The organism is Pedobacter vanadiisoli, from assembly GCF_042684385.1.
GTDB classification, from domain to species: Bacteria; Bacteroidota; Bacteroidia; order Sphingobacteriales; family Sphingobacteriaceae; genus Pedobacter; species Pedobacter vanadiisoli.
Window position 1 is genome coordinate 519,044 of the sequence record NZ_JBHULL010000007.1, and the last position, 57,671, is coordinate 576,714.

The following is a 57,671-nucleotide window of genomic DNA, read 5'->3' on the forward strand; positions in this document are numbered from 1 at the left end:
TCTATCGTTTAAAAAATTAAAAATTAACTTGCAGAGCCATTGTATAGGTCGGTGTTAAATAACTTTTCTCATAGCTGCCTGTAGCTAAACTATAGTTATATTTATTCAGGGCAAAGGTGTAGAGATTAGAGCCCTGCACACGTAATTCCACATTGCCCAAACCTGCTTTTTTTACAAATCCACTGTTCCTGAAACTATAGGCCAGGGTTACGTCTCCCAGTGTAAAATAAGTACCATCAACCGTAAAACGGTCTGTAGCCACAAGGTAACCATTATAGACACTATTTTGTAAGGATGGCATTACACCCGGTATATTTTCATCACCCGGTTTGCGCCAATAATTATTGGCTCCTTCTAAAGGACGCATTGCGGATGGATCCGGAATTGGCATGCGGGTACTAAAGCCACCAAAGTAGTTTAGCATCGTATATACATAAAAGCTACCGATATCAAACCGGTTACTCAAACCAATGTTGTATGATGGAATGGATGAACCTGCATAATCAACATCATTAATGCCTTTATCGTTCACTCCAATGTTTTTCGTGTTCCCGTCTTTATCGTAAATCAACGTTGCTCCCTTGTTATCAATTCCTGCAAAGCGATAATTGAAAAGTGCTCCGACCGGATAACCTTGCAGGTAACTGGTATTGGTAAGGACATATGAAGAAGAGCTGCTATTTGGAGGTATGTTTACAGTATAAACCTTGAGAAGTTTGCTGTTATTCTTAGCAACCACCAGCCCCGTGTTCCAGTTAAATTTTCTAGAGCTGATCCAGTCTGCATGCAGGCCAATTTCGAGACCGGTATTTTGGATTGAGCTTTGATTAACTACTGCAGAAACCACACCTTTTGTAGGATCGATTTCGTTGTTCGCCAATACATCGGTACTTTTTTTCAGGTAGTAATCGATGTTACCGGTAATATTTTTAAAGATCCGATAATCCAATCCCAGGTTGAGGTTATAGGTCTGCTCCCAGCGCAGTTTGCTGTTTGCCGGAGAGAGCAAGCTGAGGGACTTAATATTATTATCGAAAAAATTCAGCCCGTTTGTAGCGATCACCTCCGGAAGTGCATTTTTAGCCACATTTCCATTAAAACCAAGCGCTGCACGCATTTTTACGGCGTTAAGCCAACCCAGCGATTGAACAAATTTTTCTTTATCAATATTCCAACCAGCACCTAGCGACCAAGATGGTCTGTAACGGTTTTTAGGATCAGATCCAAATAAGTTTGCCTGGTCGATACGCATGCTTCCTGTTAACGAATATTTGTCTTTATAAGAATAAACGGCATTCGTATAACCTGAAAGGAAACGATCATCGCCATAGGTCTGTGCGAATAAATTATCATAAGACAGAGATGGATTAGCTTTACCGTACGTAGAAGAATAAGTTGATGACTGGATGACCGTATAATTTACCGGGCGTTGCTGTAAAGTTTGATCACTATATCCGAAATAGGCAGCAGACCCTGATGTTGTTAATAATCGCCTAACCTCCACCCCAGCAATCAGATTGATAGAATGATCCCTGGCAATAAGCTTATTATAATTTAATTGCGCTCTTACCGTATAACCTTCTGTTTTTGAATTTAACTGGCGCAAATAATCACCCATGGGCACATTATACACTAAACCTGTTGAACTGGGATCGGTATAACGATTTACATATTGGCGAACTTCTGCAGAATTCTGATTGGCCAGGTGTTTCGCCTCTGAACTTGCGATTTCATAAACCCCACCAAAATTCAGATTAAATCCTTTTCCAAGATCGTAACGGAAATTTGCAGTGAAACGATTATTCAATACCCTTGTTTTATTGTTAACCAGGTTTACTTCATTAACCGGATAATATAGGTTATCGAGCAATCCTAAATTAGTAATCACTGCGTTATAAAATGGACCTATTTTAGAACCCCAATACGTTGCAAGCGGTGTTCCGTTATTGTCCTGCAAGCGTTCATATGGATAAAAAGTGGTGATTGACGGTACAGGTGCAGCATAATCATCAGACTGCTGGAAGTTAGTAGTTAAGTCTAAAGAGAAGCGTTTAGATAGTTTTAAATTAGTTCTTGCAGAAAGCCCAAACCTGCTATTCCCGTTCTTGATGAGGTTTGCTGTACCCTGGCTATAATTTGCGGTAATGAAATAAGTGGCATTTTCATTTCCACCAGAGAGGTCGAGGTTATGGGTCTGGGTAGTTGCAGTTTGCAAAAACAGATCGCTATAGGCTTTTGTGTTATTGTAAAGTTTTAAGGCTTCTAACTGCCGGGTAGCTTCATCAGCAGAGATAATACCAGCTGCTTTTTGCGCCAGAATACTATAAGGCATGTCATAGCTGGTAAGCCTACTAAGGGTAGGATCCAGCATTCGAGTCCAGGTAGTTGGTGCAATATTTTGGTTGTTTGCCTTTACGTATTCAATAACTGTATTTGAACCGTCTTTATCCCAACGGTAACGCTCGTAATCTTCTTTTGGCTTAAATCCGTAGGTCATCCGGTAAACGATGTTCGTTTTCCCGATTTTAGGCTTTTTTCGTTGAATGACAATTACACCGTTAGAGGCACGCACCCCATATATGGTTGCTGCAGCGGCATCCCTTAGTACCGTAACAGATTCAATTTCGTTAGGATTTATGGTTGCAAGTGAAAGTTCAGTGGGGAAACCATCAATTACAATCAAGGGCTGCCTGCTACCATTGATAGTAGAAATACCACGGATCTGGAATAAACTATTTCCTTCAAATTTTATGTCGCCATTGATCAACAAGCCCGGAATTCTGTTTTGCAGGGAAGTCAAAAAGTCGGTAGTGTTGATCCTGCTATCATAATCTTTATGGTTCATGATGGCCACACTTCCTGTACTTTGTTCTGGCTTAATAACCTGGTAACCTGTAGAGATGCTTACATCATTCAGTACGCTGCTAACGGGTTCTAAGCTTACCTCAATTGTTCTTTTACTGCCGATGGTAATTGTTTTTTGAGCATAACCAATGTATCGAAAGATCAATACATCTCCTTCTTCTACATCGGAAATGATAACTCTACCGTTTTTGTCTGAAATACCTAGCCCTTTCCCTGTGCTTTGGAGCACAACAGAAGCACCTGGAATAGGTTTGTTATTTTCATCGAGTACCACAATTTCCACTTTAACCGGCGCTGGTTGTCCTGCCACATGGCTATTGGCTTTTGCGGTAATTACTACTGAATTTTCGATTACTTTATATTGAATAGGCAATCCACTCAAACTGGCATCAAGTACAGTGGTTAAATTCACTTGGTGCAGATTGAGGGATACAGGCGCCATGTTCCTGATCAGGTCATTATTATAGAAAAAATCGTACCCCGCTTGCTTTCGGATTTCCTTAAATACACGTTCGAGTGTAATTTGTTTGTCTACGATAGTAATCTGCGCTAGCGAAGCAGCCCTTACCTGAAACAGAAAGGCAAAAATCAATAAAGTGGTTAGCTTCATAATTAATCGTAATTTAAAGGCATAGGGGTTTCTCCCATGCTTTTTCACATGTAAAATTTCATACATTTGTTAAATCGGTTTTTAGTTTGTTGATATATGTATTGGTATGTTAACAGAAACCTTTACTCATCAGGGGCGCTTCCGACGCTCCTGATTATTTCCGTTCCTGTAGGTTTTGGTTAAGTTATTTAGCTTTAATTCTTTACAATAAGCTTCCTCCCTTCTAATTTAAAACTGAAATTCTCTGTTGCTTCCATAACCTTTAAGGCATTTTTTAAGCTTTTACTCCTCGACATCACTCCACTAAACCTGCTGTTTTTAAATTGTCCGGCAAATTCGACTTCCACATCATACCACCGTGCCATTTTACGCATTACACTTTGCAGGTCTTCATCGTCAAATTGAAAAAATCCATTCTTCCAGGCGATGGCATCTTGCGCATCACTTACTTCTTTTACGCCCAATTGACCGTTTTTATTTATCCCTGCCTGATTCGGTTTTAACTTGATGTTACGATCTGCTGAAGTAATTTTAACAGAACCTTCTATTAGCGTAGTAATGGCGAAAGGCTCGTCATCGTAAGCATTGATGTTAAAATGTGTGCCCAGCACTTCCACTTCCTGCTGCCCCGATTTCACATAAAATGGATGGTTTTTATCTTTTGCCACTTCAAAATACCCTTCACCCTTAAGCTCTACTTTACGGTTGGCCTGCCCTTTGAACGATGTTGGAAACCGCAATGAAGAGGCTGCATCCAGCCAAACCAAAGTGCCATCGGGAAGTTGTACCTGGTACTGCCCACCACGGGGGGTTTCGATGGTGTTGAATGCCAAAACCCCATTTTCAGTATCAGCTACCCGATAAATAACATGCCCCGATGCAGTTTTGGCGATTGAAACACCGGCTTGATTGGCAATATTTCCATTTGCGGCATCCGTTAGCGAAATACGCTTACCATCTGCTAAAATCAGGTAAGCACTGTCTTTTCCTGGCGCAATGTCGTTTTTTGCCAGTTGCACCATGGGCTGGGCTGTTTCCTGCCGGGAGAGGTAATATAACAAACCAGCGCCAACCACAACAATAACTGCCGCGGCGGTTGACAGCTTATGCCAAAGCCTAAAAGATTTTCTTTCTGCTGTATGTTCGATAACCTGCCACATTTCGGTTTTAAGTATACTAAAATCTTTTTCTGAAAGCTGGAACACTTCTTCATTTCCAACTTCGTGAAACCATTTTTCGAGCATTAATTTTTCTTCTTCAGAACTTTTTCCAGCACGGTAACGTGCTAGTAATTCTTGTGCATTTTTCATAATTTTCTAGGGTAGATTGAATTGTAACTGAAGTTTTTAACAGCAATTATAACCATGACAGATTAGCGGAGGCTGAGGGTGACAAGAGGATAAAATATTTTTCAGAAACGTGAATTTTCACTTTTTAAAGAGAAAATTCCTAAGAAATGTGGTCATAATATTGGCTATGTATAACTGATCGTGGAAGTTGATCGTATTATAACCATGATATTTCAAGACCTTATTCCATATTAAATATGATTTCGGACGTTCCACGGTAAATTTAACGAAATCACATTTCAGAGTTTTTAACCTCACATTAAATAAAAACAAACCAGTATACAAAAACACCCAGTTTTACCCGAAGTGTTTTCAATGCTCTTTTCATCTGTGTTCTTACTGTTTCTTCGGAAATATTAAGGGCTTCGGCGATTTGTTTGTAGCTGAGGTGTTCGTTTCTGCTCAGTAAAAAAATTTTGCGCATACTTGGCGGAAGGTTTTCTATCTCCCTGGCAATGAGTTCAGCGATATCGTTCTCCCTAACAAGGTAATCTGCACTTTGATGATGCTGCACAAGAAAATCCTGCAACGAATCAAGGTATTTCTTTTCTACTTCGCGGTGTGCGAAAATATTCAATGCCCTATTACGAACAGAGCGGTACAGGTAGGAAGACAATGACACATCGAATGTAATTTCCCGATGTTTTTCCCAAAGGCTGATGAAAATCTCCTGAATGATATCTTTAGCTTCTTCCCTATTCCCTAGCTTCTTGAAAGCATAAAGATAGAGCAGACTATAATAACGGTCGTAAATAGTTACATAAGCTTTTCTATCGCCCTGACTTAATTTCTGCGAAAGCTCCCCGTCAGTATAGACTTCATAATACTCCACTAACCTTCAGATATATATTTTATTAAATCTTGCTAACTATTTTTTCTACTCAAAAAAATCTAAGCCCGTGAGTTTGGATAAAAAAACAGGTAAAAAACAAATGTAAAGGTCACGATTTTTTTATAAAAAACTGACAATAAAATTGTTTTTTTTAACAATATGAAGTTCTATGCTTAGCGTAAGATTACAGAATTTTTAACACAGCTTTATGTTCAAAATAATATCATTTACTGCTTTTTCAATCGTCTGCAACAATATATACATCATAATATCCCCAAATTGGTTCTTTAAAGGTCGTAAAAAATTTCATGCACTAATCGCTCCTTTAACATATTTAGCAAGTAAGTTTTACCCTGGATTGATTGTCAGGAATGAAAAAGGGTTAACATATGAGGTAAAAAAGCATAACAGGTATTACTTTCAGCGAAAGAATTGAAGGGAGATTGCATTATTTTCTAATTCCACAATCTCCCCGGGTTTTTCTTTGCAGAAGAATGAAATGACTAAGCTTAGAACGGGACAGCAAAGACTGGTTCAGAGTTCCTCTCACAGCATTACTTTTGGTGCTTCCAAAATCTGCCTTTTCCTTCGGCTATCCAGGCTACTGCTTCCTGCATCCGTTTTTGCCGGGTTTCATCAGTCTTCGCGCTGCTAATCCATACAATATATTCTTTACGGAATGAATTTGATTTGCTCAGATAAACTGCTTTGGCTTTTGGCTCGCTGTCCAATGCATCCAGGAAATAATCAGGCGTATCAAGTACTTTAGGTTTATCATCTTCTTTTTTTTCGCGCTTGATCTTTAGCCCTTGCTCGTTCAATTGCACCGCTTCCTTGATCATGTCGATAAATTCCTGATCGGGAGGCAGCTCGCTAAGCTTAGTTATTTTACCAAGGAACCGGCTAGTGGCTTTTAAGTCTTTTGCGGCCTTTAACCTTGAATCTCTCATCAGTTCACCCTTTATAAAAGTGAAGGAGCAGTGTGCCTTGTGCGAAGCCATCACACACATGTGGTCTCCTTTATAATCGAAATGAGGAATTCCCCATTTAATTGCTTCATCCACATCCGGACAGTTCTCGTGCACGAGCCGGCGCCAATGTTCAAGAACTGGCCGGGCAAAATCTGCAGCGTTAGCAATGTAGGCATCAATAGCAGGGTCATATTTTAATTTTTCCATTTCCAGGTTATTAAGATTGTCCAAACTGGTTCATATCCATAAATACCAGCTCCCACTTGTGTCCATCCAGATCAGCGAAACTATGCTGGTACATAAATCCGTGGTCTTTGGGGTCGGCGTAAATCCTGGCCCCAAGGGATTCTGCTTTGCTGATAAATTCTTTTACCTCCTCTACTGAGCTCGCATCGAGCGCAATGAGCATTTCTGTTTGGTGGTTGGCATCACAGATTTCGGTATCAATAAATGAGCTGAAATAGGCTTCGGTTAGCAGCATCACAAAGATGCTCTCACTAATGACCATACAACCGGCCTTCTCATCGCTAAACTGCGCGTTGAAGGAGAAACCCAGGTTTGTAAAAAACTCAATGGATCTGCCCAGGTCTTTTACCGGCAGATTGATAAATATTTTGCTTGGCATAAATTTAAATTTGTCAGGCAAATAACGGCAGAAGCAGATTGAAAAGATAGGTTTAAATGTTGGTTTTACAGGTCAATTTAATCCCTTATGCTGATTGCGGAAGGCTGAGGGAGAAAACCTTGTATGCTTTTTAAAGAATTTACCAAAATTAGCCGGATCCGAAAAATCCAGCTGGTAGGCAATCGTTGAAATCTCCATATCAGTATACCGGACGAGCAATTTGGCTTCAGAAACCAAACGCTCCGTAATAAAAGCCAATGCATTGCGCCCCGAAACCTGCTTAACAGACCTTGAAAGATAATTTGGGGTGACTGCAAGCAGGTCAGCATATTCTTTGATACTGCGTTTATGGATATAATTGTTTTCGATCAACTGTAAAAAGTCACGCATTAATAGTTCCGGCCTGCTGTTTCGCTCCTCCTTCTGTTTACTTTCCAGTGCACAATTCTGCAAATGACACAACAACCCCAGTAATTTCAATCGCGCTTCCAGGTGGGCATCTTTCTCAGAATGTTCATAAGCAGTAAAAACGGACTCAAAATGTGGGGCTAACTGCCTAAACATCTTGTGATCAAACTTAAACAGATTGGTGCGATGGGGATCGAACAGTTTGAACTGGCGATGGAACCCCGGCTTAAAAAAAGAAAAAGCATCGGGCTTAAAATAAACCACGTATCCCTCCAGCGCGTTATTATGGGCAAAACTATAAACCAGGTTTGGCGAATGGAATACCAAATAGGATTCAGGATCCTGAATGGTCTGCTCCCCGTATTCCACTTTAATTTCACCAGAATTGAAAAGCAACGCGAAAAAATAAAACGATCGCTTAAAAGGAGGCCTGTAAACTGGCATCTGACCACCTTCGATCGGTGTCAACCTCAGACAATAAAAATCCGGGTTTGTTGTCCGCTCAGGCCATGGAATGGAAGCCAAAAAATCATTAATTTCGGTATAGTAAGGAAGCATGCCGGTGTTTTTCCCCATGGCGATAAAAAGATTTGGCTAAAAATAATATAAAGATTTTTGAAATTGATACAATCTTACATTATCCCATTACAACACATTAGATCCAAGCTGAAGAGTCTTGGCATAAGTGGTATTATACAGATCAGGAAAGGATAAATAAGCCTTTAACACAGGTATGCGAAAGAAAATAGATTTACGAAATACAAAAACTGACTAAACAAACATCCTTTTCTAAGGTAAAATATTTTTTTCCACAATTGAGTATGGGAGTTGATATTAAATGCATCTATTAGAAACAGCTTGCAGAACCTCGGCTATTTTTTATATTTATTAACTGATCATAAATCAATATATTAAAGCAGTACATACAATGAAATTTAAACCAGGCAGGTCTTTTAAAAACCTGAAATTTTTAAGTCTATTTTTAATTCTCCAATGTTCTGTTTGTGCAGGATATTCCCAGCCCCTTCAGAAGTCATATACCTTGTATTCTCCAGATAAAAAGCTGGAAATCGATGTATATAAACAGCCTGATGGGAATTATTACTATAGCTTTTCTGCCAACAAAAAATTATTAATAGACAGGTCACCAATGGGGTTTGAAACAGTAAAAAATGGCACAATCCCTTCTACAGGATGGATAGTTACTGCTCAGAACCGAAAAACAGTAAACACTGTATGGAAACCCGTTTGGGGCAAGAGACAACTGGTTTCTGATCATTATAACGAACTAATAATTAAGTTGTCTTCAGCAGTCAACAGTTCAGATAAAATCAACATAGTGTTGCGGGCATACAATGACGGTGTTGCATTCCAATACCTTATCCCACAGGAAAGTAAAATTGAACAGGCGGTTAAATCTGAACTTACAGGATTTAATTTTAAGGGTGATTTTACGGCCTGGTACTATAATTTTGAACGGCATAATATCGGGCCCGAATTGCTCTCGCAAGCTGAGGGCGAACGAATGCCGGTGATGACCATTAAAGCTGACAGCAACCAATATATGGCTATTCATGAGGCCTGTTTAGACGAAGGCGAACCGCTTAAACTACGGTCAAAAAAAGGCAACCTTTTATTTTCGGTTACTTCTAAACCGCAGAAACTTTATCCGGGCTACCACTCTGCCTGGAGAGTCATCTTTTCTGGAAATACACCAGGTAAACTGGTTGATTCGCACTTACTGGAATTGTTAAACCCCGACCCTAAAATGGATTTTTCCTGGGTTAAGCCGGGTGTGGCACTTTGGGATTGGAGGATAGATGGTGCAGTTTGGGAAGGCTTCCATTATGGGATGAACTATACCTCGTGGGTTAAAATGATCGATTTTGCCGCCAAACAAGGTTTTCCCCACCTGGTACTCGATGCCAACTGGTACGGTCCGGAATTTTCAAAAGACTCGGATCCTTTAAAAGGAGATAAGGCAAAAGATGTACAAAATATTATCAGATACGGGAAAGAAAAAGGTGTGGGCGTGTGGCTCTATCTAAACGATGTGGGTGGAAAGAAATTTCCAATAGAAAAAACATTGGAACAATATCATCAGTGGGGGGCTGCTGGTGTAAAGTATGGTTTTATGTCAGGTAGTCCCGAAGAAAAAAATATCCGGACAAAAATGCTTACCGAACTGTGTGCAAAAAACAAACTGCTGGTTGATTTCCATGATGGACCGGTGCATCCGTATGGACAAATGCGTACCTGGCCAAATGCCGTTACCCGCGAATACTGCAAAGCACAGCTGGATGGCCGGGATATTTTTTATCCTAAAACGTTTGTAACCTCGGCTTTTGTGAATATGATTGCAGGGCCGGTTGATATGAACAATGGCATGTTCGATCTCCGCCAGGGAAAAACCACCCGAAAAGATAACAATATGGAAGTTCCTTCCACGGTGGTTTCGGAGGCTGCCCGCACCTTAATCACTTTTTCGGGGGCAACCGTTATTCCCGATATTCCCGAGTATTATGAGAAATATCCTGAACTGCTCAACTTTCTGTCAGCCCAGAAAATGCCCTGGAAGGAAAGTAAAACTTTGGCAGGTGAAATTGGGGAATATATCGTAACCATGCGGCAGGCTTCAAACGGCGTGTACCTGGTAGGTGCTGCAACAAACGAAAAGGGAAGGCTACTTCAGATTCCAATGTCTTTTTTACCGAAGGGTACTTTTGTGGCTGAGGTTATAGAAGATGGGGATAATGCAGACTATTTAACAAACCGTGAAACTTACAAAGTAGTAAAAAAGAGTATCAGTAGAAAAGATGTATTAAATGTCAGACTGGCTGCAGGCGGAGGTGCTTGCATTAAGCTTGTACTGAAGCATTAATCGTGTCAGAATGGAATGTAAAACAAAAATGTGAAATTAGGTAATACTCATTTTTGGGAAATAAAAAAGCCGATTTATCAAATAAATCGGCTTTTAATGGTGGAGAATACCGGATTCGAACCGGTCACCTCTTGCCTGCCAGGCAAGCGCTCTAGCCAAATGAGCTAATCCCCCGAATTTTGATTATTCCATAACCCAACCCGTTATGAAAAACAAGATTTTTGCTTGCGCTGCAAAAATAGCAAATACTTTGTCGATTGCAAATGATAATTGATCTTTTTGATCAATCTTTCGGTTTAAAGGCAAACATGCCCATAAAACAGATTACCGTAACAGCCGATTGGAAAGGATAATTGATAAAGAGGAACAGTATAAATGTTGCAATCAGCAACATCACCAAAAACATTACCGCTTTGTATACCGTATCCATATAACACATGGTTACCATGGCCAGCAGATAGAAAGGAATAATTACGGCAGCTATAAACATTACCGAAAATAAAATCCCTATGTTAACCTCGTATTAAGTTTTTTTTAGGTTTAATTTATTTAAATGCCTGACTAAACCTGGGCCTTAAACTTTTTTTGTTTAATAAATCCTGATAGATCTCTACAAACTGACCAACATGATAGCCATCCATTAGCGCGTGGTTCACATGGATGGAAAGCGGCATTATTTTCCTCCCTTTCTCTTCGCGCACTTTACCAAAAGATATTTTCGGACAGCTGTCATGATGGGCGTAATTACGGGCATGCGATATGGAAGTGAAATTTAACCAGGGCAATGCAGAATAATGGATTACATTTTCACCTGATGAGGAAGGGATTAAACCGGTGTTAGCCTGTACTTTTTCAATTTCCTTGTTGGCTTCTGCTCTGAATTCTTCAAAATCCTCATAGAAATCCATATAGCCAAACCCGAAAGTACCGTTTGGCCTGTTTATGGTAGGAGCTGCATTTACAGTATCGTATTTCCAAACTTCTCCATTTATAATGCGGTAACTGAAAGGCGCTATCCTGTTTGCGGCAAGCAGCGATTTGTGCAGGTAAAGCAGAAAGAACGACAGATTGTTTTCTTTTGCCTCCTGGTAGGTAGCGGTGCAATCTACCTCTACCGTAACACCAAAGAAGGGTTCTTCAAAAGTGCTAAAAAAATTAAAATGATCTTTTCTGATCCAGTTGTTTATATCTATTTTTTCTTTCATACTATTAATTGCGGTAAAACTCCGGCCAGACTTTCCACCTCATAAAAATTGGGGTGTTCGATGGTATGATCGATGCTTTCGTGTATCCAGGTAGTGTGATAAGGGATGTGTACGGCATGGCCACCGATGTTGAGCACCGGCAAAATATCCGATTTTAACGAATTGCCCAACATCATAAACTCCTCTGGTTTACAATCCAGGTGCCTGATCAGTTTTTGATAATCTTTTTCCTGTTTATCACTCATGATTTCGATATGATGAAAGTAATGATCGAGACCGGATTTAGTGAGTTTCCGCTGTTGATCGAGCAAGTCGCCTTTGGTAGCCACAACTAACCTATATTTTCCATGTAAAGCTTTTAATACTTCTTCTACCCCATCTAACAGCTCTATCGGTTTGTTAAGCATCTCTTTGCCCAGTTCGAGTACTTTTTCTACAATGATGGGATCAATTTTCCCCATGGTAACCTGCATGGCTGTTTGGATCATGCTCAGCATAAAACCTTTAATGCCATAACCATAAAGTGGTAAATTGGCCACTTCGGTTTTATATAACTCGGCCATAATGCTGTGGCGAGGCATAAAGTCTTCCAATAGATCAGCAAAGCGTTCTTCGGTTTCCCGGAAATAAGGTTCGTTTACCCAAAGGGTATCATCGGCATCAAAAGCAATTACGGTAATCTTATTTTTCATGGTTATGCTTACTTTTGTGGCACAAAAATAGCACGGTGCAGCCCTTTAAAAAAGGACATTTGTCCCGACCGATAGCATATGTTACGTACCAATCTTACCTTTTTATCCTTTATCGAACGTCTCTATGAGGAAAATGCTGAAGCAAAAGTTACACTCAAAAGCTTTAAAGCAGGATACCGTTTTATTGAACAGGGCGAAAAAATCAGCAATATTTATGTGATTAAAGATGGAATAAGCAAATGTTTCATTTCTGAAGAGAACGGAAAGGATTTTATCATCGAATTTTTGAGCAAAGGGGAAATTGTGGGCGAGCTTGAGGCTTTAAAAAAGATAGATTGTTTATGCAATGTAGCGGCTATTAGCGATGTTACCGCATATGTAATTCCTGATCATCTTTTCCATTCGCTGATTAATAAAAGTAGTGAATTTACTACAATCTTACTCCAGGAACTGTCTACCAGGATTATACAAACCAGTACACGGGCCGCCTTTCAGCAGCTGTACACCCTGGAGTATGCACTTTTAAAATTATTAAAACTTCAGGCCGACGAACACATTTCTATCTCCAAAGAAGACATGGCCGCCTACTTGGGTATATCGGTAAGAAGCTTTAACAGAGGCTTAAAGCTGGTGATGGATAAAGGCGGTTTCGACACGCCCGAATTCAAAAATATTTTACAATTAAGCCACTTGAAAAAATTGCTACAACGCCTTAAACCATAAAATAGTATTATGGTATAATTATTGTTCGAAAAAAATTGCAGTTAATTGTAGCGTTTTTGCACTTTTGCACGTATAAGTCGTAAAATTACTTGTAGCACCAAACAAACACACAAATACCCATATAATACAAATGAAAAACTACAACCGTCAATCACCATTAAGATCACCAAGTTAATCGGTATTAAGAGCGCTATCCATAAAATGGAAGGCTCAACAACAACCAATGATATCCTTACTTATCATTTAAACAGGGCGCAGGGTCAAAAGCTTATCCGCCATTTACATTAACTTTAGTTAATCTTAATCTAACATGAGTGCTTATATTAACATCTACACAAACACTTTAACAGACGACCTTATTCCAACCATTTTAAAACGGTTGAATGAACATGAAAATGTTCTGGACCTTAACTCTTCATTCTCTTTCAGAAATGCGAATGGCAACCTGCCTATCGTTTTTAAATGGGATAAACCAAGCCTTGAAATATTTAACGAGAACAACTTAAAACTTAATTTTAACGTATCGCTAAAATCTTTCGACCTTAAAGAATTCAAGAAAAAACTTTTTAAAGAGAAAATCATCAAACAGAGCTTTATCCAAAAGTTACTGGGGCTTTTTAAAAAGAAAAAAAGGAAAGTTGCCAAACCGGTAAAACTAAGCGCTGAGGTAGAAGCACAGCTTCAAAACTATAACAAGGTTTTTTCTATAAAATACCACCCTGGTGATGTTTTCGAAAACCATTTTGCCACATTAATCGGTGCAATTATTACTGAACTGAGTAAGGGCCTTTGCCACTTTACAAAAGAAAATAGCTGGTACGATTCAAAAAATGTATTAAGAGAATCGCTGGTTAATCTATATACCCTGGAAGAACTTCCGAACCACATTAATAAAAATGTGGTAGCAGTTGCCAGCTAAATAAACTACTCATTTTCCGAAGTCTGGCAAACCAGGCTTCGGAAATTTTTTCCATGAAGTGGCAGTTCTCATTGTCAGTCTGAAGCCTTCCGATGGCTTTTTATCAAACGCCATCCGTTTTATCCTCACTTAACTTCTTGCAACGGTGCACCATCAGGCTAAAGGTATTAATTACCAACATCTTCTATTCCGTTAAACATTTACACCCTTAATTTGTTATCAGAATCTGGAAATCTTTTTTAGTTTTATGCCTGTGTAAAGACTATGTTTTCCGCTTAACAACAATATACCTTATCCAAGTTAATTATGAATGTAGAAGAAGTTTTTAAGAACAACGAAAAATGGATTGCCGAAAAACTATCCATCAATCCGGATTATTTTACCGATCTGGCTAAAGGCCAGAGCCCTGAATTTTTATATATCGGATGTTCTGATAGTCGGGTTACCGCAGAAGATTTAATGGGAATCCAGCCCGGACAGGCATTTGTACACCGTAACATTGCCAACCTGGTAAATAACGTAGATTTAAGTGTAATGACGGTTTTAAATTACGCCGTAAGACATTTAAAGGTAAATCATATTGTTGTTTGCGGCCACTATAACTGTGGTGGTGTAAAAGCAGCGATGCAGCCTGCCGATTTGGGCATCTTAAATCCCTGGTTAAGAAATATACGCGATGTTTACCGTTTGCATAAAGACGAATTGAATGCCATTACCGATGAGGATACACGATACAACCGACTGGTTGAACTGAATGTACAGGAACAATGTGTTAACCTGCTTAAAACAGCAGCAGTACAGGAAGCTATTGTCCACAGAGGCTTAACCGTTCAAGGCTGGGTTTTCGACATCAGAACCGGTAAGTTAATTGACCTGAAAATTGATTTTGAAAAAATATTGAAAGATATTACCGAGATTTATAAGCTTTACTAGTCGGTAGTCAGAAGCCCCGAACATAACATAAAAAACCACTCTATTTCGGAATACGGCAAAAAAGAAGTCAAGTTTAAAAACTTGACTTCTTTGATATAAACCGCACAGGGTTTAAAAATCTGCAAGGTTTGAATAATGATTAAGATGTACTCAGAACTAAAGACTCCAGAATAACCTAGCGTCCCATCCAACCACCATCAACGGTTAATATTGTTCCGTGAACATAATCACTTGCTGCTGAAGCAAGAAATAAAGTTGGCCCTTTAAAATCTTCTGGTGTGCCCCATCTTCCTGCCGGAATACGTGATAAAATTGAAGTACTTCTTTCCTGATCTTCGCGTAAAGCCGTTGTATTGTCAGTAGCAATATAACCAGGTGCAATGGCATTTACATTTACGCCTTTAGCTGCCCATTCGTTAGCAAAAGCTTTGGTTAAAGAAGCAATTGCCCCTTTACTTGCTGCATAACCCGGCACAGTAATGCCTCCCTGGAACGATAACAACGATGCGGTAAAAATAATTTTTCCGCTACCTCTGGCCACCATATCGCGGCCTACCTCGCGGGTTAAGATAAATGGAGCAGTTTGGTTTACGGCAATTACCTCATCCCAATACTCATCAGGGTGTTCGGCAATCGGCTTGCGCAAAATGGTTCCGGCGTTGTTTACCAGAATGTCAATTACCGGGTGATCGGCTTTTACCTGGGCTGCAAAGGCCAGGGTGTTTTCGCGTTTACCGAAATCGCACTGATAAGCATAAAATTTACGGCCAAGGGCCAAAACTTCTTTTTCAATGGAGCTGCCTTGCAACTCAAGGCTGGCAGAAACACCGATAACATCGGCTCCTGCTTCGGCCAAAGCTAAAGCCATGGCTTTTCCAATTCCTCTTTTACAACCGGTAACCAAAGCAGTTTTACCTGCTAAATTAAATACGTTTGACATGATCTTATTTTATACGGATATTTTCTTATTTCAATTCGGTAATAGCGCAGTGGTCCATGTCTCCATAATCAAGATTTTCGCCGGCCATACCCCAGATAAAGGTATAATTACTGGTACCAGCACCTGAGTGGATTGACCAGTTTGGTGAAATTACCGCCTGATCGCCCTGCATCCAGATGTGGCGTGTTTCCTGTGGCTGCCCCATAAAATGGCAAACACTTTGCCCCTGTGGAACTTCAAAATAAAAATAAGCTTCCATTCTCCTGTCGTGCGTATGTGCCGGCATGGTATTCCAAACACTGCCGGATTTTAACTCGGTCATGCCCATCTGCAGCTGGCAGGTTGGTAAAACACTATTTACCAATAATTTATTAATAATGCGGTGATTTGCTGTTTCTGGTGTTCCCAATTCAACAATTTCGGCTTCTGCCTTGCTTACCTTTTTGGTTGGGTAAGTGTGGTGTGCAGGTGCCGAATTGATATATAATTTTGTAGCTGTACCTTTATCTGCCGATTCGAAAAACACTTCTTTAGTGCCTTTGCCAATATATAAAGCTTCCTTGTAATCCAATTCGTAAGTTTCTCCATCAGCTGTAACGATTGCTTTTCCACCAACATTGATAATGCCCAGTTCTCTGCGTTCTAAAAAGTAGCTGGCTTTTAAATCATCAGGGTTTGGCAGGGCTATTTTCTGGTCAACTGGCATAGCACCGCCAACAATATACCTGTCAAAATGAGATAGGGTAAGGTTTACCTGGTTGGCTTCAAATACGTTTTCGATTAAAAAATTTTCCCGCAGCGCTGCGGTATCCATTTGTTTAACTTCTTTAGGGCTTTGAGCGTAACGGCTTTCGAATTTGTTCATTGATTAAAAATTGAGTTGTAAGGTAAGAGCTGAACAGATCAGATCTTACCCGCAAATATATTTATACGATACCTATTATTGATATTAATACTCAACTTTATAATCCTTTTTTATCGTTTCTCCACTCCAGGCTTTTAAACTGGTCCAGGGAGCAGGTGCATCGGTCCAGAATTTATGATCGGCAGGCAGGCCTAAGGTTAAAAAACCAAGACTGGCCATGTACAAACTCCCGGTAGAGGTATAGGTATCGGCTACTTCGGGCTGATGGCCGTTAAAACCCAATACCAACCAGCCTTTATCGTCAAAATTCTGGTTTCCATCGTAAAGATTGTGCATCACCTTGGTTAATGCACCGCGTACCTGTGCAGGTTTTATGTATTCGGGCAGTTTTTCCATCAAAGCCGTTTGCGCCAATGCCTGAAAGGCCGCAGTGCGGTAGGTAATGGAGCGGCCATAAGCAGGATATGTACCTTCAGGCGAAATGATCCTTTCCAGGTATTCCGAATAGCGTACCATCCGTTTTAAAGCCAGGTCGTAATCGGCCTGCTGCGCCCTCTTTTTGTCAACCAGCACTTTTAAAAGATCAACCAGCATGGGGTGGATCACATAAGAGTTGTAATAATCCATGCTGAATTTTTCGCCATCACTATACCAGCTGTCGCCAACATACCATTCTTTCATTTTATTAACAGCAAACTGCACACGGGCCGGATCGTACTGCTCGCCAATGCTTAATAAAAAACCTTCGGTTAAACCTGCAAACAATAACCAGTTGTTGTAAGCGCCCGTACGGGTTCTGAGCGATTTAAACTCTTCTACAAACCTTTTTTTAGTGGTTTCGTCAAGCGGTTCCCATAAAGCTTTCGGCGCACGTAAAAAAGCCTGGGCAACATAGGCCGCATCAACAATTGGCTGACTTTCGGAACGGTAACTGATATAATCAGGACTCTCCGGGTTAACGGAATTGGTTAAGGCCTTTAAAAGTTCAGTACGCATGTTTTTTCGCAATTTACCCTCAGCAGTTTCATCATCGGGCAAAGCCAACCATGGCGCCACACCAGCAACCGTACGCCCTAATGCTTCGAGATAGATAACCCTGGCAGCATTTAAGCCATAACCAGGTGCTTTTTCTACCGGCATATTCTTTTTCAACGTTTCGTTGGCCAGGTTGTGGATTACGGGGTAGGCAATCCGGTTTAAAGTTTTTACCCAAAATGCACGGTCTTCGGCACCGGTTGCTGGTTTCTTTTGTGCATAGGTGAACTGCGAACAGATGAGCAGGAGAGAAAAAATAAGTTTGTGTTTCATTTTCTTTAGTATGTGGTTTTACATTAAAACCAGGTTATGTTAAAGGAGTTGGAGAGCGGCTTCGTACAACTATCAGGGTTTCTTACCGCTTTCCGTTTTACTTCGCCCGATGAAACATCGGGCTTGTGTTCAATCAATCAGGTCTAGGTGGCGCGGCAAGCATTACTATTAAAGGGTAAAACGACCGGCAAAAGTAGCTTTTGACAGTTTTTGCACCATCCCTAGTTCATAAACCCGGTAGTAGCGGCAGCTCCCGAATTCAGGTCGGGACTATAGCGAATAACGGGACTACTGTTGCCGATGAAATACGGAGCCTTCATTTTCAGGTAAAAACAATTAATTAAACTTAAGTTTTGAGTTAAACGGGTAAATACCCTCCCAAACCCAGGCTCAATAAATTGCTATAAATACCATTTTTTATAACGGGCCAGGGCCTCAAGATAATAGTAATCGGCATAAATCAAAGGCACGTCTATTTCACTGTTCAGTGGATAAGCACCTGTACTGTGCATCAATAAAAAGCCTCCGTTTTCGCCCAGTTTTGCATGGTAAGCGCTGCCAGAAAGCGAATAAATCATGGTTTCGGCTGCAGATTTGAATTCTGTTTTCTCATTACCCTTGGTATATTGGGCAAGTTCCAGCAAGGCCGAAGCCATCAGTGCGCCTGCAGAAGCATCGCGTTTGGCAAAAGGAATACCCTGTGCATCGAAATCCCAAAAAGGAATTTTATCTGCTGGTAAATTCGGGTGGTTTAAAATAAAATGGGCAATTCCTTTAGCCTGTTTTAAATACGCTTCATCTTTGGTAAAACGGTACATCATGGTATAACCATATAACGCCCAGCCCTGTCCGCGAGACCATGCCGAACAGTTTGCGGCTCCCTGCCAGGTGGCTTTCCTGATCACCTCGCCCGTCTGCGGATTATAATCAACCACATGGTAAGAACTAAAATCAGGCCGGAAATGGTTTTTAATCGTAGTATTGGCATGGGTAATGGCAATTTCTTTATATTTTGGATTACCGCCATTATCGCTTACCCAGTTCATCATTTCGAGGTTCATCATATTATCGATAATTACAGGGCACTCCCATAATTTGCTCTTGTTCCACGATTGAATTGATTTTACAGCCGGACGATAGCGGGTAGCTAAAGATTCGGCAGACCGCTGGATAATCGCTTTGTATTCTGGTTTGCCGGTTATGCGGTAGGCATTGCCAAAACTGCAATACATCATAAAACCCAGATCATGGTTACCAGTGTAGGTTTGGTTGGATTCTATTGTTTTTAAGGCTGCTTCGGCTTCCTGTTTTATGCCTTCATCTTTGGTTTGTTCATAGATGTACCATAAACTGCCCGAATAAAAACCGCTGCACCACCATTTAATATCGTAATTAATGGATTTGCCCTTATCGAAACTCTGAGGTGTTTTTCCAGCAGGGATATTTTTGGCCAGTACCTGGTATTGGTCGGTGGCAAATTTAAATTCATCGTTAATTAATTGAGCCATTGGCTTCTTTGGGCTTTGGGCACACGAAACACTCCCGATTAAAAGGAGCAATGTAGCGGCTAAGTTGATTTTTTTCATCATATCATTTTTCTCTTCTGTAACAAGATTACCTGTTCTACCTGTACAACGGTAATCCTGATGGTTTCATAGTTTAGCTGTGTTATTCTGTTATTTTAAAACTCGCCGTGGCACCAGCAAAGGCACCTACAGGCAGATTACAGGTTATGTTTTTAGGGCTTGATGATCCGGCAGGCTTAAATTGTACCTGAATAGCAGCATTTCCCTGCGCCGGATCGGCAATATAAAGCACCGGAACGGCCGCATTTAAATTTTTGATGTATATGGTACAAGGCTTATCGACAGTAAGCGAAGCGCCGTCACAGGTCAATGTTCCGGCCGTGTAAAATACTGCCTGCAGCATATTTAAGCCATTATGTTTTACAGCCTGCAGTTCGGCTGTATTCTTTAAAATCTGTATCATGGTGCGGTCGTATTTTTTTAGGCTTGTTGCAGTAATTCCCGGAACAACGATATATTCATAACTGGCATGATCTGGTTTTATGCCATGGTTTATCCAGATTTTAAATACCGGATGCTTCAGTTCGGTTTTGGTCTGAAACTGATTGATACGGTACCAGCTGCCATTTTGCAAGGCATTACTGATTTCGGGATGGTTACCCTCCGGAAAAATATAAGCAATACTATCGTGTAATGCCCAAAATCCTTTTTCGCCCTTTGCAATTGGTGAGCGGCCTATTTCGCCCCTTAACCAGGTCTGATTAATGGTGGTGGTGATGGGCTCAGGGCTATTGCTCTTAATTCCTGCTCCTAAACAAACCACTTCCTTATCGAAAAAGAACCAGGCCTTTTTAGCCTGAACACTGTCGTAATTTAAATCGTAGCATGATACCCCATAAAGCCCATCGCTAACCCCTCCGGAAAAGCCCGTTGTGCCGGGTATTCCCCAGTCTTTGCGTATGGTTGCGCCTTCATCGTCGGGATAATCCCTACTGGTGGTTCCGGGTACCTTATCCCATTCCCATACAGGCATTAAATTAGCGTATTCCGATCCGCTGCGCTGGATATTGGTTGCCCCGTCGGGTAAAAATTTTCCGAGGATGTTTTCGTTATTTCCACGTTCCGTACGTAAAGTGCGGTTCGATGCGGTTTGCACACTGAAAGTATAGGCAGGCCGCACATGCAGGGTGTAATTGCTTTTCCAAAATTGGGTATGTCCAGCTATAATACCATAATCGGCAGGCTTTTTATTGGATGTTCGCTGGGCTGAGGCCTCCCAGTAGCGGGCATTTTCGGGATCGAATAACTTAATTTTCTCGATCATACCCCCCATGCCGCTGCTTAGCGAATCTTTACGGCTAATACCCCGGCCGCGTACATTAAAATCGTAAAAGGAACCCCTTATGGTTTGCAGAAAAGTATTTTTAAGGTAGTTTACCAGGATAGCCAGCTGGTCTTTAGGTAAGGCATAATCTGTTCCATTTAAATAAAATGCAGCATTTACAGAGTTACCGGCAAAAACGCGCCCGTAACTGGCAATGGCCTGTTGTTTGCCATGCTGGTAATAACTGCCATCTACCTGCACCCCCTCTTTCCCATCGACAATAGCAATCGGCTCGAATAAATACTTTGCGGCTGAATCTAAGGTGGCTTTATTCCTGGTTAAACAGGCCCGGTAAAGGCAATGTAAAGCTTCATCTGAAGTGTTGGCACCATCGCCGGTTCTAAAACGGCGAATTACCATTCGCTGAATCAGTGCCTGCTCAAGACCAACAGGCAGTTGTACCCTGGCATTCCGCATTAAGATGAGGGTTTGCCCAATAGCCTGCGGGTAAAAAATATCGTTATACCACCAATTCTTATTCTTTGGATTTTTATCGAACCAGTTTTGCAGGGCCTGTATAATTGATGCGTGTATTGTGGCATCATTGTACCATTTGTTATTTGGGCGGATATAAGCGGTGGCCATATCCTTAATTCTTTTCAGGGGTGCATACTGCACATCAGTATAATTGATATCGGCCCAGCTTCCATCGGGGTTTAAATTTTTCAGGTTAGCCTCCACTTCCCTGGCCAGGTCATGATCCTTTACAAAAGTTTGCAAATCAGTACTGATGCGTTGCAAAATGGTTTGATAAGGCTCTTGCTGTGCCCTGGCCGTACTAACCAGCAGGCAGAGCAGCATCATTTTCAGAAGCCCCAACCTCATGATCCTGGAAATGGATATGGAATAACCTTTTATTGTATTGTTAGCAAACATCTTTTATTTTTTATTGAACCCCCAAAACCAGTTCTGGTATGCTGTGTAAGGAAAACCAGGTGCCTGTTTTTTTTCAAAGTTGGCCGAAACGAATTGTATGGTTTCTCCACTTATCGTTTTTGTTACTTCGATTATTGTTTTTCCGCCTGTTTTTTGAACCTGGTAATCAACTTTTTCGCGTTTATTGGAGTGGATAGTAAACTCAGCCATATCGGTTGCCAGGGTAAGACCGCCTCCTTTTAAGCTGGTTATTTTTATATTCTGCGTATGGCTATCCTGCCTGTCGGCACTTACTAAAAATGCCCCTTCGGCAAGCAATTGCTTAAACGATACGTTTTGCCAGTCTGCTGGAATTGCCGGGAAAACCCTGATTTTTCCGCCCCAGCTCTGCAATAACATTTCCTGTATAGAAGTGGCCGCAGCCAGGGGTGTTTCGATAACCGGGCCTGATTCGCGGTAAAGGGTATTTACCTGTATAAACCGATCCAACAATTCGTTTAACCATTTGTAAGCCATATCGCCGTTCCCGGTTCCGGCATAAATGGAAGCCGCTCCCGTAAATGAAAAACCGGCTAATGCATTTTTGTAGGATAGCCAGTTCTGTAACGATTGGCTGATAAGCGGCCTGTTTTCGGGCTGATCCCAGTTAACCAGGTTATAGGGATAAATCATCAACAGGTGTGAATAATGCCTGTGCGAACTGTTTAGGGGCACATCTTTACCAATTAAAAATCCACTTTCGCCAACCGGAAAAGGTGTAAGATTTTTCAAAATCGTTTTCCATTTACCGGCATCAGCATCGTTTAACTGCTGTTCATCATTGACCTTGATCAGCGTTTGCAGTGCCCAGCTTAAACTGGCCAAAGTATAATTGGCATCCTCGGCATTTTTATATTCTGGTGAATGCGACATGGGGAAATGATAGATCCCCTGATCGTCTGGCTTAAGCTGATGGATCAAAAAATTTGCTGATCGCTTTAACAAAGGATATATTTTAGTTTTAAGCGTCTGTTCGTCGCGGCTGTAAGCGTAATACTGGTAGTAATAATAAAGCAGCCAGGTAAGATTGGCAGGTTCAAAAGTACCTTTAGCGATTTCGGCCTCGCTGATGGGGCTTACCAGGCCATAAGCAGAGCTTCTGCCTATCGCCGCAGCATCGTTACGCCATTGTTCTGGTACATTGTTAATCAGGTTTTGCCGGTTACGGTTTAATGAGCTGAACAACGATTCGCCCAGTTCGAGATGGTTGGCTGTAAAAATCGGCGAATAAGTAAGCTGCGCGTTCAAATTCCACCAAATTGCCGGCCATGGCGTAGCGGCGGTCCAGGGTCCCATTAAATCGGCAACAGGTTTATCGGCGCGGGTTACCGAAGCCAGCTTATACAGCTGTATCCAATAGAAGTTTTCCATCCGCTTATCGGGCAGGGCAATAAAACTTTTCTGGTAATACTGGTGCCACCAATTGCAGTGCGAAACCAAACTTTGCTTATCATTTTCGAATTTTCGCAGGTTATTCTCCGCTTCTTTATTTTCGTCAGCTGCCCCTTCCCCATCGTAACCTACGCTCACTATTAATTGTTGTGCCCCGCTCTTGTTTAATATTTTATATGCGGTGGTGTAACCGCCGTTGTTGAGCAATGGCTGATTGCAAAAAGTGTAACCCTTTGCCGTACTCCATTTTACCGGAGGGTTTTCAGGATAATTTACAGGTTTATCGGTAGGGTAGCTCTGAAAATACCGCGGACTAATGCTCTTGCCAGGATTCCATTTCCAGCCATTTACCTGCTCTTTCGCGGTCGCTTTTAGGTTAATGCTGATCACATTTTGGGTTGCGGCAACAAAAGCAGTAAAGTTGAGTGTACCTTGTGTGGTAAAAACCGTTCCGCTGGCTGTGGCATTGTAAATATCCAGTTCCAATTTGGCATCGGTTATTTTGCCGGCAGTTTTAAGGGTAAAATAACCAAGGGGTAAACGTGCCTGCGTGTACAATTTGCCTACATTGGGCAAAAGTTTTTCACGGTGATCAACTACATCAGTACGCCCGATATCGAAACGGATTGAGCTATCGCTTTCCTGGTAAATATTGGTACCCAGCAAACCGTTACCCAGAATAACACCACTATAGTAATCTTTTCCGAGTTGATCCCATTTTAAATTTTGCCGGGCCATAAATACCGGCCAGTTTACTTCGCCGGCAGGTACTTGTGCCCTGCACCAGCCCGGTGACCACAAAAACAGGAGCAGGAATCCATAATTACTGATTATTCTGTAATACTTTAACAAGGTGTGATGTTGCATTGTTCAGCTATTTAATTGGATGAAGGTGTTGAAAAAAGCCACCAAGCCCAGGCAAGGTGGCCCAACCAACTCAAACTAACCAAATTTAACCGGAAAAACCGGGTATTTCTTTATTTTCTACCAGCCTGCATTTTGTATCAGGGCTATGTTTTTAGCAATTTCCGAAGCCAAAATCGGGTACAGGCCATAATGGGGCGGAAAATGATGTTCACGTACATCTACATACTCATAGTTGTACACATTACCGGTTTTAGTAATTTTAACTCCCCTTATTGGCTTCTCAAAATCAACAGCAGCAGTTTTCCATCTCCTGGCATCCCACATGCGGTGCTCTTCCATAAACAACTCTACGCCGCGCTCTGTCTGAATCAGCAAACGCATTTCATCTTGCGTAGCATTGGCTTTAATGCCATAATTCCCGTCTGCACCTGGCTTAATACCTGCACGGTCCCTGATTTTTCTTAGCGCATCATAAACCTCCGCTGTCGGGCCGCTGTATTCGTTCAATGCTTCTGCATAATTCAATAAAATTTCGGCATACCTGATCAAGCCCCAGCACCTTTCGCCATTACCTGTTGAATTTTCTAAAAGGTATTTACGTGGAAAATATCCTGAGTTAAAGGCCAGTGGCCCGGTTGATACCGCATCGGTAGTACCCGAACCTACATAAGTGTACACGGGAGCATTGTTGTTGCCACTTAATATCCATGGGGCACCATTATAAATGACCGAATTGGCAAAACGCGGATCGCGGTTAGCATAAGGGTTCGCCGGATCATAACCTGAATCTGCTTCGGTTATGGCCTTTCCATTAGCCATCGGAAATCTATCAACCATTTGCTGGCTTACGGTAAAGGCATAACCTCCTGATCTGCTTTGTGGCAGTAAAAAGCTTTCGAATTCCCGCTGTGCACCACGCATGGCTGCAAAGAGATATTCGCTGTTTACGCGCATCTGGAATACTTTGTAAAAACCGTATCCCGGCCTGTTGGTTGGGCCGTTATCTACATAAAGGGAGTAATTTCCGGTATTGATGATATCCAGTGCAGCATCTGCTGCTTTTTTCCAGCGCTCTTTATCATAGCTGGCATAGCCGGTTAAATCGTGTACCTCGCCTGATGTGGCATACTGCCCACCATTAAACAGCGGGCTGGCAGCATACAATAGCACACGGGATTTTAAGCCCATACAAGCACCCTGGGTAATGCGTCCATAATTTTGTGGCAGAATTGTTAAACTGGTTGGCAAATCAGCTTTTGCAGCATCACATTCAGAAACAATATAATTTACACATTCCTGATAGGTTGATCTTTTAAGCGTAAAATCTTCCGTAATATCGTAAACTTTATCGCCCAGTAACGGTACACCACCAAAAGCCCTGATTAACAAGAAGTAATACCAGGCACGTAAAAAACGGGCTTCGGCAATCATGCCTTTTTTAGTTGCTGTGGTTAATGGTGCATTGCCTATATTTTTTAAAAGTACATTTACCCTTCTGATATTCTGATAAGGGACCGACCACATACCTGTAAAATCGCTATTGGTTGAGCTTTTAGAAATCAAACCAAAGGCAATAATTACGCCTGAGTTTTGGGTACCATTGTAACGACCTGTAACGGCTTCATCGGCTGCGCCGGCATGGCCACCGGCATCAAGATACTGAATATCGTATTGAAACCCCACCTGCTGATAAATACGGGTTAAAAAAGCCTGCGTATTGATACTATCGGCAAAAGTAGTTTCCTCATTCAGTGTAGTAAGGGTGCTCTCGTCAAGTAAACCACCTTTTTTACAAGAATAGGTTACCAACAAGGTAGCAAATAAGGCTATGATTGAAATTTTCTTTTTCATGATCATTTTTAATTAAAATGTAACATTTAAACCCAGGTTATAGATGCGCTGCGTAGGGTAAACACTGATTACCGTTGTGGTACTGTTTCCGTTTTCGGGGTCAACCTGGTAAAGGTCGGTTACGTTAGTCCAGGTAAGCAGGTTATTCCCGTTCGCGTACACCCTGATGCCTGATATGCGGAGCTTTTTAGCTATAGCATTCGGGAATACATAGCTGATCTCGGCAGTTTTCAGGCGCAGGTAATAGTTATCTCTTGTCCAGAAATCTGAAAAGTTGTTGGTGGCATTCGGAAAATTGGTTACCGCATTACCACCCAGACGTGGGAAAGTAGCTGTAGCTGCTGTTTCCGGTGTCCAGCGGTTTAAGTGTATAGGCTGGTAATTGGAGTTACCAGGTGTAATGGTTTCGGAGTGGAAACGGGTACTGTAACCATACGATCCCTGAAAGAATACGTTCAGGTAAAAGTTTTTATACCCAAAATTAAAGTTGGCTCCATAAGTAGTATTGGGTAGATTTGGTTTGCCGATTACCCCTTTATCGCTGTCATCAATAATGCCATCACCATTTAAATCCTGGTATTTCATATCGCCAGGACCTACTGCTGTGGTTGGTTTTGCCACTTTTGGATCGGCAATTTCGGCAGCAGTATAGAAGCCTAAGAAGTGCCAGCCAAAATATTGGCCAATAGGGTTACCGGTTGCGGCAAGCCACGGATAAGCTGGTTGTGCCTCATCCTGATAAAGGATTTTATTTTTGGCATAAGAGAAAGTAAGCCGTACACCAGCGGTAAAATTGTTTATTTTCTCGTTGTAGCTCAATTCGCCATCAAAACCCCTGTTGTTTACTTTACCCAAATTTACCGGTGGCAAGCCTACGCCAATGGTGAAAGGAACGCTCTGCCTGGTAGTTAAAATATCGTACCGGTTGTTGTTAAAATAATCGGCAGTAAGCTTAAGTTTACCTTTAAACATGGTCAGATCAAAGCCTACATCCAGTTTCTTTTCTTTCTCCCAGGTTACATCCAGGTTACCCAAACTACCTTCCGTAATTCCATTATATGATGTACTGGTTGTACCAAAATTGTACGAACCGGTGGCAGAGGTATACAGCTGCAGGTATTTTTTAGCACCGCCAATATCATCCGATCCTACGAGACCGTAAGAAGCCCTGATTTTAAACAGGTCTACAAATTTAATGTTGTCTGAAAAGAATTTTTCTTCCGAAATATTCCAGCCCAGTGATGCCGCCGGGAACCAACCCCTGGTTTTTTTACCGGTAAAACGATCGGTACCGTTATAGGCTGCATTAAACTCAACCAGGTATTTATTTCTATAATCATAGCCCCCTCTTAAGGTTGTTCCCGTAACAACTGTAGGTACACCGGGGCCCTGGTTCGTATCGCCGGTAGTGGTGGAGTTAATTACCCGGTTATCGTTATACAACGCCAAGCCGTAAATATGATGGTTACCAAAATTACGATCGTAATTTAATGATGACTGCGTAGTTATTGTCCTAAAAATACTCGTGTTGCTATAACCCGAAGTAAATGGCGGTGTACGGTACTGCGTAGCATTTAAAGGCAGGTAAACTCCGGTTGCCGAGTTGTACAAATAATAAGGCAATGTAGTTCTGCTGGCGCTCACACTATAACTTTGTGCACTGGCATACGATAATAATACCTTAGCGGTTAAGCCTGGTGTGATGAAATCGAGTTTCTGACTTGCACTCGAAACAATATTTAAATCGTTATCAAAGGTTCGCGAGTAACCCGATTCTGCCAAACGGCCGATAATACTGGTATTGGCATTGGTAAGTAAAGGATTATAAGGATAAGAACCATTTGGATTGGTAACCGGGAAAGCCCATGGTGGCAAATAACCTCCACTGTAAATCTCACCCACAATACCGTTTCCGTTGGCATAATAAGCATTGCCCTGCTGCGAGTTGTAAGGCTGGTTGGTTTCGCCAAAACGACCGGTTAAATCTAAACGGATGCTTAGTGTTTTAGTTGCCTGAATATCGAGATTGGATCTGAAATTATACCGTTTATAATAATAGTTGCTATTTACGCCATTATCGGAACTAAAATCGCGAACATTACCATTTTGCCACAAATAGCCAGCAGAAACAAAGTATTTCACACTTTCGGTACCTCCCTGAAAATCAAGGTTCTGACGGGTAATTAAAGCGCCGGGTTTAAAAATGGTTTTCCACCAGTTGATATCCGGATGGCCATAAGGATCGGTATGATCGCGATAAGCAGCCAGGTCGGAATCACTAGCATAAAGTTTGTTATTGATATCTCCCGAGTTTCTAAGTGCTTCGTTATTCAGTAATTTTGCTTCATACGAATTTAGAAATTCGGGGGTATTTACATCCATCTGATAACCTGCTTCCGATTTTAAATTGATGCGTGGTTTACCGGCAACCCCTCTTTTTGTGGTAATAACCAATACCCCGTTAGCCCCTTTAATACCATAAACGGCAGTGGTAGAAGCATCTTTTAAAATGGTAACGGTTTCAACCTCATTAGGATCGATATCCGAAACCTGGTTATAATCGTATTCCACGTCATCCACAATAATCAAAGGAGAGGCACTACCAGCATAAGTACTTACCCCACGGATAAAGAAAGCAGCACCATCAGCACCCGGCTGACCGCTTCTTTGCTGGGAGGTAAAGCCCGGCAGCCTGCCTGCAAGAGTATTCTGAATACTTGCACTGGGATTTTGTTTAATCTCGGTAGCCGAAATAGAACTGATAGCACCGGTATTGGTAATCTTTTTCTGTTTACCAAAACCCACTACCAAAACTTCATCAAGTCCTTTGGTATCATTTTTTAATTTGATAGTAACAACTGTTTTTCCATTTACATTAACTTCCTGTGTTAAATAGCCAATAGATTTAACAATCAAGGTTTTGCTGCCTCCTTTTAACGTAAGCTGAAATTTACCTTCAGCATCGGTTACGGTACCGTTATTGGTAAGTCCCTTTTCAACAACAGTAGCTCCAGGAATAATACCTGAATCGTCGGCTACGGTACCCTTAATAACCGTTTGCGCTAACGAAACCGCAGGTATAAGGGTAAAAAGGATTAATAATTTATATAATATTTTTTGCATAACATGTCTGGTTACGATTTAACAATTTTTAGCAATCTCCAATTACCAGCCTGGGTTCTGTTTTAAATTCCTGTTTTTATTTACTTCGCTTGCAGCAATTGGATAGAGGTACATTTTAGCTGCATCAAAGCTTACATTAAGTGCATTATACCGGTTATAAGAAAAGCTGCCGTCGGTATTTTTAATAATCTGCATACCGTGTAAGGTGCCATTCAATACGGTTTGGGCAATTTTCCAGCGGCGGATATCCCAGAAACGCTGTTCCTCAAAAGCCATTTCTACCCTACGCTCATGCCTTATGGCTTCGCGCATTTCAACCTGCGTCATGCTGGTTTTTAAACCATGCTGGTAACCAGCTGTGGTACCTACCGGGATACCGGCCCTTAAGCGTAATGCTTTTAACTGGTTAAAAGCTTCCGTACGGTTTACGGCATTATCTGCCGCCTCATTCATGGCTTCGGCATAGTTGAGCAAAATTTCGGCATACCTGAAAATAGGGAAGTTGTGCGTTTGGTTGCTGTACACGGTTGCGGTAACAAAACTTTCGTTCATAAACTTGCGCATGTAATAACCCGTACGCGTTTGTACGTTCACTGTACTGCCCGGTTTATCTAAACCACCATCGTAAGTCTGAACCAACCGGTTTAACCAACGTGCATTGTTATGGAGAATAGTAAGATAAAAACGTGGGTCGCGGCCAGTGTAGGGATCTGCCGGGTTATAGCCCGATGCCGGATCGGTTATGGCCCGGCCATTGCTCATATCGAAAGCATCAACCAACTCTTGTGTGGGACTGGTAAAGCCTGAACCTGATGCATTGGTAGCGGTATAGCCAATTGGTGCATTTCTGGTTTCTACATCAAAGTTTACCGCACGCTGGTAAGCTAAAATGATTTCGCTGTTTTTGCGGGTGTTAAACACAGTAGTATAGGCTGATGCTAATGAAAATACATTCAGGTTCATTACATCTTTCGCGGCCTGTGCAGCAATAGCCCATCTGGACAAATCGTTAGTTGGGTTATTTACCGGACTGGCATCGTAAAGGAGTATCCTGGCTTTCAATGCCAATGCAACACCTTGCGTAACGCGACCATAATCTTCGTCTGATGCCAGTGTATTATCTGGTCGTGCAATGGTCTTTAAAGCGTCGCACTCATCTACCACATATTTAAGACACTCGGCATAAGTATTTCTGGGTAGCTGAATATCATCATCAATGCTCAATACCCGATCGCCAATGAGAGGAACCCCGCCAAAGCGTTTAATCAGTTCAAAATAAGCAATAGCCCGCAATATCCTGGCTTCGGCTTTCAGATACACTTTCAAACCTTTCTGGTTTAAAGGTACCACATCAATATTGGCCAGAAATATGTTGGCTTTGCGGATGGTTTTATAATTGTTATCCCAGGAGTTATCTACAGGTGTAACTGCCGAAATCCGGCCATTTACAAAATATTCAATGGTACTTGATGGCGATGAACTGATGGCATCATCAGATGCTGCATCTAGAACATCGTTACCAATGCGGTTGTAGCCGTTGGGCAGGTACGAATAAATATCGGCAAGAAAGGCTTTTGCCTGAACGCCCAGTGAATCGGTTCTATCAAAAATATAACTGATATCCTGTGTAATAGGCTCAGTTTCGTATAAAGGTTTTTTACAGGCAGAAAAACCAACAATCAGGATGGCTAATGTGCCAACTATTTCTTTTATCTTAATGTTCATATCAACCAGCGTTAAAATTTAACATTCAAACCAGCGTTAACTACCTTTTGCAAAGGGTAGCCACTTCCAAATACCTCTGGATCAACCTTATCGTAAGCTGAAAGCGTATAGAGATTCACTCCGTTTACAAAAAGGCGTACCGATGTCAGTTTTAATTTATTGGTTAAGCCTTTGGGTAAAGTATAACCCAGCTCGACATTTTTTAATCTCACATAACTGCCATCGTGTAGCCAGTATGATGAGGTAGCCTCATTGTTTGGATTAGAACCTATAGTTAAACGTGGTTGGGTGGCGGTTGAAGCCGTAGCCGGTGTCCAACGACCAAGATTCTGCTCAAAGGCCTGCCCTAAACCATTGTTTTGGAAAGCCCATTCAGTAATGCCCGAAACGTATATGTATCGGTTTTGAACGCCTTGTAAGAGTGCAGAAAAATCAAATCCTTTGTAGCTAAAGCCCAGGTTAAGGCCGTAGAACCAGATTGGGTTATTGTTTTTAAGCGCCCTTGTATCCAACTCATTAATTATCCCATCGTTGTTTAAATCCCTGTACTTAATATCACCCGGAACCGGGTTATAACCTTGTATTTTGGCGCTCGAATTGATTTCGGCCTGGTTTTGAAACAAACCATCAGCTACATAACCAAAAGTTTGGTCCTCTCTTTGTCCGGTACGTTCCATCCATGGATATGGCCGGCCAATCTCATCCTGGTATTTGATGATTTTTTGAAGCGAGAAAATATTGGGAGCTACATAATAGTTAAAATTGCCCACATGGTTGCTGTATTTCAGGTCGAATTCTACCCCCGAATACCTGCTTATCCCGATGTTCTCTAATGGGTAAGCTGTTCCGAGTAAGGCCGAATTCCTTCCCCTGGTTTGTACCAGGTCAAAGTTTTCGTTATTGAAATAATCGGCAGCAACTGAGAATTTATTGTTGAATAAACTGGCATCAATACCTATATTGTACTGATTAGCTTTTTCCCAGGTAATATGTGGATTGGCTAATGTACCTTCAGCAACTCCGGTGATAGCAGTTGGTGTTGTACCATAATTATAGGTGGCACCCGATACGTAATATTGGTTGTAAGCAAAATAACCCGCATTGGCATTACCGGTGTAAGCATAATTTGCCCTGATTTTTAATGCATTAAGCCATTTGGTGTCCTTTAAAAAATCTTCTTTGGCCACATTCCAGCCCAAACCAAAGCCGTAAAACAAGCCATATCGGCTACCTTTTTCGTAACGATTTAAGCCACTGTAACTCAAAGCCACTTCGGCAAGGTATTTTTCTTTATAATTATAGTCTACCCTGGCCGAAAGATTATTAAAAATCATTGGAATCTGGTTGGCGGTTTGCGCACTTTGGGAGTTGAATTTCAGCAAGGTATTCAGACTGTGGCTACCAAAGGTTTTATTGAGACCTGCAGAAAAATCGACGAAGAGGTTACGGCTCTGCCCGGTGTTGGTAGATAAATTAACCTGCTGGCCATCTACCCCAAATTTTTGATATACATCGGGATTGGTGCCGGCCAATTTGTAAACCGCATATTGTTTGGTACGGATAATATTTTCGGATACACTGGTATTAAAGCTGGCCAAACCTCTTAACCACAAACCTTTGGTTACATTATTCAGTGTCTTTTTTAAAGATATATCGGCAGAAACATCGCGGCTACTATTGTAAAAATAGCCAGAACGGGTAGTAGCTCCCCACAAATTGGTCTGGTAATCGGAAGTCCCGCCCAATGATCCGTTAGGGTTAAAAACAGGATAAGCGTTATTTGGAATCGAAGCCAGTTGTGAAAAAACATTGTTACTGCCAAAATTAGATAAAGTAGTACCGGTAGTAAAAATTGCCGTACTCGCACTCACCCCACCAGGTTGGTTACCATTCTGGATGCGGCCAAACAGGTTTAAGTTTAATAGAGTTGTTGGGGTAATATCAATATCAATATTGGTACGCACCAGGTAACGTTTGTAATCTGTATTGGTGCTGTATGTATTTCTTTCGTTGTCCTGCCTTAAAATACCACTCTGGTTTAAATAGTCTACATCGAGGAAATAACGGGTAGAATTACCTCCCCCGTAAGTATTAAGGTTATAACGGCTAAAAGTTGTGTTGGGTTTTAAAATGGTACTGTACCAATCTACATCCGGATGAAATACTGGATCAGAACCTGTTGCCCAGGCATTTAAATCTGCAGCAGTATAGCGCGGAGCCTTACCATCATTAGTCAGGGCTTCGTTATAGAGTGTTGCATAATCAAAAGCACCGAGTGGTTTAGGCAATTTAATGGCCGATTGCAGACCGGCCTGTGCCGTAAGCGAAATGCGCTGCTTACCAACCTCTCCTTTGCGGGTAGTAATCATAATTACACCGTTCGAAGCCTGCTGGCCGAGCATTACAGTTGATAAACCATCTTTTAAAATGGTAACCGATTCTATTTCCTCCGGATCGATTGAAGGGTAATCTCTCGGAATCCCGTTGACCAAAACCAATGGTGTATTCCCCCTTACAGTGACACTGGTTCCATCGGCCCCTGGCCTGCCATTACTCTGTAAAGTGTATAATCCGGCCAATCTTCCGGATAAAGCATTGTTAATCCCCGCTACCGGCACCTTAATCAGGTCGGTATTGTACACTGTTGAAGTAGATTGCAGGTTGGTTACCGTACTTTGTTCGCCGTATAATACAGGTGTAGCAGCCTGGCGCTTCTGGCTCTCGCCCAGCGATACATTTAACAAAGCTTCTTTTACTTCTACTTCCTTTACCAGGTAACCATTAAGTGTAAATATTAAAATATCGCCTTCAACCGCACTTATTTTATATTTACCATTCTTATCTGTCGAAACACTGGTACCGGTTTCTTTAATGGCAACATTAACGCCAAACAACGGATTACCGAAATTATCAGAAACAGTTCCGGTAACCTCCAGTCTTCGGCTCTCAATTTTGCCTGCTACATGCCTTTCGACTCGTATGGTATTGGCATAGGCCAAAGCCGGCCCTGCCGTATATACGGTTAACGAAAAAAGCATTAATTGCTTTAAGTAAGTTTTCCTCATATTTTGTTTTGGTTTAGTTGCTTTTGTGCACCTGAAGAAATGTGTTGTTACCTTTTCAGGTTCACGCGTTTGGTTATTGTTTATTTGGTTATTATTATGCCTTTACCAGGGTAAATGCATAGGGTCAAATCTATTCAGAAGCAAAAAAAACAAGGGGGTAAAATCCTAAACAAATGGGTGTAAAATTCTAAAAAACAGCTAAAAGAGCTGCTAATGCAAGGCTATAAGCAGATAAAGTGTTAAAATTGCCGGCGCTAAGCCAATTTGATTTTAATAATAAAAATAGAGTTGTACATTTAATACCAATAAGCTAACCATCCTGTATTTTGTGAACATGAAAGCCCTGCTCCTCTTTATATTTACACTCTTCGTTATAGCAGGCAAAGCACAAGATCAGTACGCTTTTAAACACCTTAATGTAGAGAACGGACTTTCGCAAAGCTCGGTACTGTCAATTGCCCAGGATGCCAGGGGATTTCTCTGGTTCGGAACCCGTTTTGGGCTCAACAAGTACGATTCTCAAACTTTTAAAATCTACAATAATGAAAAAGGCAATAAAAAAAGTATAAGTACATCTGCTTATATCTCCTCTATCATATCGCTTAAAAACGGAGCTTTGTTAATCGGTGCCCAAAATGGGTTGAATAAATACAATGAAAAGGACGATAATTTTGACCGTTACCAGCACCATGATAGCCTGCCCTCCAGCCTAAGCAACTCCGTCATTAACTGCATTTATCAGGATAAAAAAAACAGGCTTTGGGTAGGCACGGCAAACGGATTAAATTTATTAACCGATACCAATCGCTATCGTTTTAAACGTTTTTTATACCAGAAAAAACAGCGTTTACAAATTTATACCATTACCGAAGACCACAATGACGTCTTGTGGCTAAGTACCAGCAATGGCTTAATGAATATGCGCTTTAACGGGAACAGGATTATTTATAAGCATTTTACGGCCTATAGTGATGAGCTTGCCAAGGCCATTGATAACCATATCACCACGATGGTAGAAGATCGCGAAAACAACCTTTGGCTTGGCACTAAACAAACTGGCGTAAGTAAGCTCAACTTAAGTACTGAAAGTATTACCAACTATAAATATTCGAGCCTTAATCCCCAGGGCATCAGCAGCAATAATGTACGTAAAATCATGCTCGATCAGGAAGGTAAACTTTGGATTGGCACCCTGCACGGCATCAACATCTATAACCCGGCAACCCAAAGTTTCAGTATTTTACAGAATGAGCCCGGAAACCCAGCCAGCTTAAGCCAGAATTCGGTTTACGATATTTTTCAGGACCGTCAGGGTATTATCTGGGTGGGCACTTATTATGGCGCCATTAATATGGTTTATCCCAATTATACGCCTTTTAAGGTTTATCGCAGCACTGCAACCCCAAATGGCCTGAGCAGCAATGTAGTGAGTTCAATAATGGAAGATCAGTACCGGAACCTATGGATTGCCACTGAAGGTGAAGGCATTAATTATTACGATAGGAAAAGTAATACTTTTACCCGCTACAAAAACAACCCCAATAATCCTTCAAGCCTAAGTGCCAACCTGGTAAAATCGGTTATCCGCGATAAAAACAACAGAGTATGGATTGGTACACATTATGGCGGACTAAACCTTTTTAACCCTGATACCAAAAGTTTTGTGCGGTATACCAGTCGCAAAAACGATACTTCTTCACTAAGCAACGATGAGCTTACGGTTGTTTTTGAAGACAGTTTCGGCCGTTTTTGGGTAGGCACCAATGGTGGCTTAAACAGCTTTAATACACAAACGGGTAAATTTAGCCGAAACCGGGTAAACGGCCTTACCGATGCTGTCCTTTACATTTTCGAAGACAGCAAACGAACCTTGTGGGTGGCTACCAATGCAGGGCTTTTCCAATTAAAAAACGGTGCAGCTAAATTTGTAAACCGCGTGGCTGCCAATCCTGAAATTTTAAAGTACAACGAAATCAGTTGCATTACCGAAGATAAGGCTGGTTACCTGTTAATTGGCACCATTAGGAACGGTTTATTTAAACTGAATCCCGAAAAGCACCAATGTACGTGGATAAATTCAGTTGATGGTCTGCCAAGCAACACCATTATGGGCATTCTGGAAGATGATTTTCAAAACCTTTGGATTACCACCGATAAAGGGCTGTGTAAATACAATCCGGCATCGCATATCTTTAAAGTGTATAACATTAAAGATGGCTTGCCTGGCAATGAGTTTAATTACAGATCGTTTTTAAAAGACAGTCAAGGCCAATTTTTCTTTGGTAGCCTGAGTGGTATGATTAGTTTTTACCCCAACCAGATCAGAGAGAATAAAACTACTTCGCCAGTAATTTTTACCGGCCTTAAGCTCTTTAACAAACCTGTTGCACTAAACGGCGAAGATGGTTTACTGAAACAGAACATCAGTACCTTAAAGGCCATTACTTTTGAATCTGATCAGAATGTTTTTTCGGTTGATTTTACCGTCCTCAATTTCATTAAATCGAACAAAAGCCATTATGCGTATAAACTCAGCGGTTTCGAAAAAAACTGGAATTATGTAGATGTACCTTCTGCCACCTATACCAACCTTTCGCCCGGCCATTATATCCTGATGGTAAAAGGGACCAATAACGATGGTTTGTGGACACCGAAAATAAGTACCCTTAACATTACCATTTTGCCACCTTTTTACCGTACGTGGTGGGCGTATTTGTTTTATTTGGTAGCCTTTATTGCCATATCGTTCGTGTTTATACGCTATTTGCTGATTAAGGCTGTATTAAAAAAGGAGAAGGAAATTAACGAGCATAAACTCGAGTTTTTCACCAATATCTCGCATGAAATCCGTACGCCTCTAACGCTGATTGTAGGTCCGCTTGATAAACTGATCGAAAATGCCAAAGACGATCCAGCATTAAACCGCGAACTGCAACCCATTAAAAATAATGCCTACCGCCTCATGAACCTGGTAACCGAACTACTCGATTTCAGAAAAGCAGAAAGTGGAAAAATGACCTTGCATGTTAGCCCCGGAGATATTGTAAAATTCTGCCGTGAAATATTCCTGGCTTTCCAGAACATTGCCTTCTCCAAAAACATCGATTACAGCTTTGAAACCGAACACGCGGCTATTGAGCTTTATTTCGATAAAGTCCAACTGGAGAAAGTAATGTTTAACCTGCTCTCCAATGCATTTAAATTTACGCCAGATCGGGGCAAAATCAGTTTAAAAATCAACCAGGAAAATCATCAAATACATATTATGGTAAGCGATAATGGTAAAGGAATTTCGCCTGCCGATCAGGATGGCCTGTTCACCAATTTCTATCAGGCCAACCCAACAACCAGCATTGGTACAGGCTTAGGGTTATCCTTATCCAAAAGCATTGTGGAGCTGCATCATGGCGAAATTACTTTAAAAAGTACTCCTAAAAGCGAAAATGAACATGGTGCTACCTGCTTTACTGTGAGCTTAAAAATCGGAAAAACGCATTTTAAACCAGCCGATTTTGTAAAAGACTATGTGTATTATGATGATGCCACCAATTATGAACTACCGGCCGCAACTGAACCCCAACAGGCTACAGAAACAGAGGCCGTTATATCTCATGCAGCTAAAAAATATAGTATTTTACTGGTAGAGGATAATGAAGATGTAAGGGCATTTATTAAAAATGCGCTGGGCAATGTTTACACCATTTATGAAAGTGCAAACGGGGCTACAGGCCTAGAACTGGCGCTGGAAATCATTCCCGATCTCATTATAAGCGATGTGATGATGCCTGTTATGGATGGGCTCGAACTGTGCCGCAAACTTAAAACCGACGAAAGAACTAGTCATATCCCGGTGGTACTCCTCACTGCGCGTTCTGCTTATGTACACCAAATTAATGGCTTCGAACATGGCGCTGACGCTTACATTATGAAGCCATTCAACCTCAAAATACTCGAATTGAATGTTCAAAACCTGCTCAGTGCACGCGAAACCATTAAACAAAAATTTGCTCAGGTAATTACGCTCGAACCGAAAAACATGGTAATTAATACCACAGAGCAAAACTTCATAAATAAAATTATTCAGATTATCGAAGACCGGATTGCCGATACAGCGTTTGATGTACCTACCCTGGCCACTGAAATTGGCATGAGTCAGCCAGTACTATATAAAAAGATAAGGGCACTTACCGATCTTTCGGTTAACGATTTTATTAAATCGATACGCATTAAAAGGGCTGCACAGCTGCTTAAACAGGGAGCTGGTAATATCTCAGAAATTGCTTACTCAGTAGGTTTTAATGATCGTAAATACTTTAGTTCAGAATTTAAAAAGCATTTTGGTAAAACACCGAGTGAGTTTATAAGCAATGTTTAACCCACATCTATTCCGCTCTCCTGTTGATTGAAATGCCTGTTCATCACACACTGATAAACCTGTTCTGCAAGCACATACAATAAATCTGCTTTTTCAAACAGGCGTACTAGCGCTGGTTCGCTGGCCTGGTAATTGTTTTCATAGCGGACGGCCAGGTAAGCCTCATCAAGCAAATGCAGCAGGTTATCTTCTTCCTCACCACAACCAAATAGCTTGGAAAGTGGCTTTACATAAGGCTTAATATATAATTGATGAACTTTAATACGGTGCGTTTTTTTATCCTTTCCCATTACCAGAACTTCAATGGCCCGGTACATCAGATCAAAAACCTGATGCAACATAAAAGCACAGTATTCAAAATTTTGTTGTTTAAAATAGAATGTTGCACCCGATAAAAATTTATTGGCCTTATCAATTCCATTCTGGTATATGCTGCTTACCTGGTCTGCAATAAGTTTAGGTGAGCTCCCGAATAAAAAAGTTCCGGATTTACTGAATAAACAATTTTGGGCAGCAACGGCGTAGTAAAAAAATAAACTCCCTTGTAATAAAGCCTGCTCTACCTCGTGTACATGGAAAATGCGATAACCCAATTCCATATGCCCGTTAAATACAATATTTAATACTGGCGTTAATTCATTTAAAATACGCACCTGTTTAAACGGAACCATAATCAGCATTTCTTGTGTTGCCTTACCAAGCAAAAAGTTGTTATGGAGATAAATATATTGAACAGGTACCGCAGCTGTAATGCCCTTTAACAAACGCATTATCCTTTCATCTTTTAGTGCCCCATGATCCAGGTTTAAACATTTATTCCGCATAATAGTCCCTTTCATCACTTTCATTTAACGCAGGGTTACTGATCATCACAAAAAAGGCTTCCATAATCATCATCATGGCTTCGTACTGCTCAAATAAAAATGCCTTATCCATTAATTTAATACTACTCCTGGTACTGAAAGCGGCATACAGCCACTCTAAAAGCCCTAAGCGCAGCTGCTTAATTTTTTCGGGAATAAAAAAGGACTCCGCAAACAGATAAGGATTTTCTACATGTGCTGCTGCCAGGGTATTTACCTCACACAGTTCTTTGCTGTCGTGGTTTACAACATAATTTGTAACAGCAGGCAAGCCTTTAAAAGGAGCATCTTGGTAGGTTAGATTTTTGGCCGTAATTAAATAACCCGCGTTAAGCAGTTTTGTAAACTGGTTATATAGAAAAAAATAATCGGCAACATCGCTCACACACTGCTCTTCGGCCAATGCAGCTTTATACCAGTTTTTTAAATAAGCCTTATGCCCCGTAAGGTTATCCAAACTGAAGAAAAATTCAATTGACTTAAATGGATCATCAAGTAATTCCTGTTCAAATGCCAAAGGCGATGTACTTTCGAATATGGCCATATGATAATAGCGATCAATGCTTTTAAAACTATTTCTGGTAATTATCCTTTCGTGGATGAGCCAGCAGGCTTCCAGCATTTTTTTGGTGTTCTCATAAAACGGAAAAATATATTGGTCCCAGTCCAGATCGAGGTTGTTTTCCAATGCAGCCAACAACCATTCTTTGTAAACCACCTTATAGGTATCTGATTGAAAGAATAAGAAAATATCAAGAAAGGTAAGTTTTGGATTTTTCATTTCTCCGCTGCTCAATAGTTTCGGGCAATAATTAAGCAGTACCATCTCGCGTTCCATGCCACATTCATCAACCGCAATTGCTTTTACAAATGCTGTATCTGTTTCAATGTGGTTAAAAATTAAATCAGAATAATCGAAAAGTGGCACCAGTTTTTCGTAAAAAACAAGCAACTGAGCAGGATGCTTTTGTGGCGAAAAATCGAATTCGTTGCTGGGAGGATTTAACCAGTTCTTTAAAAAATTCAAATGATAGCTTACACCATTTGTTGAAAAAAAACTTTTAATCGCACCAATAAACGCCATCGTTTCTTTTTTAAAATTCAGGTTTTCTTCCATAGCGTATATTTTTTAAATGATTATATTAGCTAACGAATTTAGCAAACAAAAATAAGTTTAACTTTACTTTTTAAGTATAACTTATCAACATAAAGATTATGAATGAAAATCAGCGCTTAAAAAAATTAATGGATTTGTTGGATTTCAGATCCCAAAAAGATTTTGCTAGCGCGTTGAATATTAAACAGGGCTCTTTATCAGATATTTTAAGAGAAAGGATCAATGTATCTAACGCCATTAAAGATAAGCTAGAGATGAAATTCGACGTCAATTTAACCTGGCTCGAAAATGGAATTGGCGAACCTTTCTTCAAAAAGAAGCCAGCCGTTGGCGAAAGCAAGGAAGGTGTGCCCTATTTTGATATGAGCCTATCGGATGCGAAAGATCTCATTGTAGAAGAACAACGGGCAGAGTACCTTGTAAATTACCTCCCTTTTAACGATTGTACAGCATATTTACCTGTTTATGGCGATAGCATGTATCCACAATATGCCGCCGGCGAAATTATAGCCATAAAAGAAATTACCAATTACGAAATTCTACAGTGGGGCGAGGCTTATGTGGTGATGACAGATGAAGACAGTAACAGTTTACGCACCATCAAATTAATTTTTCAGCACGCTGATGATAGTAAACTCATCCTTCGTTCTTCAAATCCAAATTTTAAAGGTGATACGGTAATCAGTAAAAAGAATATCCTGTCTCTTTATATCATTAAAGGGAAAATTACGAGGAATGTTATTTAAAGATGGGTTAATTGTTTAAACCGGTTAACTGCATATGTAAAATGTTTACAGGATTGTTTAATTGTAGGATGGCTAAATTGTTAGTTGCAAACTGCTAACTGAAAACTTCCTACTGTCAACTGGATTCCGCGTTCATCATCTTAAATCAGCGGGAGAAACAGGAAAGAGGTTTCCCGCAGATCACACAGATTTAAGTACAGATTTAACTATTGATACAGTTTACCTAACAGCTTCTTAATCTATCTGCAAGCCAAAACTGCGAACCGCACAATCAAAACTATCTCCTTTCCATACGTCCTCCTGAACTTGTTTCAGGATCTAACTTAGAGTGATTATTTTCTGATTTATTTGCTTTGGAAACTGCCAACTGAAAACTAATCCCCCCTTCTTTACTTTCCTTTTACACATCTTCGCCGTATCTTTATTCAATAGAAAAAGGAGATACATATGAATATTGAAAAAGCCATTCTTGCTGGCGGTTGTTTTTGGGGAGTAGAAGAATTGATTCGCCATTATCCGGGTGTAATTTCAACTGTAGTTGGATATACCGGAGGCGATGTGCCAAATGCTACTTACCGCAACCATGGAACGCACGCTGAAGGCATTGAAATTACTTTTGACCCCACCATTTTATCATACCGTAAATTATTAGAATATTTTTTCCAGATCCACGATCCTACAACACGTAACAGGCAAGGAAACGATATCGGTACTTCTTACCGCTCGGCTATTTTTTACAATAGTGAAGAACAGAAAGAAACCGCTCAGGCATTAATTGCCGAACTGGATGCTTCTGGCAAATGGCCCGGCAAAATTGTAACAGAAGTTGTACCCGAAACAGCTTTCTGGAATGCTGAAGAAGAACATCAGGACTATTTACAGAAAAACCCCTATGGTTATACCTGCCATTTTGAAAGGCCAGACTGGAAATTATAAAGATAAATCGCTTAAAAAATTCGTCAATTGTGAGGCACGAAGCAATCCTAATGCTTTAGTATATTGATTGTTGTAAGATTGATTTGTACCTCACAATGGCGATCAATTAAAAAGGCAATTTTCTAACCGAAAATTGCCTTTTGTTTAACTATAAATCATCACCGATGGTTAATCATCGTCGTCTTTTTTCTTCTTTTCGAGAATCACAAATGCACTTCGTTTCGGTGCAGGCATTACTGATTGTTCACCTTTAACTGATTTCCATACCACTTCATTCAGATCTAAATCAGGCGCCGAATCTTCTTTTGCAAAATTGAAGAATTCTGAACGTCTGCTACTTTCGTTAACAGCCACATTCCGTGTATCTAAATCAATAAGTGGCTGCAATACGGTATAAGGGGTAAAATCTGGTGTAGCTGTAAAACATTCATATAAAGGTTTAGCAGCAGCATCGTATTGACTCATAGGTGGCAGACCTAAAATAAGTTCCATTGTTCTTAAAAAACCCGAAGTAGAATACATGGTATGAACAGCTGTATTCCTCTTTACGTAAGGGCCAATTACATAAGCTGGCGAACGGTGTGCATCAACATGATCGGGACCATTCTGTGCATCGTCTTCCAAAATAAAAACAACCGATTCTTTCCAGATCTTACTGTGCGATAAATGCTCCAGAATACGGCCAACAGCCAGATCGTTATCGGCAACCGCAGCCTGTGGCGAGTATTTACCTTTTTTTTGTCCGCTGGTATGGTCGTTAGATATCCTTAAAGTATTAAATTGAGGCACCGCATCTGCCACCAGTAACGAATCGAAATCGTGCTGCCAGGCATCTACCCTTACCTGATCCTTAATATCCATATCAAAACCTGGTGATGCAGCACACATATGACCCTGCAGCGATTTAATATTAGCCTTGCCATAATCGCCAAATTCGCCATAGCTGCGATAACTTACTCCTGCCCGCTGACAGTAATCCCATATAAAGCCACCTTTTGGATAGGTAACAGGGCGACCACCTTCAAAGGTGGTGCTTCCGCCACGTGCACCATAACTGGTTGGCCATGTTTTTTCTACAACATCAGTTGCATAGGCTGCCATGCTCCAATTGTGTCCATCGGCACTCACTTCCGCATCAACGTAGAAATTATCGAGCAATACGTAATGATCTGCAAGAGCATGCTGGTTAGGCGTAATCTTTCTGCCAAAAAGCGTTAAGCTGGAATCGCCGTTACCTTTTGGCATATCGCCAAGCACCTGATCGTATGTCCTGTTTTCTTTAATGATGTAAAAAACATGCTTCATGGGCGATTTTTCTCCCTGCTTACGCGGAATAGGATTTCCGGCTTCACCATCAGCAGTTATTGCACGCTTATCCGTAAAAGGTGTATTGGCATAAACCTGCTTGGTATATAATTTTAACTGCTCGGGTTTTGGCGCATCAATAAAGGATAAAGTACCTTTAAACAAGCCTGCAATATATTGCAGCCTGCTGTTGGCTGTGCTTCCCATTTGGTAACCACTGTTATCTGCTTTAGAAATGGGTTGCGGTCCTTTTGGGTTGGCCATAGAAGTATTGCCCTTGCCATTGGTAACCAACACCTTCGAACCTAAAACCTTAACACTGGTTGGGTACCAGCCTACCGGAATAAAACCCTGGCTCTGGCTAACCCCAGGTTTACTTACATCGAAAACAGCCAGACAATTGTTATCGGCATTGGCAATGTACAACGTTTTCTCATTGGCACTTAAGGCCAGGCCATTAGTGGTCGAACCGGTTAACTGAGTAGCGTAAAGTGTAGTTGCAATGGTTTCGATAACTTTATTATTAGCCGTATTAATTACAGAAACCGTATTATCATTGGCGTTTGCTACAAAAAGAATATTACCCTTTTTATTCAGCAAAAGTTCATTTGGATGATCGCCAACAGGAATCTGCTGAATAATGCTTTCTGATTGCAGATCGACAACAGCTACCGCTTTTCCGCCCCAAAGTGAAACATATAACTTACGCTCATCAACGCCCAGTGCACAGCTGTATGCAATAGCCGGAAGCTGAACACGTTTTAAAATCTTTTTAGCCGTCGGGTCGATGATATACAGGGCACTGTCTTCTTTGGTAACGGTAAATAATTTACTGTTGTTTTTATTAACCACTATGCCGGCAGGGCATATCTTTCCTTTCGGCCACACCGGTCCCAATTTAATCGTATCGCTTTTACCTAGTTTATTGTTATGGATATTAAAATCCAGGATCCAATTATCGTTACCGCCTGATGCGTACAGGTGTTTTTCATCTTTGCTAAAAGCAATCCCATACCACGATTTAGCCAGCACCTTTTCGTCTATAATCTGTTCTGTTTTAGGATCTATAAGCTGCAGCGATTGTGTGCTCTGACCATTATTGGTAACGGCCAGGTATTTACCCGATGCACTAAGTTGCATATTTAAGGGCAAATCGCCTAACTGTACAGAGTGCCCTGCCGGACTTAATTTCCAGCCATTAGGCAACAAAATTTGCTGCGTAGTTTCATTTTTACCAGGCCATTGTGCAAAGCCCTGCTGCACCAGCAAAAACGTAAAAAGAATAAGAATATATGATTTTTTCATTGTTTTGATTTTGACAAATTACCGGTGAAGATTAAAGTTTACCAAGGCCCTGACGGTGTAACCATTACCCGAAGCGATGTTGCCAATTTCGCGTATCGCTGCAGGAGAAGTAACCTGGCTCCGTGTAGCATAAAACACTGGTCCGCCTGAAATAGAGAACGAAAGTTTGCTGTGATTGGGTTCCAGGTTAATGGATGGCCCGATTAACAGTTTTGCCCCTCCTTCTGCTTCGTCTTTCTCCCAAAAACCTTCCAAATCCTGCCCAAGCGCTTCGAAACCCAGGTATAAAGCGTTTGAAATGCGATGCTGAAAACCAATACTGGTAATAAAATCGAGTTTATCACGTGTGCGGTTAAAGGCTTTTTCAAACCGTAAATTACCAGCCATGCGCCAGTTGGCACGATCAAATGAGGCTGTAATCCGGCTAATGGCCGATCCGGTGTTAGACCAGTCGCGACTTAAACCCAAACCTGCCCCCAACCTAAAACCTGCAATCCCTTTACCCCCTACCAGGTCGCGGATAACCTCGGCCTGCTCTGCAGAGGCAACGCCCCCGCCATTGGCAAAACCAAGAGCCGCTGTAGCATAGAGTGTTAAACGGCTACCCAAATAACCCTTAACACCAAATTGCTGTCCTAAACCATCATAGCCGAATTGCCCAGTGGTACGTTCACCGTAACTACCAGAGTAATGAATATTCCAGCGGGGGTTTTCAGCAGTAAGGGTGTTTAAGGTAAATAAAAAGGGTTGTGCAGCATCATTAACGGTTTTTAATACCGGGCTAACGGTTGCCAGATTCTGAGCGGAACCACGGAGTACGAATGCTACAAAAACGGCTGCTAAAAATATCTTTTTCATTTTAAAATGCTTAAAAGCTGTTAAAATTTGGTTTCGTTTAACAAAGGCGATTGACTTGCATTTACCTGGTAGGTTTTAATCTTGTCATTTTCATCAACCTCTACAATCCTGTAACCTTTATAAGCCGTACCCCAGTTTCCGCCTATGTGTGCATCGAAAAAATGAGGGAGTTTATCGGTATAAAAAACGGCATCCAGACTGTGGTCGTGCCCATGAAATACAGCCTTTACATTGGCATAACTATGCAAAAGTTTAATGGTATCCGGGCAATCCACAAAGGGGCTCTCCGGTACCCAGAAATGTGGCGGGATATGCAATACTACAAACACCGTTTTTAAATCTTTGAACTTATCCAGTTCCTGCTTTAAAAAATCGTTGTTCGGGCACAGATAGGCGCCTTTTGTATCTGAAGTATTGGCCAAAACGAAGCCAACCCCGTTTTCTTCGAAAGAAAAATTATCTTCATAACCAAAAACCGATTTCCAGAGTGGGGTGTCTGCATGGTCATGGTTGCCAGGCACGGCATAAAAAGGAACCTTTAAACGGTCATAGTAATCCTTTTTTACTTCTTTCAGTAATTCAGGCCTGTCATGCACCAGATCGCCGTTAATAATGACAAAATTCAACGGATTTTGTTCATGTGCCTGGTTAAGCCATTTTACAATATTATCGTGGTGAAGCTTATATTCAGTTCCAGGTTGCCCATAATGACCGTCAGATGCAATGGCAAAACGAAGTTTTGGCCCCTTTCCCGGTGTGACTGGAATACCGTTTTCTTCAGCAAATGAAGGTAGAACTGGTGATAAACCGGCCACTACTGCAGCAGCCAAACCACTTTTCAGGAAAAATCGTCTGTTAGACATAAGCATGAAATATGTTTTGTATTAAACCCCAATATTAGTTTGACTGAACTTCTTTAACATAAATTTAATGTTATGTTTGGGTTAAGTACAGGGTATTACTGTATCAATTTTATAACAGAAAACCGGCGCCAAAGAAATGATCTGTGTATGCAGTGCCTCGTGCCAAGAAAGAAAATGGTCCGTGGCGACACGAACCATGGCCTCAGAAATGATCCGTGCCTTCATGGCAAACTAACTATTTAAATCGGAATAGAAAGGCAACCTGCGTGTATCTTCCTAAATCTGTGGGGAGAAAACAAAGGTTCCCGCTGATCCAGCAAATTCAGCTGATGAATTTTTAACGGTGCCTACAGGAAATGATCCCGTACTGGCGCAGACCTTCGCTTATTTTAAAAAATAACAATCGCTTGTTTCACCATTAAATATGCTGCAAGTGCAAATAAAAATATGGCGATAGATTTATTGATTATCAGGCTGCTCAAGGCAAATTTTTCCTGAATGTAAGTGGCAAAGTGTGCATATAAATATAAGGCAAGTGCCGAGCCAACGCCCGAGCCCAGACTAAAAATAACCAGCGAAAGGTAATCTGTTTCGATCCATTGGTGTAAAATTACGTAATTACCAAAAAACAACCAGAATGGAATCTGCACAGGGTTAAGTACCCCTAAAATTAGTCCGTAAAGCACACTGCCGCTACGTTTGTCTTCTTTGGTATTGCTGGTTTTAGGCACTTTTTTCCTGTTTTTCCAGGTAATAGTACCCATTACCAAAAACATCACAATCATAAAGCAATCTACCAAAGTGCTTAGGCGTACCTCGCTAACAGCCTCATTCGGGTTAATATCACTCATGGCCCAACGGGCAAAGCGCATCATACCGAAAGTAAAAAACACTTCTACACAGGAGAAAGATAAAATAAAATACCAAACCTGCCGCATGCCTTTATTGATGGCGAGCTGTGCAACGGTAAGATTGATGTTGCCAGGAGGGATATACCCCATAGCGTTAAGGATAATGCCTATGAAAAACGTTAGAAAAAGCATTGCCGAAATTATGGATTTAAATTTAAATGCGCAGCCAAATATTTTCCGGTGTACGAATTTTCTACTTTAACCAGGTCTTCGGGCACCCCTTCAAACACTACATTACCACCACCATCGCCGCCTTCAGGGCCAATATCGATTACCCAATCGGCACATTTAATTATATCCATATTGTGTTCGATAACCAAAATGGTATTACCCTGTTCTATCAGTGTATTTAGTGCTTTTAAGAGTTTTTTAATATCGTGGAAATGCAAACCAGTGGTTGGCTCATCAAAAATAAAGAGTGTTTTATTGGCATTGTTACCTTTAATCAGAAACGAAGCCAGCTTGATCCGCTGGGCCTCACCACCCGATAATGTATTTGACGATTGCCCCAAATGCACGTAGCCCAACCCCACATCAACCAACGGATTTAACTTATTCAGGATTTTTTGTTCATCCTTAAAGAAATCAACCGCTTCATCAATGGTCATGTCTAAAATCTCGGAAACGTTTTTCTCTTTATAAGTTACATCCAAAACCTGTTGTTTAAAACGCTTGCCGTTACAGGCCTCACAGGGAAGATAAATATCGGCCATAAACTGCATTTCGATCTTCACCTCACCTTCACCCTGGCAAACATCGCAACGGCCACCTTCTACGTTAAATGAGAAAGCAGCTGGCTTTAATCCGGCGGCCTTAGCAGCAGCCAGTCCCGAAAATAAGGTACGGATATCATCCCAGGCTTTTACATAGGTAACCGGATTGGAACGGCTCGAACGCCCGATAGGGTTCTGATCTACCAGCTCTACCGCACTTACCAGGTCGTAATTACCGAAAATACCATCGTAAGCACCTGTCTGTTCGCCGGCATAGTTTCCAATTGCTTTTTGTAGCGAAGGATATAATATTTTTTTAACCAAACTTGTTTTTCCTGAACCAGAAACCCCACTAACTGCGGTAAACACACCCAACGGAAACTTAACATCGATATTTTTCAGGTTGTTCTCCCTTGCTCCCTTAATCAGGATATGATCTTTCCACTTCCGGCGTTTCTCCGGAATGGCGATTTTTTCTATTCCCGATAGGTACCGGCCTGTTAAACTATTTTTATCTTTTAGAATCTCCTCGTAATTACCACTGAAAACCAGTTTACCGCCATGTGTACCTGCCTCAGGACCAATATCGATAATATGATCGGCTGCACGCATCATTTCTTCCTCGTGCTCTACCACCAGCACTGTATTGCCTACATTGCGCAGCGAAACCAGCACCTCAATCAGTTTATTTGTATCGCGGGGGTGTAAACCAATACTCGGCTCATCTAACACATAAACCGATCCCACCAAACTGCTTCCCAAAGAGGTAGCCAGGTTAATCCTTTGCGATTCTCCTCCCGACAAAGTATTCGATAAACGGTTGAGTGTAAGGTAACCCAGGCCCACATTGTTTAAATAAAGAAAACGGTTATTGATTTCGGCCAGTAAACGTTTGGCAATTTTGGTATCGTTAGCGTTTAATGTAAGTTCGTTAAAGAAAACCAAAGCTTTTGATAAAGGCATCAAAACCACATCGATAATGGATTTTTCAGCTATTTTGACATAAGAAGCGTCTTTACGCAAACGCGAACCCTTACAATCAGGACAGGTGGTTTTGCCACGGTAGCGGGATAACATTACCCTGTACTGGATTTTATAAGTCTGCTCTTCCAGTTCCTTGAAAAAAGCATCCAGGCCAGCAAAATATTTATTGCCCGTCCAGAGCAACTGTTGTTCTTTTTCAGTAAGCGCACTATATGGACGGTGGATAGGGAAATCGAATTTCGGTGCAGCTTTAATAAAGTTTTGCAGCCAAATGTTCATTTTTTCGCCTCGCCATGGGGCTATGGCATTATCGTAAACACTTTTACTCTTATCAGGAATAACCAGGTCTTCATCGATACCAATTACATTTCCATAGCCTTCGCAGCGTTTACAGGCACCATAAGGGTTGTTAAAAGAGAAAAAGTTGGGTGTAGGCTCTTCGAATTTTATTCCATCCAATTCAAAACGGTCGCTAAAATGTTTCGTTTTACCCTGTGCCTCTACATAACAATCACCCTTACCTTCAAAAAAGGCAGTCTGTGCCGAATCGGCCAGTCTGCTCAATGTTTCCTCTTCCTGGTTGGTTACGATCCGATCGATCAGGATCTGAACGGTTTTATCATCAGTAAGCTCCGCGTCTTTAAAGTCAGCATCGTCTAAAACGGCTTCTATCTTTTCTATTTTATGATTGATCAGTACCCGTAAAAATCCTTTCTGTAATAAAATAGCCAGTTCTTCTTTAATCGTACGGTTGTTATGCGGATATAAAGGGCAAAAAATGGTTACCGTTGTATCTTCAGGCATGGCATTTATATAATCTACCACCGTACTTACCGAGTCCTTTTTCACTTCTTTACCCGAAATAGGCGAAATGGTTTTCCCGATACGCGAGAAAAGCAGCTTCAGATAATCGTAAATCTCGGTCGAGGTACCTACTGTTGAACGCGGATTCGAAGTAATTACTTTCTGTTCAATCGCAATAGCAGGGGCTATACCTTTAATATAATCTACATCAGGTTTATTCATCCGCCCCATAAACTGGCGCGCATATGATGATAAACTTTCTACATACCGGCGTTGCCCTTCTGCGTATAATGTATCGAATGCGAGTGAAGATTTGCCCGAGCCCGACATACCCGTTACCACCACCAGTTTATTTTTTGGAATGGCAACATCGATGTTTTTTAAGTTGTGCACCCGGGCACCTTTTATGATAATATTTTTATGCGGATCTTTTTCGGCCTCTTTTTTGCTCATGTATTGTAAAGGATATAAAGGTATAAACCCAATAAAGTAATTTGGGTTTTTAAGAAGATACAAAAATAGGGTACTGAGGTGGTTAATTTATTTTTTAACATTTTATTTTTTGTTTTTTGATAAAAAAATAACTTTCTTTGGATATTAACAACCTCAAAACCAAACCAACAATTCAAAAAACATAGGAGAACAGCTATAGAGATTAAACATCTACAAATTAATTTTTGGCAAATAGTAAGGGATTTAGTGTAGGTAAACCTATGAATTTACAATCATATAACGATCAGGACCTGGTAAAGGTATATATTACCGGGAACGAGGATGGATTGCAGGAACTTTTAAGAAGACATAAAAGCAAAATTTATACCTCTATCTACTTATTGGTTAAAGACCAATATCTGGCGGAAGACATTTTTCAGGATGCTTTTATAAAGGTAATCAATACACTGCGATCAGGAAGGTATAATGAAGAAGGCAAGTTTTTGCCTTGGGTTATGCGTATAGCGCACAACCTGGTTATCGATTATTTCAGAAAAGAAAAAAGAACCCCAATCATCACCAGTTCAGATGGAATGGATGTCTTCAATATGCTACACTTTTATGACGAAAGTGCAGAAGACAGAATACTTCGCGAACAAACTCATAAAGACTTAAAGGCCATGATCCATTTATTGCCTGATGAGCAGAAAGAAGTGCTTTTAATGCGTCATTACGCTGATTTAAGCTTCAAGGAAATCGCCGATTTAACCGATGTAAGCATTAATACTGCCCTAGGCCGTATGCGCTATGCATTAAGTAATCTGCGCAAAATGCTTAAAACAAAGGAAATGACCTACAAAGGGTAACAAAATTGTTGCATAAAATATTTTAGGGCTTGAAATAAAGCATCTGAACTATCGTTAAGTTTATAAAACTTATCACATTCGGTTGCTTATGACAAAAACCTCTACATCAAAAAACAATGTAAATTTACCTACACCCAGCATGTTTCAGCCTAAAACTGATATGGAATCTGATGCAGAAATCGACTTATTTTATGATCAAATAAAAGGTAAGTTGGATAGACTGGCTAAAAATCCCCAAGATGAAACCATCAACAAGATTTTAGCTTACAGCAGAACAAAGTAGGAAATTATACACAAGTCAAAAAAGCTTGTTTCACGGGGTGGGACAAGCTTTTTTTTGACGATAGTTCATTAGTTCACTGGCCATTGGTTCATTAGTAACTTCAAAGTGCCAGTTAAAAATTGCGTTAATGAGCAATCCAATAATAAAGCAATCTAACAATAAACCACTGACCCCATCAACCGCTTAACCATACCTTACCCATCTTCCTTCCCACATCTTCCATCCCTCATAAATGGCCTAATTTTTACAATCCCCTACCATAAAAAGCCTTACCTTTGCATAGTGTAATTTTAACACTAAGGGTATTATGAACAAGAATCTACTTCCACTCACTTTAGGCGGTTTAGGCATCGGAATCACTGAATTTGTAATGATGGGTTTATTACCCGATATCTCAAAAGATTTAGCTGTAACCATCCCACAGGCCGGGCATTTAATTTCAGCCTACGCTTTAGGTGTGGTAATTGGCGCTCCATTATTGATTATGATTGCAGGTAAATATCCGCCAAAAATGATATTGATTGCTTTGATGATCATGTTTACCGTTTTCAATGCTTTATCTGCATTCGCGCCTACTTTCAATGTCTTGTTTGTTGCCCGGTTGCTTTCTGGCTTGCCTCATGGTGCATTTTTCGGTGTAGGATCGGTAGTGGCCAGCAGAATTGCTGAAAAAGGAAAAGCCGCACAAGCGGTATCACTTATGTTTATGGGCTTAACCATTGCCAATATTGTTGGCGTACCTTTGGGCACCTTTATTGGCCATAATTTCTCCTGGCGCATATCTTTTGCCGTTGTGGTACTTGTTGGCCTCGTTACTTTGTTAAGCTTAAAATTATGGCTGCCAGCGCTTGAAGCCACAAAAAACCGCGATTTAAAAGCCGAATTAAGTTTCTTCAAAAAAAGAGAAGCGTGGATCATTATTTTCATGATCTCTATCGGAACAGGCGGATTATTTACCTGGTACAGTTATATCGCGCCGTTAATGACAGATGTTGCCGGTTTTTCGCCAAATGCGGTAACGTATATATTAATGCTGGCCGGTTTAGGCATGTTGTTCGGCAATTACATTGGTGGACGTTTGGCCGATAAATTCTCGCCAGCCAAAGCATCTGCAGCTTTATTGCTCACCATGGTCGTTACTTTAACCATTGTACACTTTGTATCTGCAAGTCAGCCATTGGCGCTAATCATGACATTTATTACCGGTGCGGTTGCTTTTTCACTAGCTGCCCCTATCCAGATGTTGATGATCCAAAGTGCTAAAGGCTCCGAAATGCTGGCAGCCTCAGCCAGTCAGGCGAGCTTTAACATTGGTAATGCCTTAGGCGCTTTCTTTGGAGGGCTTCCGCTGGTTTATGGTTTCGATTATACTTCACCGGCTTACGTGGGTGCAGCAATGGCCTTAATCGGCGCTTTTTTTGCATTTTGGTTAATCAAAAGTAACCAGGGAGCCACTGAACAGGTTAAAGTACCGGCCACTTCTTTTCATTAAACCAATAATTGAATTAGAGAATCCAAATCATTCAAAATTATTTGCAAATTGATTTTGCAGAAAATGAATGTAAGTGCAAGCAAAAATTTCAGCCCTGCTGTACACTATAGCCTCGCAGAAATAGCTCGGGCTGCCGTTCCCATCAGGTTTATGATTAAAGGTCTGTGCCGTTAACAAAACCCACCTTACTAAAAAACCACAAATTAAAAAGAATGATCGGATAAACCTACCCGATCATTCAGATTATCCGGCTGCCCCCATCTTCCTCAGTAACCTTAAGTGCGATTGGATTCCGCCCCAATAGCTGGTAGCATTTGGCTCAATACCCTGCTCCTGTAGTATTTGGTATAAAATACGGCTGATTTGAGGATAAAAAATATGATGATAATGTGGAAATAAATGGTGAGCAATATGGTTGTTAAACCCACCAAGGATAAAATTAGCTGTTTTACTAAAGGGGTGCATATCATTAGAACTTTTAATCTGGTTCATTAACCACGAAGCATTGATGTATCCGGCTGCATCAGTAACCGGATACTGTGTAGATTCGACATGGTGCGTCATAAAGAAAGTAAACAACAGAAATAATGACTGCGCTAAATGCATCAATAGAAAACCCAGCAATACCATTCCCCATGATTGAAGTGCAAAACACATCGGCAAAACCAACAATAGCAACACATAACTTATTTTCTGCAGGGTAAAAGACAAATAGTAAATAAATGTTTTTTTAGTAGCGTAATCATCTTTGCCGAACAGGATAATAAAATCTTTAACAAAAATCCAGAAGAGGGAATAGCTGGTATAAGCCAGTGGAGCATACAAATGCTGATAACGATGAAACCAGTAATGTTTGCTGCCGGGCACCACCCTGATCAGATTAGATATTTTAAGGTCCGAATCATATTCCGCCACATTTGGTGCATAATGGTGCGAATTCACATGCCGTAATTTCCAGGCTTCTGCGTGCGCACCCACCACAGTATACATCACAACAAAACAAATATGATTGAGGCGTTTACTTTTAAAAACTGTATTGTGCGAAAAATCGTGCGAAAAATTAAAAGCAAATAGCAACGATATAAAACCATACCCTACAAAACAACCTACAAAACCGATGGGATTAGCTATTTTAAATAGCGCCACATAGGCCAGTATGGTAAGCAAAAAATAAAACAGGAATTTGGTTACCATAGCTCTGATAAAAGCAAGTTTATCTACTACAAGCTCTTGCGCAACACGCTTGTAGATTGCCTTTAGCAATTGGCTATCGGCAGCTACATGTATATGCCTATCTTTCATAACGTGCCGGGATTAATTGTTTACTTTTTCCCATTATCTTTAAATACCTGAAATGAGAAGCCAACGATTCACCATACGACATTTCCATGTAAGTAAGCTGATGTTTTTTAACCAGGTCCTTAAAAATCGGTATAATTTCAAGGTAGTGTACATGGCAAATATTCGGAAGCAGGTGATGGACTGCATGTGCATTAAACCCTCCCAAAACCCAGTTAAGAAATTTACTCTCCGGATGATAATCTATAGAAGTAAGCAACTGCAATTTTGGCCAGCTCATGTTCAATTTATGATCTATATCGGGCACCGGATGAGATACATAATCAGATAAATGCGCTACACCCAGCACCGCTACAAATAATAGCGAAATCATAAAATGATTCAGTAGAAAGGCCAGCAAAACCGTTGGCCAGCCGAAAGGCAGCAGGCAAACAGGTAAAACAATCATGTAACCTATATACAGGACTTTATACACAACCAGTTTAACAGCTTCATTTTTAGGAATGCTAATTTTAATGGTCCGGCTTGATAAATTGAACAACATCAGGATTTCTCTAAAAAAGAACCAGTTAATGGAGTAGAACAGGTATAAAAACGGCACATAAATAAACTGATACCGGTGGTACCATTCCAAAGGCTGAGATTCCGTCATCCTGAACAATGGATTATTCAGCACATCAATATCACTGCCTTCTATATTGGTATATAAATGGTGCGATTCGTTATGGTTTTTACCCCAAACATAGGCATTGTTACCCTGCAGGTTAAAACTGAGCGAAAACAATATCCGGTTCCAGAATTTACTCTTTACCGCCACACCATGGGCTGCATCGTGCGAAACATTAAAAGCAGTTAACAAAATGGAAAGCCCCATTAGCAGGTAGAAAGCGTAAAATGTAACTACCGAATGGCTGGTAATCATTAAGGTGTAGAACAGGATATCCAAACCGAAGTAAAGGAAAATCTTGAAGAGCATCTTTGTATTACCGGTTCTCTGTAACCCCTTATCAATGAAATATTGTTCAATCTGCTCGTTCAATTCTTTATAGAATTCGGAGCCTTCATCTTTTATAAATCTTAATTTGTTCATGTGCTGATATTTAAATTTCTTAATCAAATTTAAAACACACATTAATCACGTATTAACTCTAAAGATTAAAGAATAAACAAAAAATATCTTTAAAAGAATATATTAACCTGAAAATAGCTATTAAAGATATACTTTGTAAATTAACAGCACTCAATAATCAATATAATTATTAAAATCAGTGTTATTTTATTTATAAATTAATCTTTATGAATACTCAGCAAACATTATTTTTTCAGGCTATTAAGTCAGCACTGCCGGAATACCAGAACCTGGCGCTGAGTGTAGCCGAAGAATTAGGGATCAGCACCAATGAGGCGTATAAGAAAATAAGGGGCGACAGCAACCTCACTTTTCAACAGATCATTAAACTTTCTGATTGTTTCGACGTCCCTTTTCTGTACAGCCCGAAACAATCGTTATCAGTTACTTTTAGCTATTTAAGTGTAAACGAAGATTTAGATATGATTGGCTATCTCCGAAATTTACTGGATAACATAAAGGCCATCAAGAACAGCAATCATAAACACATCACCATTACTACTGATGATATTCCTTTATTTCATTTTTTCAAGTACCCGGAACTTACCCGTTTTAAACTCTTCTTTTGGGCAAACAGCACCAATAACTTAGAAATACCCTTTAGTGCTTCCTTCCTTTCCGATGAAATTATTAAAATTTCGCAGGAACTGCACGCCACCTATCTGGAAATACCAAGCACCGAAATATGGTCGAAAGATACCATCAGCGGCACTTTAGAGCAGATCAGGTATGCTTTTGAAGCTGGTCATCTTGGCGACACCGAACTGGCTGTAAAAATTGTAGAGCAGGTAAGGTATTGCCTTACCGATATGAACATGTATGCCATTAGCAGCAAAAAAACCATCGATCCCAACCATACCTTTAATTGGTACAATTGCGATGTACTGGGAAGCATTGCTTACCTGGTTGATTTTAAGGACCGCATGACCTGTTACAACAGGTTTAACACCTTTAATTACTTACGAACCGAAGACCAGGCTTATTGCAATCAAACCAAAAAATGGATGCAGGGCCTGATCATGAAATCGGTTTCATTTAGCGGCCAGGGAGAAAAACACCGTAATAAATACCTGTATCATGCTTTTGCAGAATGCGACAAGTTGCTGAACGAGATTACGAATGGTTAACTCAATAATTAAGTGTTAAGCCTGCACCAAAGCCCATATCGCTATCATAGTGTGCAGAAATGCCCATGTATTTAGTGGCAATAAATTTAAGTCCGCCCATAAATTCCTTATCACTATTTACCATAAAACTTGCCCTTAGGCGCTTAGAAACCGGGATATCTTCGCGCATGAACTGTAAACGCACGTTACCATCGTGATAAACTTCTGCCTGTGCTATAACCAACATGGGTAAGGTATAGGCAAGCCCCAGGCTAAACATGCTTCTTTTATCTTTTGTACTTTTTTGGCCAAAAATATTGCTTTCCGCTTTACCAACTTCCATTTTACGGTAACGCCAATCGAAGCCTACAAAAGGCATTAACCACTGCATTCTATCTATATACCGGCCAATATGGGTTTCGGTTTCAAAGCCGTGCATATTATTATAACCCAGGCGCCATTCCGTTCCAATGCTCCAGCGCGTATTGGCCAACATGGCCATACCATCGTTTCCGTTGCTGGCAAAATCGTTTTCGGCCATAAAATGAAACATCCTGTCGTCAGCATAAAGTTTTCGCTGTGCCAATTTAGGGTTTGGGATTTCGGGGTTTGGGGGCGAGTTTTCATAGCTGAAAATTTTACCCATCCCGCTCATCATGTGGTACAAAATGTGGCAGTGAAAAAACCAATCGCCGCTTTCTGAAGCGCTAAACTCAATGGTATCACGCTCCATAGGCATGATATCGAGTACATTTTTTAAAGGAGCGTAATCGCCCTGCCCATTAATTACCCTGAAATCGTGTCCGTGCAAATGCATAGGATGCCGCATCATACTGTTATTATACAAAATGATGCGCAGATTTTCGCCCTTTTTGATCAGGATCTTATCTTCTTCCGAGATGGTTTTATTATCCAAAGTCCACACATAACGGTTCATGTTGCCCGTTAACTGGAACTCCATCTCGCGGGTTGGTCCTTGAGGTAAGACCGTTTTTTCGGGTGAACGCAACATATCATAATTCAATGTGGTAATGGGTCCTTTGGCAATGTTGTGGCTATCCATGCCTTGTGCTTTATGCGCATCGGCAGCACCTGTCATGGCATCATCCAACTCCGTATACATTACCGCATTCATATCCATCACCTGGTTCTGCATTTTCATCCCCTCCATCTGTACCATATTCCCATTCATATCCATCATTTCGTTCATCATTTTCATGCCTTCGAAATATTTCAATTTGGGTAATTTTTGAGCCGGCACCTTTTCCCCTTTGCCAAGCCATAGAGAGGCTGATCGGGTACGGTCTTCG

Annotated in this window: 40 protein-coding genes and 1 tRNA gene (1 of these 41 cut by a window edge); 11 read left to right on the forward strand and 30 right to left on the reverse strand. The window is 40.9% G+C overall.

The genetic code is table 11. The features are described from left to right. Positions 1-16: 16 nt before the first annotated feature. The 6 genes from ACFSR6_RS07995 to ACFSR6_RS08020 all read right to left on the reverse strand — a co-directional run bounded on the left by ACFSR6_RS07995 (position 17) and on the right by ACFSR6_RS08020 (position 8,236). Positions 17-3,475, reverse strand: coding sequence for a SusC/RagA family TonB-linked outer membrane protein (locus ACFSR6_RS07995; RefSeq protein ID WP_379077341.1), 3,459 nt, complete (start codon positions 3,473-3,475; stop codon positions 17-19). A gap of 194 nt (positions 3,476-3,669) precedes the next feature. Beyond that, on the reverse strand, positions 3,670-4,785 hold the full coding sequence (locus tag ACFSR6_RS08000) for a FecR family protein (protein ID WP_379077344.1): 1,116 nt from the start codon (positions 4,783-4,785) through the stop codon (positions 3,670-3,672). A 298-nt stretch (positions 4,786-5,083) separates the two neighbouring features. Continuing rightward, positions 5,084-5,656: an RNA polymerase sigma-70 factor gene (locus tag ACFSR6_RS08005; RefSeq protein ID WP_379077347.1), complete on the reverse strand. Its 573-nt coding sequence runs from the start codon at positions 5,654-5,656 to the stop codon at positions 5,084-5,086. Positions 5,657-6,210: 554 nt separating this feature from the next. Next, positions 6,211-6,834, reverse strand: a complete 624-nt coding sequence (locus ACFSR6_RS08010; protein WP_379077350.1) for a YdeI/OmpD-associated family protein — start codon at positions 6,832-6,834, stop codon at positions 6,211-6,213. Positions 6,835-6,844: 10 nt separating this feature from the next. Next, complete coding sequence (locus tag ACFSR6_RS08015; RefSeq protein WP_379077353.1) at positions 6,845-7,252, reverse strand: VOC family protein; 408 nt, start codon at positions 7,250-7,252, stop codon at positions 6,845-6,847. Between the two features lie 72 nt (positions 7,253-7,324). Then, positions 7,325-8,236 carry a helix-turn-helix domain-containing protein gene (locus ACFSR6_RS08020; protein ID WP_379077355.1) on the reverse strand — a complete coding sequence of 304 codons (912 nt, stop codon included), beginning with the start codon at positions 8,234-8,236 and terminating at the stop codon, positions 7,325-7,327. 352 nt (positions 8,237-8,588) lie between these two features. Here ACFSR6_RS08020 and ACFSR6_RS08025 point away from each other — a divergent pair, with 352 nt between their 5' ends. Then, entirely contained in the window at positions 8,589-10,541 is a 1,953-nt protein-coding gene (locus tag ACFSR6_RS08025; protein ID WP_379077357.1) for a glycoside hydrolase family 97 protein, read from the forward strand. A 97-nt stretch (positions 10,542-10,638) separates the two neighbouring features. On the opposite strand, the gene ACFSR6_RS08030 is transcribed toward ACFSR6_RS08025, so the two are convergent. The 4 genes from ACFSR6_RS08030 to ACFSR6_RS08045 all read right to left on the reverse strand — a co-directional run bounded on the left by ACFSR6_RS08030 (position 10,639) and on the right by ACFSR6_RS08045 (position 12,438). Continuing rightward, positions 10,639-10,715 (reverse strand) — tRNA-Ala (locus ACFSR6_RS08030). Between the two features lie 109 nt (positions 10,716-10,824). Then, positions 10,825-11,031, reverse strand: coding sequence for a hypothetical protein (locus ACFSR6_RS08035; RefSeq protein ID WP_379077359.1), 207 nt, complete (start codon positions 11,029-11,031; stop codon positions 10,825-10,827). A 55-nt stretch (positions 11,032-11,086) separates the two neighbouring features. After that, positions 11,087-11,746: a CatA-like O-acetyltransferase gene (locus ACFSR6_RS08040; RefSeq protein WP_379077360.1), complete on the reverse strand. Its 660-nt coding sequence runs from the start codon at positions 11,744-11,746 to the stop codon at positions 11,087-11,089. Then, positions 11,743-12,438 (reverse strand): HAD family hydrolase, encoded by a 696-nt coding sequence (locus ACFSR6_RS08045; protein ID WP_379077363.1) that lies wholly within the window; start codon positions 12,436-12,438, stop codon positions 11,743-11,745. The genes ACFSR6_RS08040 and ACFSR6_RS08045 overlap by 4 nt, the downstream gene beginning before the upstream one ends. A gap of 78 nt (positions 12,439-12,516) precedes the next feature. Here ACFSR6_RS08045 and ACFSR6_RS08050 point away from each other — a divergent pair, with 78 nt between their 5' ends. The 3 genes from ACFSR6_RS08050 (at position 12,517) to ACFSR6_RS08060 (ending at position 15,013) form a co-directional block, all read left to right on the forward strand. Then, positions 12,517-13,161 (forward strand): Crp/Fnr family transcriptional regulator, encoded by a 645-nt coding sequence (locus ACFSR6_RS08050; RefSeq protein ID WP_379077366.1) that lies wholly within the window; start codon positions 12,517-12,519, stop codon positions 13,159-13,161. 310 nt (positions 13,162-13,471) lie between these two features. Continuing rightward, complete coding sequence (locus ACFSR6_RS08055) at positions 13,472-14,080, forward strand: hypothetical protein (protein ID WP_379077368.1); 609 nt, start codon at positions 13,472-13,474, stop codon at positions 14,078-14,080. Positions 14,081-14,386: 306 nt separating this feature from the next. Then, entirely contained in the window at positions 14,387-15,013 is a 627-nt protein-coding gene (locus ACFSR6_RS08060) for a carbonic anhydrase (protein ID WP_379077371.1), read from the forward strand. A 175-nt stretch (positions 15,014-15,188) separates the two neighbouring features. Here the strand turns inward: ACFSR6_RS08060 and ACFSR6_RS08065 are convergent, their stop codons facing one another. From ACFSR6_RS08065 to ACFSR6_RS08110, 10 genes are all read right to left on the reverse strand, one after another. Then, positions 15,189-15,953, reverse strand: coding sequence for an SDR family NAD(P)-dependent oxidoreductase (locus tag ACFSR6_RS08065; RefSeq protein WP_379077374.1), 765 nt, complete (start codon positions 15,951-15,953; stop codon positions 15,189-15,191). A gap of 25 nt (positions 15,954-15,978) precedes the next feature. Further along, complete coding sequence (gene kduI, locus ACFSR6_RS08070; protein ID WP_379077377.1) at positions 15,979-16,818, reverse strand: 5-dehydro-4-deoxy-D-glucuronate isomerase; 840 nt, start codon at positions 16,816-16,818, stop codon at positions 15,979-15,981. 84 nt (positions 16,819-16,902) lie between these two features. Next, positions 16,903-18,126 carry a DUF2264 domain-containing protein gene (locus ACFSR6_RS08075; RefSeq protein WP_379077380.1) on the reverse strand — a complete coding sequence of 408 codons (1,224 nt, stop codon included), beginning with the start codon at positions 18,124-18,126 and terminating at the stop codon, positions 16,903-16,905. Between the two features lie 401 nt (positions 18,127-18,527). Continuing rightward, complete coding sequence (locus tag ACFSR6_RS08080) at positions 18,528-19,715, reverse strand: glycoside hydrolase family 88 protein (RefSeq protein ID WP_379077383.1); 1,188 nt, start codon at positions 19,713-19,715, stop codon at positions 18,528-18,530. Positions 19,716-19,794: 79 nt separating this feature from the next. Next, entirely contained in the window at positions 19,795-21,912 is a 2,118-nt protein-coding gene (locus tag ACFSR6_RS08085) for a polysaccharide lyase family 8 super-sandwich domain-containing protein (RefSeq protein WP_379077386.1), read from the reverse strand. A gap of 3 nt (positions 21,913-21,915) precedes the next feature. Next, positions 21,916-24,210, reverse strand: a complete 2,295-nt coding sequence (locus tag ACFSR6_RS08090) for a glycosyl hydrolase family 95 catalytic domain-containing protein (protein WP_379077390.1) — start codon at positions 24,208-24,210, stop codon at positions 21,916-21,918. A gap of 117 nt (positions 24,211-24,327) precedes the next feature. Continuing rightward, positions 24,328-26,061, reverse strand: a complete 1,734-nt coding sequence (locus tag ACFSR6_RS08095) for a RagB/SusD family nutrient uptake outer membrane protein (protein WP_379077393.1) — start codon at positions 26,059-26,061, stop codon at positions 24,328-24,330. Positions 26,062-26,073: 12 nt separating this feature from the next. Next, entirely contained in the window at positions 26,074-29,184 is a 3,111-nt protein-coding gene (locus tag ACFSR6_RS08100) for a SusC/RagA family TonB-linked outer membrane protein (RefSeq protein ID WP_379077396.1), read from the reverse strand. Positions 29,185-29,226: 42 nt separating this feature from the next. Continuing rightward, positions 29,227-30,909, reverse strand: coding sequence for a RagB/SusD family nutrient uptake outer membrane protein (locus ACFSR6_RS08105; protein WP_379077399.1), 1,683 nt, complete (start codon positions 30,907-30,909; stop codon positions 29,227-29,229). Positions 30,910-30,920: 11 nt separating this feature from the next. Beyond that, positions 30,921-33,974, reverse strand: a complete 3,054-nt coding sequence (locus tag ACFSR6_RS08110; protein WP_379077402.1) for a SusC/RagA family TonB-linked outer membrane protein — start codon at positions 33,972-33,974, stop codon at positions 30,921-30,923. 334 nt (positions 33,975-34,308) lie between these two features. Between ACFSR6_RS08110 and ACFSR6_RS08115 the strand changes: the two genes are divergently transcribed. Next, positions 34,309-38,349 (forward strand): hybrid sensor histidine kinase/response regulator transcription factor, encoded by a 4,041-nt coding sequence (locus ACFSR6_RS08115; protein WP_379077405.1) that lies wholly within the window; start codon positions 34,309-34,311, stop codon positions 38,347-38,349. On the opposite strand, the gene ACFSR6_RS08120 is transcribed toward ACFSR6_RS08115, so the two are convergent. Continuing rightward, on the reverse strand, positions 38,346-39,188 hold the full coding sequence (locus ACFSR6_RS08120) for a HEPN domain-containing protein (protein WP_379077407.1): 843 nt from the start codon (positions 39,186-39,188) through the stop codon (positions 38,346-38,348). The genes ACFSR6_RS08115 and ACFSR6_RS08120 overlap by 4 nt on opposite strands. Continuing rightward, positions 39,163-40,329: a hypothetical protein gene (locus tag ACFSR6_RS08125; protein WP_379077410.1), complete on the reverse strand. Its 1,167-nt coding sequence runs from the start codon at positions 40,327-40,329 to the stop codon at positions 39,163-39,165. Before ACFSR6_RS08125 ends, ACFSR6_RS08120 begins: the two co-directional genes overlap by 26 nt. 98 nt (positions 40,330-40,427) lie before the next feature. On the opposite strand from ACFSR6_RS08125, the gene ACFSR6_RS08130 reads away from it, so the two are divergent. Both ACFSR6_RS08130 and msrA read left to right on the forward strand, forming a co-directional pair. Continuing rightward, positions 40,428-41,075 (forward strand): LexA family transcriptional regulator, encoded by a 648-nt coding sequence (locus tag ACFSR6_RS08130; RefSeq protein WP_379077413.1) that lies wholly within the window; start codon positions 40,428-40,430, stop codon positions 41,073-41,075. A gap of 447 nt (positions 41,076-41,522) precedes the next feature. After that, positions 41,523-42,011, forward strand: a complete 489-nt coding sequence (gene msrA, locus ACFSR6_RS08135; RefSeq protein ID WP_379077416.1) for a peptide-methionine (S)-S-oxide reductase MsrA — start codon at positions 41,523-41,525, stop codon at positions 42,009-42,011. Positions 42,012-42,179: 168 nt separating this feature from the next. Here msrA and ACFSR6_RS08140 read toward each other — a convergent pair whose 3' ends face one another. The 5 genes from ACFSR6_RS08140 to uvrA form a co-directional block, all read right to left on the reverse strand. Next, positions 42,180-44,621 carry a bifunctional YncE family protein/alkaline phosphatase family protein gene (locus ACFSR6_RS08140; protein ID WP_379077419.1) on the reverse strand — a complete coding sequence of 814 codons (2,442 nt, stop codon included), beginning with the start codon at positions 44,619-44,621 and terminating at the stop codon, positions 42,180-42,182. A gap of 18 nt (positions 44,622-44,639) precedes the next feature. Further along, complete coding sequence (locus tag ACFSR6_RS08145) at positions 44,640-45,479, reverse strand: hypothetical protein (protein WP_379077422.1); 840 nt, start codon at positions 45,477-45,479, stop codon at positions 44,640-44,642. Between the two features lie 20 nt (positions 45,480-45,499). Next, positions 45,500-46,342 (reverse strand): metallophosphoesterase family protein, encoded by an 843-nt coding sequence (locus ACFSR6_RS08150; protein ID WP_379077425.1) that lies wholly within the window; start codon positions 46,340-46,342, stop codon positions 45,500-45,502. Positions 46,343-46,731: 389 nt separating this feature from the next. Beyond that, entirely contained in the window at positions 46,732-47,385 is a 654-nt protein-coding gene (locus ACFSR6_RS08155) for a LysE family transporter (RefSeq protein ID WP_379077428.1), read from the reverse strand. 8 nt (positions 47,386-47,393) lie between these two features. Continuing rightward, on the reverse strand, positions 47,394-50,207 hold the full coding sequence (gene uvrA, locus ACFSR6_RS08160; RefSeq protein WP_379077430.1) for an excinuclease ABC subunit UvrA: 2,814 nt from the start codon (positions 50,205-50,207) through the stop codon (positions 47,394-47,396). Between the two features lie 260 nt (positions 50,208-50,467). Here uvrA and ACFSR6_RS08165 point away from each other — a divergent pair, with 260 nt between their 5' ends. The 3 genes from ACFSR6_RS08165 (at position 50,468) to ACFSR6_RS08175 (ending at position 52,827) form a co-directional block, all read left to right on the forward strand. Continuing rightward, complete coding sequence (locus tag ACFSR6_RS08165; RefSeq protein ID WP_379077432.1) at positions 50,468-51,052, forward strand: RNA polymerase sigma factor; 585 nt, start codon at positions 50,468-50,470, stop codon at positions 51,050-51,052. A gap of 88 nt (positions 51,053-51,140) precedes the next feature. Continuing rightward, positions 51,141-51,335 (forward strand): hypothetical protein, encoded by a 195-nt coding sequence (locus ACFSR6_RS08170; protein WP_379077435.1) that lies wholly within the window; start codon positions 51,141-51,143, stop codon positions 51,333-51,335. Positions 51,336-51,642: 307 nt separating this feature from the next. Continuing rightward, complete coding sequence (locus tag ACFSR6_RS08175; protein ID WP_379077437.1) at positions 51,643-52,827, forward strand: MFS transporter; 1,185 nt, start codon at positions 51,643-51,645, stop codon at positions 52,825-52,827. Positions 52,828-53,070: 243 nt separating this feature from the next. On the opposite strand, the gene ACFSR6_RS08180 is transcribed toward ACFSR6_RS08175, so the two are convergent. After that, positions 53,071-54,129, reverse strand: coding sequence for a fatty acid desaturase family protein (locus ACFSR6_RS08180; RefSeq protein WP_379077440.1), 1,059 nt, complete (start codon positions 54,127-54,129; stop codon positions 53,071-53,073). Continuing rightward, positions 54,119-55,216: a fatty acid desaturase family protein gene (locus ACFSR6_RS08185; protein ID WP_379077443.1), complete on the reverse strand. Its 1,098-nt coding sequence runs from the start codon at positions 55,214-55,216 to the stop codon at positions 54,119-54,121. Before ACFSR6_RS08185 ends, ACFSR6_RS08180 begins: the two co-directional genes overlap by 11 nt. A gap of 206 nt (positions 55,217-55,422) precedes the next feature. Between ACFSR6_RS08185 and ACFSR6_RS08190 the strand changes: the two genes are divergently transcribed. Beyond that, positions 55,423-56,382 carry a hypothetical protein gene (locus ACFSR6_RS08190; protein WP_379077446.1) on the forward strand — a complete coding sequence of 320 codons (960 nt, stop codon included), beginning with the start codon at positions 55,423-55,425 and terminating at the stop codon, positions 56,380-56,382. A 1-nt stretch (position 56,383) separates the two neighbouring features. On the opposite strand, the gene ACFSR6_RS08195 is transcribed toward ACFSR6_RS08190, so the two are convergent. After that, positions 56,384-57,671 carry the 3' portion of a multicopper oxidase domain-containing protein gene (locus ACFSR6_RS08195; protein ID WP_379077449.1) on the reverse strand. It continues 998 nt past the right edge of the window, so 1,288 of the gene's 2,286 nt are visible here — the last part of the coding sequence; its start codon lies beyond the right edge, outside the window; it ends in the stop codon at positions 56,384-56,386.

Bases quoted from the DNA above. Each gene is read 5' to 3' on its own strand.
- ACFSR6_RS07995 (WP_379077341.1), bottom strand. From the start codon at position 3,475: ATGAAGCTAACCACTTTATTGATTTTTGCCTTTCTGTTTCAGGTAAGG.
- ACFSR6_RS08000 (WP_379077344.1), bottom strand. From the start codon at position 4,785: ATGAAAAATGCACAAGAATTACTAGCACGTTACCGTGCTGGAAAAAGT.
- ACFSR6_RS08010 (WP_379077350.1), bottom strand. From the start codon at position 6,834: ATGGAAAAATTAAAATATGACCCTGCTATTGATGCCTACATTGCTAAC.
- ACFSR6_RS08015 (WP_379077353.1), bottom strand. From the start codon at position 7,252: ATGCCAAGCAAAATATTTATCAATCTGCCGGTAAAAGACCTGGGCAGA.
- ACFSR6_RS08020 (WP_379077355.1), bottom strand. From the start codon at position 8,236: ATGGGGAAAAACACCGGCATGCTTCCTTACTATACCGAAATTAATGAT.
- ACFSR6_RS08025 (WP_379077357.1), top strand. From the start codon at position 8,589: ATGAAATTTAAACCAGGCAGGTCTTTTAAAAACCTGAAATTTTTAAGT.
- ACFSR6_RS08035 (WP_379077359.1), bottom strand. From the start codon at position 11,031: ATGTTTATAGCTGCCGTAATTATTCCTTTCTATCTGCTGGCCATGGTA.
- ACFSR6_RS08040 (WP_379077360.1), bottom strand. From the start codon at position 11,746: ATGAAAGAAAAAATAGATATAAACAACTGGATCAGAAAAGATCATTTT.
- ACFSR6_RS08045 (WP_379077363.1), bottom strand. From the start codon at position 12,438: ATGAAAAATAAGATTACCGTAATTGCTTTTGATGCCGATGATACCCTT.
- ACFSR6_RS08050 (WP_379077366.1), top strand. From the start codon at position 12,517: ATGTTACGTACCAATCTTACCTTTTTATCCTTTATCGAACGTCTCTAT.
- ACFSR6_RS08055 (WP_379077368.1), top strand. From the start codon at position 13,472: ATGAGTGCTTATATTAACATCTACACAAACACTTTAACAGACGACCTT.
- ACFSR6_RS08060 (WP_379077371.1), top strand. From the start codon at position 14,387: ATGAATGTAGAAGAAGTTTTTAAGAACAACGAAAAATGGATTGCCGAA.
- ACFSR6_RS08065 (WP_379077374.1), bottom strand. From the start codon at position 15,953: ATGTCAAACGTATTTAATTTAGCAGGTAAAACTGCTTTGGTTACCGGT.
- kduI (WP_379077377.1), bottom strand. From the start codon at position 16,818: ATGAACAAATTCGAAAGCCGTTACGCTCAAAGCCCTAAAGAAGTTAAA.
- ACFSR6_RS08075 (WP_379077380.1), bottom strand. From the start codon at position 18,126: ATGAAACACAAACTTATTTTTTCTCTCCTGCTCATCTGTTCGCAGTTC.
- ACFSR6_RS08080 (WP_379077383.1), bottom strand. From the start codon at position 19,715: ATGATGAAAAAAATCAACTTAGCCGCTACATTGCTCCTTTTAATCGGG.
- ACFSR6_RS08085 (WP_379077386.1), bottom strand. From the start codon at position 21,912: ATGTTTGCTAACAATACAATAAAAGGTTATTCCATATCCATTTCCAGG.
- ACFSR6_RS08090 (WP_379077390.1), bottom strand. From the start codon at position 24,210: ATGCAACATCACACCTTGTTAAAGTATTACAGAATAATCAGTAATTAT.
- ACFSR6_RS08095 (WP_379077393.1), bottom strand. From the start codon at position 26,061: ATGAAAAAGAAAATTTCAATCATAGCCTTATTTGCTACCTTGTTGGTA.
- ACFSR6_RS08100 (WP_379077396.1), bottom strand. From the start codon at position 29,184: ATGCAAAAAATATTATATAAATTATTAATCCTTTTTACCCTTATACCT.
- ACFSR6_RS08105 (WP_379077399.1), bottom strand. From the start codon at position 30,909: ATGAACATTAAGATAAAAGAAATAGTTGGCACATTAGCCATCCTGATT.
- ACFSR6_RS08110 (WP_379077402.1), bottom strand. From the start codon at position 33,974: ATGAGGAAAACTTACTTAAAGCAATTAATGCTTTTTTCGTTAACCGTA.
- ACFSR6_RS08115 (WP_379077405.1), top strand. From the start codon at position 34,309: ATGAAAGCCCTGCTCCTCTTTATATTTACACTCTTCGTTATAGCAGGC.
- ACFSR6_RS08120 (WP_379077407.1), bottom strand. From the start codon at position 39,188: ATGAAAGGGACTATTATGCGGAATAAATGTTTAAACCTGGATCATGGG.
- ACFSR6_RS08125 (WP_379077410.1), bottom strand. From the start codon at position 40,329: ATGGAAGAAAACCTGAATTTTAAAAAAGAAACGATGGCGTTTATTGGT.
- ACFSR6_RS08130 (WP_379077413.1), top strand. From the start codon at position 40,428: ATGAATGAAAATCAGCGCTTAAAAAAATTAATGGATTTGTTGGATTTC.
- msrA (WP_379077416.1), top strand. From the start codon at position 41,523: ATGAATATTGAAAAAGCCATTCTTGCTGGCGGTTGTTTTTGGGGAGTA.
- ACFSR6_RS08140 (WP_379077419.1), bottom strand. From the start codon at position 44,621: ATGAAAAAATCATATATTCTTATTCTTTTTACGTTTTTGCTGGTGCAG.
- ACFSR6_RS08145 (WP_379077422.1), bottom strand. From the start codon at position 45,479: ATGAAAAAGATATTTTTAGCAGCCGTTTTTGTAGCATTCGTACTCCGT.
- ACFSR6_RS08150 (WP_379077425.1), bottom strand. From the start codon at position 46,342: ATGTCTAACAGACGATTTTTCCTGAAAAGTGGTTTGGCTGCTGCAGTA.
- ACFSR6_RS08155 (WP_379077428.1), bottom strand. From the start codon at position 47,385: ATGCTTTTTCTAACGTTTTTCATAGGCATTATCCTTAACGCTATGGGG.
- uvrA (WP_379077430.1), bottom strand. From the start codon at position 50,207: ATGAGCAAAAAAGAGGCCGAAAAAGATCCGCATAAAAATATTATCATA.
- ACFSR6_RS08165 (WP_379077432.1), top strand. From the start codon at position 50,468: ATGAATTTACAATCATATAACGATCAGGACCTGGTAAAGGTATATATT.
- ACFSR6_RS08170 (WP_379077435.1), top strand. From the start codon at position 51,141: ATGACAAAAACCTCTACATCAAAAAACAATGTAAATTTACCTACACCC.
- ACFSR6_RS08175 (WP_379077437.1), top strand. From the start codon at position 51,643: ATGAACAAGAATCTACTTCCACTCACTTTAGGCGGTTTAGGCATCGGA.
- ACFSR6_RS08180 (WP_379077440.1), bottom strand. From the start codon at position 54,129: ATGAAAGATAGGCATATACATGTAGCTGCCGATAGCCAATTGCTAAAG.
- ACFSR6_RS08185 (WP_379077443.1), bottom strand. From the start codon at position 55,216: ATGAACAAATTAAGATTTATAAAAGATGAAGGCTCCGAATTCTATAAA.
- ACFSR6_RS08190 (WP_379077446.1), top strand. From the start codon at position 55,423: ATGAATACTCAGCAAACATTATTTTTTCAGGCTATTAAGTCAGCACTG.